Below are 57,305 nucleotides of genomic sequence, written 5' to 3'. Positions count from 1 at the left end.
ACGCGAACGCATGGCCTTCAAGGCCGCCTCCTACTGGGACCTCACGGGCCAGTTCGGTGCCGGTGCCGCTTCGTTCAAGGCGAAGCTCGCCTCCGTTGACGGCGCCAAGGTGGCTTCGGGCCGGGACTTTAACGACGACGGCGTCCTCACCTCGCGCAACGCGGCGCACCTGAACGAGGAACTCGCCACGTCGCTGGCAGCAGGTCTCCAGGATGCGGACTTCCGTGTCCGGTCCGTGGACACCAAGCCGTACACCCGCCGTCCGGCCGCGCCGTTCACCACGTCCACGCTGCAGCAGGAGGCCGGCCGCAAGCTGCGCTTCACCTCCAAGAGCACCATGCAGGTGGCCCAGCGGTTGTACGAAAATGGCTACATCACCTATATGCGAACCGACTCCTCGGCGCTGAGCGACGAAGCGGTCACTGCCGCCCGCCGCCAGGCCTCGGAGCTGTACGGCCCGGAGTACATCCCGGCGTCGCCCCGCGTCTACACCAGCAAGGCCGCGAACGCGCAGGAAGCCCACGAGGCCATCCGCCCCGCCGGTGACTCCTTCCGCACGCCGGCGCAGGTTGCCAAGCAGCTTTCCGGCGACGAGTTCCGCCTGTACGAGCTGATCTGGAAGCGCACCGTCGCCTCCCAGATGGGTGACGCCAAGGGCTCGACGGCGACCATCCGCCTGGGTGCCGTTGCTGTAAGTGGCGCGGCCGAAGGCCGGGACGCCGAGTTCTCCGCCTCCGGCACCGTCATCACCTTCCCCGGCTTCCTGGCCGCCTACGAGGAAGGCAAGGACGAAAGCCGCGGGGACGACGACTCCGACGAAGCCCGACGGTTGCCGAACGTGGCCAAGGACGATGCCCTCACGGCGTCGGACATTCTGGCAGTGGGCCACGAGACATCGCCGCCGCCGCGCTTCACCGAAGCATCCCTGACCGCCGAGTTGGAAAAGAAGGGCATCGGCCGCCCGTCCACCTACGCCTCCACCATCTCTACCATCCAGGACCGCGGCTACGTCCGGAAGCAGGGATCTGCCCTGGTGCCCAGCTGGATCGCGTTCTCGGTGATCCGCCTGCTGGAGCAGCACTTCACCGACTACGTGGACTACGAGTTCACGGCGGACATGGAAGGCGACCTGGACAAGATCGCCAACGGCCAGGCTGTGGGGTCCGCGTGGCTTAAGCACTTCTACTTCGGTGAAGACACCGATCCGGGCCTGCTGAGCATCGTGAACAACCTGGGCGACATTGACGCCCGGGAAATCAACTCCATTCCCATCACGGACGAGATCACGCTGCGGGTGGGCAAGTTCGGTCCGTACCTGGAAAGCTCCGCCGCCACGGTTGATCCGAAGACCGGCGAAATCGTGGAAAACTCCCGAGCCAACGTCCCGGAGGACCTGGCACCGGACGAGCTCACCGCAGCCAAGGCCATCGAACTGATGGAGACGGCTGCGCCGGAAGAACGCGTCCTCGGCGCCGACCCGCACACCGGGCACACCGTGGTGGCGAAGAACGGCCGCTACGGCGCCTACGTCACCGAAGTCATCCCCGAGATGACCGAGGAACAGTTGGCCAACCAGCCCGTGGAGTACTACAAAAACGGCAAGCCGAAGCCGCCGAAGAAGCCTGTCAAGGCTAAGCCGCGCACCGGTTCGCTGTTTGCGTCCATGACCGTGGACTCCGTCACCCTGGATGAAGCGATGCAGCTGATGAGCCTTCCCCGGGCCCTGGGGGAGGACGCCGAAGGCAACCTCATCACGGTGCAGAACGGCCGCTTCGGCCCTTACCTGAAGAAGGGCACGGACTCCCGCTCCATCGGCACTGAAGAGGAAATCTTCACCATCACGCTGGAGCAGGCCCTGGAGATCTACTCCCAGCCCAAGCAGCGCGGCGCCCGTGCGGCGGTGGCCCCGCTGGCCGAGTTCGGACCGGACCCCGTCTCCGAGAAGAACATCGTGGTGAAGGAAGGCCGCTTCGGCCCGTACATCACCGACGGCATCACCAACATCACCGTCCCGCGGTCCACCTCCCTGGAGGAACTGACCCGGGAACAGGCCGTTGAACTCCTCGCCGAAAAGCGGGCCAAGGGTCCGGTCAAACGCACCACCACAGCCCGCAAGGCCCCGGCCAAGAAAAAGGCCCCGGCAAAAAAATAGCGACTGGGGGTTCGGTCGGCTCAACTCTGCCCAGTGGTTGAGCCGGTCGAACCTAGCGGAAACGGGAGGGGAGGAATCCGGCAGCGTGCGTCTAAGGTGGGCCACTGCGACAGGGTTCCCTGGCCGAGCTTGCGAGGTTAGGGACTCGCTGGGGAGGCACGAGCGAGCACGCCGAGGATTTCGCCCCTCCCGTTTGCACACGAGCGGGTTTGCGCCGTCGTTCGCAACGTGGTCGAGTAGATACATGACTGAACAGCCCGCGCACGCCGATCTCACGCCGCTCAACGAACTCGAAGAGAAGCTCGCCCTGGGCGGCCAGCCCGAGGGCAGCCCGGTGGATGTCATCCTGTCCTTCCTCAACAGCGAGGTCTACGTCATCAGCACCGACGGGATCGAGGGGGAGGATTCCCAGGTGGAGCCGCTGGTACTGGCGAACGCCGACGGCGAGCCCGTCCTTGCGGTGTTTTCGCACCCCAGCAGGGTTGACGAGCAGTACCTTGAGGCGGCCCCGAACGTCCTGGGGACACAGGGTGCAGCCATCATCGCCAACATCGGCGAAGAGTTGGGCATGGTGATCAACCCCGGCGCCGCCTACGGTTTCGAGATCAACCCGGAGGGCGTCGCCAACATCAAGCGTGACTTCAAACGCGCCGATGAACTTCCGGACGGCGCCCCCGAGGACGCCTCCGCAAACTGACATCTTCCGCGCAGGTTGTGAGTGAGGGCCCGGCCAGGGGAATAATGGCAGGATGCGGCTAGGCGTCCTCGATATCGGGTCCAACACTGTCCACCTACTCCTGGTGGATGCCCACCCTGGCGCGCGTCCGGTGCCTTTCGCATCGCATAAACGGCCCTTGTCCCTGGTCCAGTACCTGGATGCCGACGGCAACATCACGGACGCCGGCCAGCACGAGCTGACCGAATTTGTCCTTGAAGCCTGGGAGTTTGCGGCCAGGCACAAGGCGGACGACCTTCTGGCGTTCTGTACGTCCGCCATCCGCGAAGCCACCAACGGCGCTGCTGTGCTGGCCCGGGTCAAGCACGAAACCACTGTCACCCTGCAGGAACTGACGGGAAGCGAAGAAGCCTCCATGACGTTCTTCGCCGTCCGCCGCTGGTACGGCTGGGGTGCGGGCCCGATCCTGAACCTGGACATCGGCGGCGGCTCCTTCGAAATGGCCTTCGGCCAGGACGAACTGCCCGAAGTGGCCACATCTGTCCCGCTGGGCGCCAGCCGCCTCACCCGCGACTGGCTGGCTGAGGACCCGCCTTCGGCCAAGAGCGTCAAGGATCTGCGCCGCTACATCCGGGCCACGCTGGCCCCCGCGGTGAAGCAGTTCGACGGCCTGGGCCGCGCCAACGTTGTGGCCGGCACCTCCAAGACCTTCAGGTCGCTCGCCAGGGTCGCAGGGGCCGCCCCCAGCGCCGCAGGCCCCTACGTAAAGCGAACACTCAACGCCACGGATCTGGGCGTCTGGGCGCAGCGCATTTCAGCCATGAAGTCCGAAGACCGGCTCTTCTTGCCCGGAGTGTCAGAGGCGCGCGCGCACCAGCTCCTGGCCGGGGCCTTGGTGGCAGAGGCGGCCTTGGAAATGTTCAAGTTCAAAAAGGTCAGAATCTGCCCCTGGGCGCTGCGTGAAGGGCTGATCCTGCGCCGGCTCGACCAGCTGGTCTTCGCCGGTCCGCTGGATCCGGCCCCGCATATCTTGGAGCCCGCCCCGGCACGCCACGCGATCGAGGCCACCCCGGCCTGAGGCCCGCGGCTTGCTTCGCCTGCGGCGTGGCCGAAAAGACCGTTAACGCGAAAGCGCCGGCGGCCGCAACAGGAAAATGGGGGAAACCTGTTGCAAACCACCGGCGCCTCGGGCAAACATCCCCATGCTTGCCGCATCACTCGCACCCTCAATGAGGTAATAACTACGTTAGGCGGCGAAGTTGTGTGCAAGCTGCAGCGAACATGGGAGTCCGCTGTGAATCGCTTTCGGCGGGTTCCCGTTCTTTCCGAATCGTCCCGTTTCTGCAGCCGCGCACCCGAACTGCCATGATGGAACCATGAGTAACCGAATCGCCTTTCTGGGCTGTGGATCCATGAACGAAGCCATCCTCTCGGGCCTTCTGGCCGCTGGGACCAACCCCGCCGACGTCATCGCTACAGTCCGCCGTGCAGAACGCGCCGAGGAGCTGGCGTTGCGCCACCACGGCATTACGGCCGTCGCCGGCGAAGAGGAACCTAACAACAATAAGGACGCGGCCAAGGGATCCGCCGTCGTAATCCTTGGCGTCAAGCCCGTGGGCATCGTCGACCTGGCCCGCGAAATCGGTGGCTCCCTGTCCCCGGACGCCATCGTAGTCAGCGTCGCCGCAGCCGTATCGTTGGCGCAACTTGAAGCTGCCCTGCCTCCCGGACAGCCGGTGATCCGCACCATGCCGAACACCCCTTCCAAACTGGGCCGCGGCGTCGTCTCCGTTTCACCAGGTACCAACTGCACGCCGGAACAGCTCCAGACTGTCAAGGACATCCTGCGGGCCGCGGGCACCGTGGTGGAGGTGCCCGAGGAGCAGGTGGATGCGTTGTCGGCCATCAGCGGCTCGGGTCCCGCCTACGCGTTCTACCTGGCCGAGGCCATGGCAGCTGCCGGCGTCGAACTGGGACTGGATCCCGAGCTGTCGCTGCTCCTGGCCCGCGAGACAGTCGCCGGCGCGGGCTTTATGCTGGCCGAGCCGGGTGCCGACCCCTCAGCCCTGCGTAAGGGAGTGACCAGCCCCAACGGCACCACCGAACGGGCCATCGCTACCTTCGACGACCGCGGCATTCCGGCCATCATTGCCGCCGGCGCCCGCGCCGCAGCGGACCGCTCCGCAGAGATCACCAGACAGCTCGGCTAGTCCCCACCCACCCGCAACTACGGCCGCGCGGCGAACCGTTCCAGCAGGTCCACGTGCCCGGACACGATCAGCATGTCGCGGGCGGACACCTTGGTTTCAGGGCGGGCGTAGGTGAAGTCCTCGCCGGGCGACTTCACGCCCACGATGGTCACACCGTACTTGGAGCGCACCTTGGACTCGTCCAGCGTGAAACCGACTGTTTCACGGGGCGGGTACATTTTCACGATGGCGAAGTCGTCGTCGAATTCGATGAAGTCCAGCATGCGGCCGGAGACCAGGTGCGCGGCGCGGACGCCGGCGTCGGCCTCGGGGTAGATCACGTGGTTCGCGCCGATCCTGGTGAGGATCTTGCCGTGCGAGGGTGTGATGGCCTTGACCCAGAGGTGCTCGATGCCCAAATCCACGAGGTTCACGGTGATCAGCACGGAGGACTCGATGGACGTTCCCACGCCACAAACGGCGGAGCTGAACTCCTGTGCACCGAGCTGGCGCAGCGCATCGATGTTGGTCGCGTCGGCCTCCACCACGTGAGTGAGGAGCGGTGCCCATTTCTGGACCAGGCTCCGGTCGCGTTCGATCGCCAGCACCTCGCGGCCCTGTTTCACCAGCTGCTCGGCGGTAGATGAACCGAAGCGGCCCAGCCCGATCACCAGTACCGGCGCGTTGTGGGCGGGGCGGTTGGGGGCGCCTGAGGAATTAGCCAATGATGGGCCTCTCTTCCGGGTAGTGGTACAGCTGGCTGCGCTGACGCAGGGCCAGCCCAGCTGCAAGGGTAACGGTGCCCACGCGGCCCGCGAACATCAGGGCGGTGAGGACATAAACGCCCGACGGCGGCAGCTCGGCGCTGAGGTTGGTGCTGAGCCCCACGGTGGCGAAGGCCGAGATGGTTTCGAACAGCACCCGGTCCAGGGATGCGCCGCTGATCTGCAGCAGCAGGAACGCTGAGACGGAGACCAGCGTGGCGCCGGCCACGATGACGGAGATAGCCACCCGCATGGTCCCCTGGGGGATGGTCCTGCCGTACACCTTGACGTCGGAGTCGCCGCGGGCCTCCGCGACGATGGCGAGGAACATCACGGCGATGGTGGTCACCTTGATGCCGCCCGCCGTCGACGCCGAACCGCCGCCGGCGAACATCAGGGCGTCGGTGAGCAGCATGGTGGTGGATTCCATGTGGTTCTGGTCCACCAGGTTAAAACCGCCGGAGCGGGTCACAACGGACGCGAACAACGAATGGGTGATCTTGTCGCCGAGGTCCATGTGGGCGATGGTCCGAACGTTGTCCCACTCCATCAGCGCCCACAGCACGGCGCCGGCGGCCAGCAGGATGAAGGACACCTGGATGGTGAGCTTGGTGTGGAGATTCCACTTTTTCCAGTTGAGCCCGTTCTGCTGCAGGACCATCACCACAGGGAAGCCCAGGCTGCCCAGGAACACGCCAAGCATCAGCGGGATGAGGATCCAGAGGTCGGTCTCGTAGGGCACAATGCCGTCCGAATGCGGGGTAAAACCGGCGTTGTTGAACGAGGAGATGGAGTAAAAGACGCCATGCCACACCGATTGCCAGAAAGGCTCGCCCAGCGTCATAAACCGGGGGATCAGCGCCAGTGCCAGGATGCCCTCAATTACCACGGAGGTCACGATGACGATCCGCAGCAGCGTACCCACTTCACCGAGCCGGCCGGCATTGTTCATGGCCTCCTGCGCGATGAGCTTGCCGCGGACGCCAAGCTTCTTGCTCACCATCAGGGCCAGCAGCGAGGCGAGGGTCAGGGTTCCTAAGCCGCCCACGAAGATGCCAATCAGGATGACCAGTTGGCCGAAGAAGGACCAGTGCACCGCCGTCGAAACAACCGTCAGTCCCGTCACGCAGACGGCGGACACCGCCGTGAACAGGGCCTGGTGTATCGGAGTGGCCGTACCGGTGGCGGAGGAGACGGGCAGCGAGAGGAGGAAGGTGAAGACCAGGCAGACCGCCCCGAAAGCGCTCAGGGCAAGCCGGGCAGGCGACGTATTGGCGATATCGTCAACGACGTCGCGTACGCGGGTGAAGATCCAGAGGCCTTCGCGCTCCGGTGCCGCGGGGTGCCAGCTGGCCGGGTTCCGGGGCCTCGACTGGCGTTGCGTCATGGGGGCGGCTTTTCCTCGGTTGAAACTGTTTCCTCCAGTAGTAAACCACTAATGCCCGCGTAATGGCCGGGCCGGGGCAGCGGTGTCCTCCGGTAGCCTGTTCATTGATGACATTCCTGCCCGGTCTCAGCCAGCCCGCGCCACCAACGATGGTGGTGTGGAATTCCGCCATGACGGCCTACAATTTTGGCCCGGGCCACCCGATGGCTCCCGCGCGGCTGGACCTGACGGCCCGCCTTTCCCGCAGCCTGGGCCTGCTGGACCTTGCGCATGTGTCCGTGGAGGCTCCGGAGATCGCCTCCGATGCCGAACTGGAAACCGTGCACTCGCCTGAGTTTGTGGCTGCGGTCCGTCGGGTCAGCGACGACCCGACCTCGCCCGATGTTGCCCGCGGTCTGGGCACCGACGACGATCCTGCTTTCGCCGGTATGCACGACGCCGCCGCGAGGCTGGCAGGTGGATCGCTGGCCGCCGCGTCCGCCATCCTGGACGGGTCCGCGCTCCACGCCGTGAACTTCGGCGGGGGCATGCACCACGCCGCCCGTGACCGCGCCAGCGGCTTCTGCATCTACAACGACTCCGCCGTGGCCCTCCAGAGACTGCTCGACGGCGGCATGCGGCGTGTGGTGTACATCGACGTCGATGCGCACCACGGCGACGGGACGGAAAGCATCTTCTGGGACGACCCCCGGGTCCTAACCATTTCCCTGCATGAAAGCGGTCTCACCCTTTTCCCCGGGACAGGCTACGCGAACGAGATCGGCGGTCCCCGGGCTGAGGGCAGCGCCGTGAACGTCGCCCTGCCGTCCGGCACCGGCGATGCCGGCTGGCTGCGGGCCTTCCACGCCGTGGTGCCGCAGCTCGTGGGCGCGTTCCAGCCGGAAGTCATCGTCAGCCAGCATGGCTGCGACTCGCACCGCCTTGACCCGCTGGCACACCTGAACATCAGTGTGGACGGCCAGCGCGAGGCGGCCACCGCCGTCGGGAATCTCGCTGCCCGGCACTGCGAGGGCCGCTGGATCGCCACGGGCGGCGGCGGGTACAGCGTCACCGACGTTGTGCCGCGCTCGTGGAGCCACCTGATCGCCATCGCCGCCGGACGGCCCGTTCCGCTCCGGACCCAGGTGCCGGAGGATTGGCGCAAATATGTTTCGGACAAATTCGGGATGGACACCCCAGGCCTGATGGGCGACGACGTGGAGCTTTGGTGGCGGTCCTGGGAAGTAGGTTTTGACCCCAACGACGCCGTGGACCGCACCGTCATGGCCACCCGCAAAGCCGTTTTCCCGCTGCACGGCCTTGATCCCTGGTTCGACTGATCCTTCTTGACTCCGCCTTCACCCCGCGCGGGGCCGGTCACGGGCGAAATAGTTGATGCCCGGCCGCGTATATGTCGCTAGGGTGGGAGTCATGGTGACAGACGACGTATTTGCCGTCATTGCGGAAGCAACCCGGCGCGACATTTTGGTATCCCTGCGCGCCGGGGACAAAGCAGTGGGCGAGCTGGTGGAAGAACTTTCCGCGAGCCAGCCCACCATTTCCAAGCACCTGAAAGTCCTCCGCGAGGCCCAACTGGTCAGCATGCGGGCGCAGGGCCAGAAGCGCTATTACGCGCTGAACCCCAAACCGCTTGAGGGGATCGTCAGCTGGCTGGAGACGTTCGACGTCGGCCCGGCAGCCGCCGTCGCCAAGTCACCCCGCGCTGGCGCGGAAGCCGGCACCGAGCAAGCCGTGGCTACCGCGTTGCCGGACAACGCAGCCATCGCCGCCGTCCTGGAGCGTCCGGGCGCCGAGCTGAGTCCCGCCGTCGTGATTCCGGGCGGCACGGTGGCCCCGCTCAGCGACGACACCGTGCCGCAGCAGATCGGCCGCACTGTGGGCCGCGCCGCCACGAAGGCTGCGGACCTGCTGGCGAACCTCCCGAACCTCCCCAAGTTCGGCCGCAAAAAGTAGCCCTTAACCCCAACTAGGTAGCAGTAAGTGTCGTTTTGGGGGCTCAAAACGACACGTACTGCTACCTAGTTAGGCGGGCGGGACGCCTTACTTGTTGAGCAGGCGCACGTGGTCCGGGGTCAGCTCGGAGAGCTTGCTGACGCCGAGCAGTGCCATGGTCCGGGCCATGTCCTTCTCGAGGATCTGCAGGGTGCGGTCCACTCCCGCCCGTCCGCCGGCCATCAGGCCGTACAGGTACGCGCGGCCGATCAGCGTGAAGTCGGCGCCCAGGGCCAGGGCCGCGATGATGTCCGCGCCGCTCATGATGCCGGTGTCCAGGATGATGGCAGCGTCCGAGTTGTCCTTGGTGAAGGCTTCCTTGACTTCCGGCAGCAGGTGGAACGGGATGGGAGCGCGGTCCAGTTGGCGGCCACCGTGGTTGGAGAGCACCACGCCGTCGGCGCCATGGTCCACCACTTTGCGGGCGTCCTCAACGGTCTGGATGCCCTTGACCACGAGCTTGCCCTTCCAGGTTTCACGCAGCCAGTCCAGGTCATCGAACGTGAGGGTGGGGTCGAACATCGAGTTGATGAGGTCGGCCACCGTCCCGGTGTAGCGGGAGAGTGAGGCGAACGTGAGCGGCTCGTGCGTGAGGAAGTTGAACCACCAGGCGGGGCGGTACGACGCGTCAAGCACAGTCTTGACGGTCAGTGCCGGCGGGATGGTCATGCCGTTGCGGACGTCACGGAGGCGGGCGCCCGCGACGGCGGTGTCCACGGTGACCATCAGGGTGTCGTTGCCGGCCTTGGCGGCGCGCTCGATCAGTTCCAGCGACCGGTCGCGGTCCGTCCACAGGTACAGCTGGAACCAGTTGCGGCCGTTCGGGGCGGCGGCGGCCACATCCTCGATGGAGGCGGTGCCCATGGTGGAAAGGGTGTACGGAATGCCGGCGGCTTCAGCTGCCTGCGAGCCGGCGTATTCGCCCTCGGACTGCATCATGCGGGTGAAGCCGGTGGGGGCGATGCCCACGGGCAGCCGCGATGGCTTGCCCAGGATGTCCGTGCTGAGGTCGATGCTGGAGACGTTGCGCAGGATGCCCGGCCGGAACTCGATGTCCAGGAAGGCTTCGCGGGCGCGGCGCAGGGTGATCTCGCCCTCGGCGGCGCCGTCGGTGTAGTCGAACGGGGCCTGCGGCGTGCGGCGCTTGGCCATGTCGCGCAGGTCCCAGATGGTGCTGGCGCGCTTCAGCCGCGCTTCCTTGCTGAACTCGGGCTTCTTGAACTGCATCAGCGGGGCCAGGTCCGAGTACTTGGGGATGCGGCGCTTCAGAGCAGCGGGGACCGATGACGCGCCGGCGGCCGGCTTCGGCGCTGTGGCGGCGGATGCCGGTACGTCCGTGGCATCCGGGGCCGGCGTGACCTCGGGATTGTTCGGCTGGATGGTGTGGGTCATGGCTGCCTCCGTTGGTGGGCCTGGCGCGGGGGATCGGGCTGTGGTCTAACCACACTCTAGGCCATGTGGTCCAACCACATCAAGTACCATTGCGATATGCGCACGCACCAACTCGTACTGACGTGGATCGAACAACAGCTTTCCGACGGTCTGCTGAGCGTGGGCGGACGCCTGCCAGCGGAGCGGGCACTTGCCGAGCAGCTGGCCGTGTCAAGAACGTCGGTGCGGGAGGCCATCCGGATCCTGGAGGCCATGGGGGTGGTCCGTGCAGGGGTCGGCTCCGGCCCGGACGCAGGGACGGTGGTGATTTCGGATCCGACGGCGGCGCTCGGCTCGGCGCTTCGGCTCCACGTCGCCACGCAGCATCTGCCCGTGTCCGACATCGTGGAAACGCGCATCCTGCTGGAGACCTGGGCGGCTGCCCGGGCCAAGCCCGACGCTCCGCATCTGGAACAGGCCGCCATGCTCCTGGGCGAGATGGACGCCGTCGAACGCGTGGCCCGGACGGCTGATGACTTCCTGGCGCTGGATATCCGGTTCCATTTGGCCCTCGCGGACGCCGCCGGCAATGCCGTGGTCAGCGCCATGATGGGCTCTCTGCGCGAATCAATCCAGGGGTACACCGCCCGGTTTACGGCCAATCTCCCGGACTGGGATGCCACGGCGTCGCGCCTGCAGGCGGAGCACCGCGACATTCTGGCCGCCATCAGGAACGACGACGGCGAGCGTGCGGCCAGGCTGGTGGCTGCCCACATCGAGGGGTACTACCGCGAGGGCGGGGTTGGGCGCCCGGCCGCGGAATAGTGCGCGTCAGCCGTGCGCGGCCGTACGCGGTGCCTTGGCGGGGCCGCTGCTGGCCCGGATTTCCAGGCGCGGCTGGTACCGGCTGCCCGGGGCGTCGTGGTCTTCCTTGCGGATGAGTGCCCGCAGTTCGCGCCAGGCCTGGCCGCCAAGTTCGGTGATGGGGACCGCCGCGGTGGTCAGGGTGGGCGTGGTGTAGCGGGCGAAGGGGATGTCGTCGAAGCCGGTGACGGAAATGTCGCCGGGAACGTCCACGCCGCGTTCGTGCAGGCCGCTCATCAGGCCCATGGCCACGAGGTCGTTGAAGGCCAGGATGCCCGTGGCGCCGCTGGCCAGGACCGAGTCCACGGCCCCATGGCCGGTATCGAAGTCCGAGCCGCCGTCGAGCATGGTGACATCCACCTGGGGGTGCCTGGCCTTGAACGCCTCCAGGCCCTCGAGCCGGAGGCCATTTGAGGCACTGCCTGCCGGGCCGGCCAGGAAGGCCAGGCGCGTATGGCCGAGACCCACCAGGTATTCGGCCAGGTCCTGGACGCCCTGCCCGTAGTCCACCACGAGGCTCGGAATCCCGGCAGCCGCCGTCGTCCGGTTGATCAGGACCAGCGGGTGCAGCGACGGCGCGATCTCCTCGAGCTCGGCATCGCTCATGCGCGGGGCGCAGAGCACCAGCCCGTCGCAGCGCCGGCGGGCCTCGCCGGCCAGGATGGCTTCCTCGCTGGAGACCTCGAAGGAGTCCGCAATCAGGACGCGGTAGCCATCTTCCGCCGCAGCCCGGCTCAATCCGCGCAGGATCGCCTGGAAGGTGGGGTTGGCAAGGTCCGGCACCACAATGCCGATGGTGTCCGTCTTTCCCAGCGCCAGGCTGCGCCCCACGGGATTGGGCTGGTATTTGAGCTCGACGGCGGCCGCCCGCACTCGTGCCGCGATGTCCGGGTCCACGGTGAAGTTGCCGTTCATTACGCGCGAAACAGTGGCGTGCGATACCCCTGCCTTCACGGCAACGTCCGCAATGCCGATCCTGCCGGTTGCCGATTTCCTGGCCATGGCCCTGCCTTTCGTAAGTCCCGGTCCCCGTGAGTACCGGCGCCCGAGGGACAGCATACAACGCGCTTGGAAACCGGTTTCTATTCGGTCGGTGCGCCGGATGATCCCTGCCTCATCGCAAAAATGGGCCCCTGATCCAGAAAGCGCTTTCTCTTAGAGAGGATAAGGGTTGACGGGACCGCGCGTCTATTGATAGAAATCATGTAGCGGTACTGAGAAAACGCTTTCTCGCATGCCGCAGCGACTTCCGAATCACGGTCCATAGCAGCACACGTTCCAAGCACCACAATCCAGCGCACCACCAGCGGCCGCAGCACGGCCGAGTATTGAAGCCTTCGAAAGGGACCCTCATGGTCAACACAGCCGAATCGAGTTCTGCTACCGCTGCCTTAACTTCAGCACCGGAGTCCGGTACGCGTACCAAAGCCCGCATCGCCCTGATCGGCACCGGTGGGCGCTCCGAGATGTACATCCGCGCCATCTTCGGCAAGCACGCGGACACCGCGGAGCTGGTGGCGTTCTCCGACGTCAACCCCGGCCGCGTCGAGTTCTACCAGAAGCTCATCCAGGAACTCGGTGCTCCGGGCCCGGTCGCTTCCTTCGACCCCGCAGACCTCACCGCCTTCATCCAGGCCAACAATATCGACCGCGTTGTGGTGACCACGCCGGACTACACCCACGCGGACTACATCGTGGAGGCACTTGAGGCGGGCGCGGACGTCGTCGTCGAAAAACCCCTCACCATCGACGCCGAAGGCTGCCGCGGCATCACCAAGGCTGTGGCGGAAACCGGCCGCAACGTGGTAGTCACCTTCAACTACCGCTATTCACCGCGCAACAGTGCCCTGAAGGAAATCATCCAGAGCGGCGTGATCGGCAAGGTCACCTCCATCGACTTCAGCTGGGTCCTGGACACCGTGCACGGCGCCGACTACTTCCGCCGCTGGCACCGCGAAAAGAAGAACTCCGGCGGCCTGCTGATCCACAAGGCATCCCACCACTTTGACCTCGTCAACTGGTGGATCAACGACGTCCCGGAGCGCGTGTTCGCCTCCGGCGGCCTCAAGTTCTATGGCGACAAGAACGCCGCCGAGCGCGGGCTGGGTCCCCGCCCGGAGCGCGGAACGCCCGACGCCGAAACCCCCGTCATCGGGGACAAAACAGCTGAAAAGGATCCGTTCGCGCTGGACCTGCGGGAGGATGAGCGCCTGAAGGCCCTTTTCCTGGACAACGAGCACTACGACGGCTACCGCCGCGATCAGGACGTTTTCACCGGCGGCATCACCATTGAGGACAACCTGGCACTCGTGGTGGAGTACCAGGGCGGGCCCCGGCTGAGCTACTCCCTGAACGCCCACAGCCCGTGGGAAGGCTACCGCGTGGCCGTCAACGGCACCGAAGGCCGGGCCGAACTCGAAGTGGTGGAACGCGCCGCCGTCCTCAACAGCACGGACAAAAAGACCGTGGTTGATCCGAGCGCCACCCCCATTGAGGAGGAAGACGCCGTCCGCCGCAACGGCGAACGCCTGGTAGTCCAGCGCCACTGGGAGCCCGCCTACGAAGTACCCATCGTCAACGGCGAAGGCGGCCACGGCGGCGGCGACGACCTACTCCTCTCCGACCTCTTCAACGGTCCCGGCGAGGACCCGCTGGGCCGCCCGTCCGGCTACCTCGACGGCCTCCGCTCCGTGTCCGTGGGCATTGCCGGCAACCTTTCGCTGGAATCATCCCTTCCCGTCCGCATCGAGGATCTCCATCTCGGCGCAGACCTTCGCCGCGACGCCTAGCCCGCCCGAAATCCCAAAGGAAACAACATGAGCAGGATCTTTGTCACCGGTGGCTCCGGCCGGCTGGGGCGCAGCGTTGTAGCGGGGCTCGCCGAAGCGGGCCACGAGGTCATCTCGGTGGACCGCGACGCCATCCCGTCGGACCAGCTGCCGGCCGGCGTTGTGCAGGAAACCGGCGATCTGCTGGCCCCGGGAGAGGCGCTGCGCCTGCTCCGGGAGGCCAGGCCCGACGCCGTCATCCACCTCGCCGCGATCGCTGTTCCGTTCAGCGCGCCGGAGGACGTCATCTTCGCCACCAACACCCGCATGGCCTTCGCCGTCATCAGCGCGGCCACGGAACTGGGGATCGGAAGGATCGTCACGGCCAGCAGCCCCACGGTGCTGGGTTACGGGTCGCCGGCCAGCTGGCTGCCGGACAGCTTCCCGCTGGATGAGCGCAGCACGCCGAAGCCCTGGAACGCCTATGCGCTGTCCAAGCTGATCGCCGAGCAGACCGTTCAGATGTTTGCCGCGGCGCAGGGTTCCAAGATCCGGTACGCCGCCTTCCGCCCGTGCTACGTCATTTCGCCGGAGGAATGGGAAGGCGCGCCCACACAGCAGGGCCACACCCTGGCCGAACGGCTGGCCGACCCCGCCCTGTCAGCGCCCGCGCTGTTCAACTACGTGGACGCCCGCGATGTAGCCGATTTCCTGGACGTGCTCCTGCAGAAGATGGACACCATCCCGAACGGGGAAACCTTCTTTGTCGGGGCGGCTGATGCCCTGGCCACGGCACCGCTGGCCGAACTGATGCCCCGCTTCCTGCCGGGAAGCGAAGCCCTCGCCGCCGGGTTGACGGGCACCAGCCCCGCCTTTTCCATTGCCAAGGCCCGCGACCTGCTGGGTTGGGAACCCAAGCGCAGCTGGCGGACCGAACTCAAGACAGCAACCACCCTCAACGACGAGACATCCGCCTCGCTGGTCACAGCCGGAGCCGGCTCCAAGGAGACATCATGAAATTCGACGGCGTTTTGTTCTTTCCCGTCACCCCGTTCACGCCGGAAGGCACCGTTGACGTGGAGCTTCTCAAGGAGCACATCGGCTCGCGGCTGCCGTTCGGACCCGGCGGGGTGTTTCCTGCCTGCGGCACCGGCGAGTTCCACGCCCTGAGCATCGACGAGGTGCGTACCGTGGTGACCGCCGCCGTCGAGGTTGTGGCTGGCAAGGTGCCGGTGGTGGCCGGCGCCGGCGGTCCGCTGGGGCATGCCCTTGCCGCCGCCTGTGTTGCCGAGGAAGCCGGCGCCGACGCACTCCTGGTCCTGCCGCCGTACCTGGTCACCGGACCCACCGACGGCCTGGTGGCGTACATCGAAGCAGTGGCGGACGCCAGTAGCCTCCCGGTGATCGTGTATCACCGCGGCAACGCCAAGTTCACCGCCGCGTCCATGGTCCGGCTCGCCGCAAATCCCAAGGTGATCGGCTTCAAGGACGGGCTGGGCGATGTTGGCCTGGCCCAGGAGATTGTCTCCGCGGTCCGCGCTACTGGACGCGAGGACTTTGCCTTCTTCAACGGGCTCCTGACCGCCGAACTGACCCAGGGCGCGTACCGGGGCCTGGGCATCCCGCTCTACTCCTCGGCCGCGTTCGCCATGGCACCGGAGATCGCCAAGGCCTATTACGACGCCTATATGTCCGGTGATGAGGACCGCCGCAACGCCCTGCTGGAGGGTTTCTACGCCCCGCTGGTGCGGCTCCGGGACCAGACCCCCGGCTTCGGCGTGTCGCTGGTCAAGGCCGGCCTGCGGCTGGGCGGACTTCCCGTTGGCCCGGTCCGGCCGCCGCTGATGGACCCCACCGAGGACCAGCTGCTCCAGCTGAAGTCCATCCTTGCCAAGGGCTACGAGCTGGCTGGCCGCTGATGAGTGCGCCCGCCGTCGAAGCCGTCCGGACCGCGCCGCGCATTACCGGACTCACCACCCGCCTCCTGACTGTGCCGCTGCGGCGCAGCTGGGGAGCGGACGCGCCGGAAAACCATGTGATCGTCACGCAAATCCAGACGGACGACGGCGGCGCGGGGCACGGTTTTTCCTGGACGCCCACCATCGGCCCGCAGGCCGTCAAGGCCCTCCTCGACTACGACATCGCACCGTTCGTCTCGGGCCTGCCCGCCAACCCAGAGACGGTGTGGGACGCGTTGTGGAAGCGGCTGCATGAGGCCGGCGGCGGGGGACTGACCACCATCGCCATGGCCGGAGTCGACCTTGCCCTCTGGGACCTGCAGGCCCGCCGCGCGCAGACCTCCGTGACCAGCCTGATCGGCCAGCGGCAGGAGTCCGCGGAGGTGTACGGGTCCGGCGTGAACCTGCACTACACGCTGGAGGAGCTGGTGGCCCAGACCGAACGCTGGGTCGCCGCCGGGCACCAGGCAGTCAAGATCAAGGTGGGCAAGCCCGATATCCGCGAGGACGCCGAGCGTGTGGCGGCCGTCCGGTCCGTCCTTGGCCCGGACCGCAAGCTGATGATCGACGCCAACCAGCGCTGGGACCTGCCCACCACTTTCAAGGCCCTGGACGTTCTGGCCGAGTACGGGCTGGAGTGGCTCGAAGAGCCCATCCGCGCGGACGATCTCTGGGCTTACCGCAGGCTGCGGAAGCAGTCACCCGTGCCCATCGCCCTCGGCGAAAACCTGCACACGATCTACCGGTTCCGCGATTTCATTGAGGCGGAGGCGGTGGACATCATCCAGCCCAACATCATTCGGGTAGGCGGCATCACGCCGTTCCGGCGGATCGTGGAGCTGGCGCGGACCAACAGCATCCGCGTGATGCCGCACCTTCTGCCGGAGCTGTCCGGGCAGCTGGCGCTTACGCTGGCGGAGCCTACGCTGGTGGAGGACGTGGAGGACGCGTCCTTCGAGCAGCTGGGCATCCTGGCCGGGCCGTCGCCTGTCCGTTTCAGCAACAGCCGACTGACCCTCACGGGCCAGCCCGGACTGGGCTTCCGCTTTACGGACAACCCGCAGGCCTGATGCACGCCCTATGACCGCAGATCTACTAGACGCAGACACGACACCTCCCGACGAAATACAGGTACCCCAGTGACAACTGCAACCCTTTCCCTTTCCGAGCTCACGGCTGCCGCTACCCGGGCCGCCTCCATCGCGGCCGCCGCGTCCGATGCCGAGCGCGCAGGCTGGCTCAACGCCGTCGCCGACGCCCTGGACGCCAATGTGGCCGAACTGGTGGAGATCGCCGATTCGGAGACCAGCCTCGGCACCGTCCGATTGACCGGCGAGGTGGCCCGCACGTCCGGGCAGCTGCGGCTGTTCGCGCGCGTGATCATCGAAGGCTCCTACCTTGAAGCCGTGATCGACCACGCGGACCCGTCCGCCACGCCGCCGAAGCCGGACCTGCGCCGCATTCTTCGCCCGATCGGTCCTGTAGCCGTTTTCTCGGCCTCCAACTTCCCGTTCGCGTTCTCGGTTGCCGGCGGCGACACCGCGTCCGCCCTGGCCGTGGGCTCATCCGTGATCGTCAAGGCCCACTCGGGCCACCTGAAATTGTCTGAACGGACGGCCGAGGTGGTCACCGAAGCCCTGCGTGCCGTCGGAGCCCCGGAAGGCCTGTTCGCACTCGTGGCAGGCCGCGAGGTGGGCACGGCGCTGGTGCAGGATCCCGCCATCAAGGCCGTAGGCTTCACCGGGTCCATCCCGGGCGGCCGGGCGCTGTTTGACCTCGCGGCCTCCCGTCCCGACCCCATCCCTTTCTACGGCGAGCTTGGCAGCCTGAACCCGGTGGTCATCACCGCGGCCGCATTGGCCGAGCGTTCCGGCCAGCTCGCGTCGGGACTTGCCGCCTCGTTCACCATGGGCGCCGGCCAGTTCTGCACCAAACCCGGCCTGGTGTTTATCCCGGCGGGCACAGGATTCGCCGCGGAACTGGCTGAGGCCAGCAAGGACAAGCCGACGGCGGCCATGCTCACCAGCCGGATCTCGGATGCCTACCCGGAAGGCCTGCGGAGCGTGGCTTCGCTGCCCGACGTGACCATCGTCAGCGGCACCGCAGACCAGGATGCCACCCGCGACGGCGCCGCACCCGTGGTGTTCTCCACCTCCGCCGCGAACGCCCTGCAGCGCCCGGACGAGCTCCTGGAGGAGTGCTTCGGGCCCACTACGATGTTGATTGAATACGCTGACCAGGACGAGCTCTCCGCGGTCCTGGCCAAGGTTCCCGGCAGCCTGACCGCCACGGTCCACGCCCAGCCGGGCGAGGACGTCACGGACCTCGTGGAGCAGCTGTCCGGCCTTGCCGGCCGGGTCCTCTTCGATGGCTGGCCCACCGGTGTTGCAGTGAACTGGGCACAGCAGCACGGCGGCCCGTACCCGGCCACCACGTCCCTGTTCACGTCAGTGGGCGCGACGGCGGTCCGCCGCTTCCAGCGCCCGGTGGCCTACCAGGATGCTCCGGAAACGGTCCTGCATCCGGCACTGCGCGAAAGCAACCCGTTGGGCATCCCGCGCCGCGTGGACGGTGAGCTGGTTCTTCCCTAACTGTTCGAACTTCACGCTTGGGGTGCCGTCACAACAGGCACCGGATACCCAGTGTTCGGGGCGTGCGCGCATTGGGGAACCGCTGGGGTCCGCCGGGAAGGGCTGTTGTCGATGGCGGGACCGTATTGTCCTGCAGAACCCTGAACCGGGAGTCACCCTGTTCCGCACTCCGTTCGGCGCCGACGAGGAAAATAGCCCACTGGTCCTCCACCCGAGTTCCCGGGATGTGCCAAGCATTGTCGGCGGGAGCGGAGGCCGCAGCCTCCAGTTCCGCCCGCGCAGGTATGACACTGGCGAAATTTAGAGTACTTCCTACGCATGCAGGTCCTGGATGGTGCGCCTAAGGTCGTTGAACAAGGTGACACTCTGGGGATCGGTTGGGCCCTGGGGCACAAGGTGGGAGCAGATCAGACCCGATCTGACCCTTCGAGCGGCTGTCACCTTCCTTGCCCTGTAATGACACCTGCAGGCGCGGTTCCCTCGCGAGGAAATAATGACGAACCTAGCCCCTCCTCAGACACTCGGCCAAGCACCGGTGTTCTTTGACGCCACCGGAAAGCGCTGGCGGAGAATCCTGACCCTCCTGCATGCCGCGGTGCTGATGATATCCCTTGGAGGCAGCTATGCCGCGTAGTACTGCCCGCGCTGCCACGGCGCCGGAAATCAAGGCGGACGCATTCCGCGTCGGGATCCGCAGCGGTATGAAGCCCTTGTCCGAAAAGAGCTTCTTTAATTACGCTACCGTCGCGCCCATGAGCCGGACCGCTTATGAAGCCGCCCGCACCTTCATGGATGATTTTTATCAGTATGGGCCGCCGGAAGTGCTTCATCGTTACGACTTGTTGGCAGATGACATGGCCGCCGAAGCTGCCCGGCTAATCAATTGCGCGTCCGAGGAAATCACTTATCTGAAAAATACGACCGAGGGCATCATCATAGCGAGCGAGGCGCTGCCGCTGCGGTGCGGCGACGAGGTGCTGGTACTCGGAAATGAATATCCGGCCAACCTGCTGCCCTGGTTGCGTAAGCGCCATGATGGCGTGACGGTCAAGGTAATAACGGGCCGCGACAGTGAAGCCGCGTTCCGGCGTTTGCTCGAGAGCATCGGCCCCCAGACCAAAGCCATAAGTATGTCCTCAGCCCAACGCTACGACGGATTTATGCCGAACCTAGCCTTACTCTCGGGACGGTGCCGTGACCTGGGCATCTTCCTGGTGATCGATGCTGTCCAGCACATCGGGGCACGTACGATCGATGTGGCCAAGACGCCGGTAGACATACTCGTGTGCGGTGGCCAGAAGTATCTACGTGCCGGCATGGGCATCGGCTTCATGTACGTCAGCCGGAGCGTCATGCCCGCCCTGCGTGACAGCAGGGTTGGCATCCGCAGCATGGAGCATTTCGACGAGGATTCCTACGTCCTTAAAAATACGGCAGCCCGCTTCCAAGATGGTACCCAGAACATTACGGGACTGGCGGCGCTGCACGCGGCGCTCCGGGAAATCAATACCATTGGCATGGACGCTATCGAACAGAAAAACCTTGCGATCCTGGCGGGGACAAAGGCTATCCTGCGAGAACACAAGATTGATTTTATCGATTACGGTGCACGCCAGAGCAACATCGTCTCCATGCGCACCGCTGATCCGTCCGCACTAGTCAACTTTTTGATGGAACGGGGCGTCTATATCAAGGCTGTTCAGGACGTGACCCGGGTTTCATTCATTCATGAATCCAAACTGGAGGATATCGAAGTCCTGGCCCGGCATATGCGAGAATTCCTAAACGGTGGCAGAAACTGCGTTCGCGGAGCCGCTCGGGGAAAGCCAGAGCCGGCAGAGGGCCGGGTTGGGGCGAACGGGCTTAGGCTTTCTTATCCCCTACCGACCATTTGACCTCGGGCAAGATGATGGAAGGATCAATGTCGTCCCTGTAGCGGCTAGCAAACTCCAGCATGTTGGCCATTTCTGCCTGAAGCCGGGCTTCCTTGTCGGTGTTGGTGGCCTTGATGGCCTCATGTATTTCCATCTGAGGCTCCAGCTTGCCGGTCGGCTCCTGGCGGGGGTTCTTGAGGTAATTGATCTTGGTCGAGGGATTGATATCTGCGAGCCTTTGGGCGATTTCGCTGATGCTCAAGCGATGGGTGTAATTATGCACAATCATATGCTCACCGGGCTTGACGTCGAGGTCTGCTAACTTGAGGAAGTTTTCGGCCGTATCAGTCAGGCTGATCAGGCCGGTCTTCTGGGTGCCGTCACCATAGACTGTGAGAGGGTGGCCGATGACCATCTGGCAGATGAAGCGGTTGAAGACCGTGCCGAAGACAGCGTCGTAATTAAACCGGGCCGCAAGACCGCCGCACTCCTTCGAATGGTTTTCCGGAATAGTCGCGCCAAAGATGGTGGCCTGCTGGACGGTAATGACCTTTAGTCCCCACATTTTGGAGCAGAGGTCATCGATCAGGAAGTCGGTAATCTTTGACTGATGGTAGAAGTCGGTGGCCTGCATGGGAATGAAGCTCTGCAGGACCTTGTGCTGCTTGCCGCGATGCTCAAACGTAAAGTCGTTCTTACCAAGCGGGACATAGTCGGTGTCGGTAGCCATGTAGCAGCCGCCGGAGCCAACCTTGATGTATCTCGTAGCTTTACTCAGGGTGGCGATGGCCCACAGCACGTTGAGGTGGCCGGCAATATTATTTGAGAACGTAGCGGCGGCGTTCTTGGCGCTGCTCATGGAAAACGGCGCGGAGGGCTGCTGGGCCGCGTTAATTACGACGGTCGGCCGATACTTGGCAATGACCTTCTCAACAGCCTTTGAGTCCAGGAGTTCGACCTTCTCAAACGACAGGTTCTGTTTACCGAAGATCCGCTCGTATTCGGCGACGCGGCGCTTGGGGCTCTGTAGAGGCACCAGGACCTTGGCCCCTGCCTCTTTTTCCCAACGGCGCTTGACGAGGTTATCAACCAAGACGACCTGCCGGCTGGTCCGGTTGGCCATAGCCAGTCCCAGCGTCCAGCCCAGGTATCCGTCGCCGCCGAGAATCATGACGGTATTGCCGTTCAACTCATTCATAGTTCCAGCCCATGTAAGAATTTTTAAATGCACGAAATGCCTGGCATGTTTTGTGAATCTAGAACAAGCACTGGTAAAAGTCAATGCGGCGACGAGACTCACGAATAGTGCACATTCACTGTGACGTCCAAGGCATCCTTGGCGTTGATTAGCAGAGCAGCTTCGATTCCATTGAAATCAGGAGACGCGATCGAGGTACCGCCTCACGATGTGCTCATGCAATTGCTCCTTCGCGCCATCATGCATTGTCATCTCAGGTTCGCCTTCAGCCTGTGAATCGCAGCGATAAGTGGCGGTATTTTCGCAGCGCTAAATGTCGCCCCTGGTGTCCGTAAGCCGAATCGGTTTTGCGGGACACTTTTCAGCCAGACACACATTCCGGTTGGTTTTCAGCCGATAAGAGGCCGCTGGCGACGGATCTCTAAGGCGCCGGTCGGCACCATCAAGACGGCAATGAGTGCGCTGATAGTCAGGTCCCACCCCGGTAGGCGCTCGATCCATCTGCCCCCAACAATTTGCGGATACGCGCAGGCAACCCCCAAACGAGCCGAAGTCGGTAGTCGGCGAACGAATGAATCCGGTCTTCGCGTATGGCCTGGGCCGGGTTGTCGGAGTCGAGACCGTTAAACTGCGCCGGCCCATCGACGTTCGCTGGTGACCCGGTGGATTTCCCTGGAACGTCCGTGAAGATCGGCCGTCGGAATGCGCCGGACTTCACGAACCTGAACAGTGGTATCACGTGCCTCCGGCGGCGTGGCACGCCTCTCCGTCGGGGAAACATCGGCAATCAGTCCCATGCCGGCGTACTCACGAACGGCGGCGATACCGGCAACAGCTGCGGTCTTGTTGTCAAAAGCCTTGGAGACTGCCATCACGGTGCCATCCGGTGCAGTCAGACGGAACCTGAAATACGACTCCGCGTCAACGAACAGTTCGAACATTCCGGCCATAGCAAATCCTCCCGGTCTGCGGGATCTGGCCCCGCGGCGTCGTTGCCACGGAGCAGAAACGGACGCGCCCTTGCGTCCCCTTCCCGCTGGTTTTGTCCTGCAATCCAAATGATGAGTTCATTGCGTGCTCAATGAGTCTCGCTCAAGACAGCCTGTGCCCACAAGACCCAACAGGCAACTCCTTCACCACTAGACTCCTTGCGCGGGCCCCGGCCGGGCCTACAGCTGCAGCGTGACCGGCCGTTTGAGGCCGTTCACCGTAGTAGCGGGCCAGCGGTCATCCACGGTCAGGACCTTTATGCCGGACTCGGTGAGCTGGACCGTATCCTCGATCTTCACTCCCGGTCCCGACGGGTTCCAGGTGAACGGCTGGTTGAGCACCACGGCGTCGGTGGCTGTGGCGGTAACGCGCGGATCCCGTCCCGCATAGCCCGCCGGTCCGCCCTGATGGTGCTGCTCCCACTGCTCCGCGCCGAAACGGTGGCGGACGTAAGCCGCTTTGATCTCGCCGAAAACGCGGTCCAGCCGGGCGCCGGGGACCGTTGCGTCGAAGATGTCCGCCTCAACGGCCGCAATCCGGGCCTCGGCGTCGAGCTCCTCGGGGGTACCGGCGTCGAACCTTATCCAGCGGGTGATGTTGGCAACCAATCCATCCCGGCGGGCGCAGACTACGGTCATCGCGCGGCGGCCCAGGGGCGCATGCGTGGCCAGTGGGTGGCGGAAGTCGCTGCGGGAGCTGCCGTTGCACAGGAGTACCAGCGGCTCCGCGCCCGCTCCAACCACGCGGGCGGCCAGGGCGGACACCAGTTCGAACTCGGTGGTTTCCGGCCGGGCGGTGGACAGCACGTCGGTCATGATACCGGCCAGCTCCGCGCTGAGGTGGGCGTAGCGGGTGCTCTCACCGGGCAGCAGCTGCTGCCGCGCAGCCCTCAACTCGGTGGCCACAGAGGCCTCGGCCAGCGGGGTGCCGGCGTCCCCTCCGGATGAATGTCCGACGGCGGCGGCTGCCTCGTGCAGGTTCCCGTACCAGGGCACGGTGTGGAGGACGACCCCGGCGGGGAGCTCTTCGGCCGCAATCCGGCCGGCTTCGTTGTTGAACGCCACCAGGTGGTCGCCGTCACGGTCCACCAGCAGCGCCGCTATGGGGTCGCCGGCCAGGCTGATGTGGATGCGGCTGCCGTCCAGGTACCAGGCCAGCGCCGTGTGGCTGGTCAGCAGCAACGAGTCCTGCCCCTTGGCATCGAGAATGTCCAGGACGCGGCGCCGCTTGATGGCACGGTCCGCGGTCGAGGCGGGCGGCATACGCTGGCCCCGGTCCGCGGAAGTCGCGGCTTCAGTCAGCTGCGACGGCGGTGCAGCGGCCGTGGTTGCCGGGCTCATGAGTTGTCCCCCTGTGTACTGATCAATGTCTCGATGTCTTCCGTGCCCAAAATCCCGTCAGCGATAAACACGGTCACGCTGCGGCGCACCGGAATGCCGGGTTCGGCGATGACCGGCGCATCCCAAGCCAGCGACTGGCCAACTCCCGGATATCCGTCTGCCCGGACGAACCACGGGTCCATTGACTCCGCCGCGGCCATGAACACCAGCGTGGCGGCGCCGCCGTCTGGTCGGGCCCCGCTTTGGTGGGTGCCGCCGTCGAACATTCCCGCCGTGAACCCGCCCGACCAGGCGAGCCACGGCGTGACGCTCCCGTGCACGGCGGACTCACCTGCCCCCGAAGGCGTCCACACGCTCGCCTCCGAGCATTCGGGAAGGCGCCAGAAGAACCCGCCGTAGCCGCCGCCAATGCGGCCGTTGGAACCCGGGCTGCCCAGGCTCACGGGCTGGTTGCCGGCGGGGGAGAGCGCAAAGTCGAGCGTGAGGCGCCAGGCGGAAGGTCCGACGGCGGCCCACGTCCAGGTGCGCTGCTCGGTCAGGATGGGAGCGCCGTCGGGCCCGTTCCAGGACAGGTGCTCGGTCAGCCCGCCCCCCTGTTCCGACGCTTCGCCGAAAGTCGGTTCGCCGGTCCGGACGATGCTGCCGTGGTCCGGGCGCCAGACATACGCGCCAGCGGCCCTGGTGTAGGTGCGCCCGCCCCAGAAGTTGACACCGTCCACATCCTGGAGCGCCACCCCCACTCCCAGGTGCCACACGTGGTCCAGCGGCTGGTGGTCCGTCACAACGGTCCCGGCCAGGGTGCGGACGGGGTGCAGGTACGGGCGGGGAGAAGACGCGGCGCGGATGCGGCTGCCGTCCTGGTAGCCCGCCACGGGATGTCCGGCAAGGTCGAAGGTCCGGACGGGCGGCAGGTCGCGGGCCCAGGGGACACCGAGCTCGGCAAAGGTGGCCTGCGCCTTGGTGGCGCGTTCGATCAGCGCGGCGATGCCGTGCACCACCGGGTGCGCATCATCGCCGTCGCCCTCCCAGCTGACATGGCCGGCGTCGATTTCGCGGGGCGAGGGGGCGGTGCGGATCGCTTCCAGCACACACATAAAAGCGCCGGCATCCGCCAATGAACTGAGCAAGGGAGTGCCGGGCAGTTGAGTGCCGGCTGCCCGGCAAGCGAGCAGGTTCTCCAGCAGGTCGGTCCGGCCGAACGTCTCCCGGCGCTCGCCGTCCGCCGTGGTGGTGACGAGTTCGTCCTCGGTGTAGAAGAACGTGATGTCCCCTTTCGTCCCGTGGACCGTGACGGAGGGCCGCTGCTGTTCGGGGGCGCACAGTGTGAGCGCGCACAACAGGGTGGTCCCGGCAGCGGTGCGAACCCGGATCACCGACGTGTCATCGCTCTGGGTGCCGTGGGCGCGGTAAAGATCCGTCTCCACGGAGGCGACGTCGGCCACCGTGTGGGCGCCGGCCATGTTCAGGGCGGTGGCCACGGCGTGCGCCAAGGCATTGGTGGCCACGCCGTCCACAACGTCGATGCCGTCCAGGCTGCGTTTGCCGGCCCACCGGGAGCGCTTGAAGTAGCCCCTGGTCCGGAGCCACATGCCGGTGGCGCTGAGTCCCAGCACGTCTCCAATGCCACCGGCCGCTACGGTGTTCCGGATTTCCGGCAGGGCCAGCGAGCCCAGGCTCTGGAAGCCCACCTGGACAAGCCGGCCGGCGGATTCGGCAGTGGCCAGCACGTCCTGGAACTGGGCCATGGAGGCCACAGGAGGCTTCTCTGTGTACACGTCGGCACCGGCCGCCAGCGCCGCAAGGGCCAGCGGCGCGTGCGTCTGGATGGGCGTGGCCAGGATGACCACGTCCGGGGCCGGCCCGGCTGCCAGCAGCTGGTCCAGGGTGTTGAAGACCGCCACGGACTCGCCGAGCGCGCCCGTTTCCGGCGGGTTGGGGTCGGCCACCGCCACGAGGTGCAGGGCCCCGGCCTCCTCGAGCCTGGCGAGGTTGGCCAGGTGCCGTTCGCCAAAGCCGTGCACACCCACCAGGGCTACGCGCGGGAGGACTGCCGGGGCGGGAACGTCACCCGCCGTTGCAGAGCTGGCGGGTGCGGATTGCTGAATCATCTGGGGTCCTCGGTGGCTAAGGGGTTGGCAGGGGCAAAAGGTTGTGGGGAGCGGGTCCCGCTGTGCCCAGGGTCCTGGACAGGTAGCTGATGGCTTCATTCTGCATCTCGGCGGTGAAGACGTGCCCGCCGGGCCAGAAACTCCCGGTGTAGGAAGTGGCCGGGTGCAGGGACTCCAGGATCCCGTGGGCCTCGCGCATCCCTTCTTCCGGGAACAGTTCATCGGCCAGCGCGTACTGCACCAGGAATCCTTTGGCGCCGGATCGGCCGGTCAGTTCCGGCCAGTCGCCCAGCTTCCAGAGGCCTGGGGTCTGGAGCAGCCAGGAATGGGCATCCAGGTAGGCGGGCAGCAGTGACTGGAACGTGGTCATCATGCAGGTGACCACGTAGTTCCGGATCTGCGGGCTAACGACTGACAGTGCCAGCGCCCGCCCGCCGCCACCGGAGAACCCGATGCAACCCAACCGCTCCGCATCCACCCCGGGCAGACCGGCAAGGATCTCAAGTGCGGCCACGTCATCATGGGCCACCATCCCCGCCAGGCTGGTGCCCAGCAGGCCCGCGGCCTTGGCCACGGTGTCCTCATGGATTCCCGCGGCGGCGTTGTACAGTTCGGCGTCGGAAGGCACGATGCCGGCCTCCCGCCATTGCGACTTCCTCGCCTCCAGTGCGGATTCCGTCCGCCACGGCGGGGTGGAGAGATCGAAGCGCCGGCTGCCCCACGCAAAGGAGTCGTGGGCCAGGACGGCGAAGCCCTGGCGGGCGACCTCCGTTGCCAGGGCGCGCCCTCCGTAGTGCCCGGCACGGGCTTGCGCCGCGGAAGGATGGGGCTCAGGAAGCGTGACCAGCCGGTCCGCTCCGCCGAACTTGTTTCCCCCGTGGCAGTGCAGGGCGAGCACGCCGGGCAGCTGCCCGGAACTGCCGGCCGGCCGCAGCAGCCAGCCGGTGGTGCGGGGGCCGAAGCCCAACTGCCAGCTGAGCTGGGAGGTGGTGACGCCGTCGTGCGTTTCTTCCCAATGGACGGTGACGTCCGCCGGGGGAACAACTGCCGGAACGCCCAGGGCGTCCGAGAGTTCCTGCGCTGCCGGGGTGGTTGCCTGGTACCGCGGCCGGTCTCGAACGTAGGCAGGCCAGTCTTCATACCCGGCGATGGCGCTGGGCCGCGTGGGCTGCTTTGCTGTACTCACTGGCCTGCCTGTTGTTTGGAGGGATGGTCTGGAGGTCCGGGATGGCTGCGGGTCAGCCCAGGTTCTGGTTGACCTCGGAAGTCATACCCTTGGCAGCGTCCCGCGGCGAGATCTTCCCGAAGAGGACATCCGTGTTGTATCGGTTCAAGACCTCCAGCGTGGCGGATGATCCGGCGGGGAAAGGCTTGGGCGCTTCGATCTTGAGCTCGGCGATCCTGTCCAGGTAGGCGGCTTCCTTCTGCTGTGTGTCCTTCAGGAGAGGGGTGATCCCCGCCTTCAGTTCCGTGTTGGCAGGCATGCCGCGGTCACTCTTGATTTTCTTGGCCGCGTCCATGTTGTTCACCAAGTAGTTGATGAAGAGGGCGGCTTCCTTGGGGTTGGCCGACTTGGCTGAGATGGCGTACTCCATGGAGGAGCGCAGCCAGGCGCCCGGCTCCTTGCTCTCGCCCGGCAGTTTCATCATGACCAGCGGGGAGCCGGAGTAGGACGTCATCTGGTTGCTCCAGGAAATCTTCATTGCCTGCTTGCCTTGGCCCATCAGGGTCAGTTCCGGCTGGGCGGAACCGTCCTCAACGGTCTGCGACGCCGAGGGCGCTCCGCCGGATTCCATCAGCTTTTTGTTCAGCTCGAACCAGCGGGCCAGGGTGTCCTCGCTGATGCCCAACTTCTTGCCGTCGTCGGTGTACAGGTCCTCGCCGTTCTGGCGGGCCCAGACAGCCAGGAAAGAGTCATTGGCCATGGGGGTGGTGCCGAAAGTTCCCTGCGGGGACTTCTTCGAGATTTCCGCGGCGATGTCCGCAAAGTCGTCCCAGGTCCAGGTTTCATCGTCAGGGAGTTTCACGCCGGCTTTTTCGAAGACCACGGGATCAATGACCATGGACATGGAGTTCACTCCGGCGGTGATGGTGTACTGCGTGCCGTCGATCTTGCCTAGATCCACGGTTCCGTCGGCGAACTTGGACGTGTCCAGCTGGTCCTTGACCTTGTCCAGGTCCATCAGGACGCCGCGGCTGGAGTATTCGCTGGGGTAGGAACCGCTCATGGCGATAACATCCGGAGTAGTGCCGCCTGCGATCTGGGTGGCCATCTTGTCCCAGTATGAGCTGAACTCGGTGTTCTCGCCCTGGACCTTGATGGTGGGATTGGCGGCTTCAAAATCCTTGATGACTTCCAGCGTTGTCTTGGCGCGTGAGTCATTTCCCCACCAGGCGAATCTGAGGGTGACCGGATCCTCTACCGTCCCCACTTTGGCTGTTTGCTGGCCTGCGCCGCAGCCCGTGAGAACCAAGGCCAGTGCCGCCGATGCGCCGGCGATGCGCAGTGAAGACTTGTTGAGACCGAACTTCATTGTTGTGCCCCTCAGGTGTTGAAGTACCGATAGTGTTATCCGAGGACAGAAAACGCTTTCTCAAAAACTAACAAAGGGCTATACAGGAGTCAAGAAACCGTTTACTTTGGTACGGAGCCGCTTTCAACGTCCCGCGTGACGGAGGCCGGATCCGGACAGCTGCACACGAAGTGAGTCCGCCGCCGGAGACGGTGCAGATATGGATCGCCCAGTGCGATCAACCCAGACGTGGAGGGCCACGATGACCAAAGGAGGCCACATGGCCGCTAGACATATACCCAGGACGCCGTGCCCGGCAGGAATGCCGGCTGCAGCGGGTCTGCTGCGTGAAACGGAGTTGCCGCAATGAGTGCCATCAGCGAACTGAGCACCCTCAAGCGCCGCAAGGGCCCCATGACGGCAGCAGAGAAAAAAGCCAACGGCCGGGACAACAAGGCAGCCTACATCTTCTTGCTGCCGTGGCTGGTGGGCCTTGTTGCCATCACCGTCGGTCCGATGCTGATGTCCCTGTACCTGTCCTTCACCGACTACAACCTGCTCCAGCCGCCGGAATGGGTGGGGCTGGACAACTTCATCCGGATGTTCGGCGACGCCCGCCTGCACAACTCGCTGGGCGTAACGTTCACCTACGTCTTTGTAGGCGTCCCGCTGCAGCTCGGTGTTGCGCTGCTGATCGCACTGGTGCTGGACAAGGGCCTGCGCGGACTGCCGTTCTACCGCTCCGTCTTCTACCTACCGTCCCTGCTGGGCGGCTCCGTGGCTGTTGCCATCCTGTGGAAGCAGATCTTCGGCACCACCGGCCTGGTCAACCAGGCCCTGGCCATGTTTGGCATCCAGGGTCCGGGCTGGATTTCCGATCCGAGCACCGCGCTGGGCTCCATCGTCCTGCTGCACGTCTGGACGTTCGGCGCCCCCATGATCATCTTCCTGGCCGGCCTCCGCCAGATTCCGGTGATGTACTACGAGGCGGCGAGGGTGGACGGCGCCAGCACGCTCCAGCAGTTCTGGCGGATCACGCTTCCCATGCTCAGCCCCATCATCTTCTTCAACCTGGTGCTCCAGATCATTGGATCCTTCCAGTCCTTCACGCAGGCGTTCATCGTTTCCGGCGGCAATGGCGGCCCTTCGGACTCCACGATGTTCTTCACGCTGTACCTGTACCAGAAGGGCTTTGGCCAGTTCGACATGGGCTACGCCTCCGCAATGGCGTGGTTCCTGCTGGTCATCATCGGTGTGTTCACCGCCATCAACTTCATCGCTGCAAAGTATTGGGTTTTCTATGACGACTAAGCTTGAGACGCTGCCCGCCCCGGACAAAAACACCGCCGGCGCCGGTAAGCCAACGAACCACCGCAAGGCCGCGAAGCGCCGCGAGTCCCGCGGTACCCTCGCTTTCAGCAGGGCTGCCCGCACCAGGGCACTGGTCAAACACGCCATCCTGATCCTCGCCGGCGGCCTCATGATCTACCCGCTGCTGTGGATGGTGGTCTCTTCACTCCGGGCCAATGAGCTGATCTTCCGCGAGCCGGGCCTGTGGCTCAACAGCCTGGAGATGAGCAACTACACGGACGGCTGGTCTGCGCTGACGCACCCGTTCGGGCACTACATGCTCAACTCGGCCATCGTGGTGATCGGCTCCATCCTGGGAAACCTGGTCTCCTGCTCCATGGCCGCCTACGCCTTCGCGCGGCTCCAGTTCACGGGCAAGAAGCTGTTCTTCGGCATCATGCTGCTGACCATCATGCTCCCGTTCCACGTGGTGATCGTGCCGCAGTACATCCTGTTCTCGCAGATTGGCTGGGTAAACACCTTCTGGCCGCTCATTGTGCCCAAGCTGCTGGCCACCGATGCGTTCTTCGTGTTCCTGATGGTCCAGTTCATCCGCGGCATCCCGAAAGACCTGGATGAAGCGGCCAGGATCGACGGCGCCGGCCACCCGCGCATTTTCCTGCGGGTCATCCTGCCCCTGATGGTGCCGGCCCTGGCCACCACCACCATCTTCACCTTCATCTGGACGTGGAACGACTTCTTCGGGGCCCTCATCTACCTGACGGATCCGGACATGTTCACCGTTCCCGTTGCGCTGCGCGCCTTCGTGGATTCGCAGTCAGCCACCAGTTGGGGATCGCTCTTCGCGATGTCCATCGTGTCCCTCCTGCCGGTGTTCCTGGTGTTCCTCTTCGGCCAGCGGTTCCTCATCAAGGGCATCGCCACCACAGGCATCAAGTAGATCCAGCGAAACACCTTGCTCCAGCCAGTGGCCCGTCCCGCAGGGGCGGGCCATTTGGCGTATCCCACCATGCCGGGTCGCATCGAACGTCCGCCGTGGGCCGGGCCCGTTGGCTCCTGGCGCAACACCTGGGAACCGGCCAAAAAGACATCTTGTAATACAAGTCATCTACTTGTAGTATGAGGCTTAAGAAAACGCTTTCTCGTTTACTTTCCCCAATAGCCAGATCAATGAAGATCGGAGTACCCAGTGGCGCTTTTTCACCGCACTGAGTCAGATGCCAAGATCCGCAAGGCAGAGACGCCATCCGCCGGCACATCGCGCCGTTTCCGCAAGACGGGCGTGGTTGCCGCGGCAGCCGCCGTCGTGCTTGCCCTCAGTGCCTGCGGCGGAGGCGCCTCCCCGCAAAGCGATGGCGGACCCGTAGAGCTGCGCTTCTCCTGGTGGGGCAGCGACAAACGCGCCCAGCTGACGCAGTCCGCGATCGCCGCCTTCGAGGCCGAGAATCCCAACATCAAAATCAAGCCGGAGTATGGCGACTGGAGCGGATACTGGGACAAGCTGGCCACCCAGGTCGCCGCCAACGACGCCCCGGACATCATCCAGATGGACGAAAAATACATCACCGAGTACTCAACCCGCGGTGCATTGCTGGACCTCTCCAAGTACGAGATCGACACGTCAAAGCTGGACGAAGCAGCCCTCAACGCCGGCAAGAGCGAAGACGGACTGACCGGCATCGCCGCCGGCATCAACGCGGCCACCATCCTGGCCAACCCGGCGGTCTTCAAGGCTGCAGGCGTTGAACTTCCCGACGACAAGACCTGGACCTGGGAAGACTTCGGGCGCATCTCCGCCGAACTCACCGAGAAGTCCCCGAAGGGTACGTACGGCTCTGCTGCCTACGGCACGGACGAGGCCTCGCTGGGAGTCTGGCTCCGGCAGAACGGCAAGTCCCTGTACACCTCTGACGGCAAGCTGGGCTTCGAGCCCTCCGACATCGCCGACTGGTGGGCTTTCCTGAAGCAGCTCAGCGAGAAGAAGGCTGTGCCGTCTGCATCGGAAGTTGTGGAAGCTGAGGCCGCACCGCTTGACCAGAGTGGCCTGGCCACGGGCAAGAACGGGCTCGCCTTCTGGTGGTCCAACCAGTTGCCGGCGCTGGAGAAGGCTTCCGGAAGCGACCTGCAGATCCTGCGCTTCCCGTCCACCACAGGCAAGGCTGCCGACGCCAAGCTCTGGTACAAGGCATCCCAGTTCTGGTCGGCCTCCTCACGCACCAAGCACCCTGTGGAAACGGCCAAGTTCATCAACTTCCTGGCCAACAACACCAAGGCGGGAGAGGCCTTGCTTGCAGACCGCGGCGTCTACCCCAACTCCGAAGTCCGCGCAGCCATTGCGCCAAAGCTGACGCCCGCTGATATCAAGGTGGTCACGTTCATCGACCAGATCAAGGATGAGCTAGGCGACGCTCCGGCCCCGCCGCCGAAGGGCGCTGGCGCCATCCAGGAAATCGTCAAGCGCTACACCTCCGAGGTCCTCTTCAACCGCCTGTCCACTGACGAGGCCGGCAAGAAGGCTCACGACGAAATGAAGTCCGCGATCAGCTAAGTCCCGCTCTCGCAGGCAGCGTACGACGGCGAGTGGTAACCACAGTCCCGGCTGGAACCTTTGGTTCCGGCCGGGACTGTGGTGTTTTAGGCCCGTGTCCTGGGTCCGGGCTTACCGGCAGCCATGAGTCCTGGGCGGGTTCGGGTCCTCGTGGTCCACTAGGAGCACTTCAATTCATAGGGCAGAACATGAAGGGAGTCCTTGGGCGTTGTTGTGAAGTACGAATGGGACTTGGACGGTGACGGAAGCTACGACCGGACCACTACCGATCCTGTCCTCAAGCACACGTACCGGGCCGAGTTTGAGGGGTGATGATTCTGCGGGTGACCGGGATGGCTGGAGGCCCCGATACGTTGGAGACACCAGTTCGCATCAGCACAGCGCCCCTGCATCAGCGCCTGGCCGCGCCCTTGAACATACAGGTAGAGGTTCTCTCCACGGTAGGCGGGATCAGCGAAGTCAAAGTTAGTTGGGAATCTAATGACCCCACGGTCTGCAGATGGAGAGTGACCCTCGATGGCTTCCCGGCAGGCGTCGTTGACGGATCGGCACGCTCCGTCAATGTCACAGAGGTGCACCGCGAAGAAGATGTCCTGATCGAGGTGCTGGGCCTTACAGCCGACGGTGCCCTGGGAGAACGGGCGGGCACCACGTTGCCGGCGGGCGGCTGGAGGTCCTGCGTCATCCGAAATTCTGAGGTTCTCGCGGCCGTGGCTGCCGTATCTGCCGTTTCGCGCTGGGGTGTCGTCTATTCGCGTTGGGGTGGTGGGGGTGGTGGTTTGAAGTAGTGGTTTTGTTGGGGTTTTTGGGTGGGGTCGATGTGGCGTGGGGGTGTGAACCAGGGGGTGCCGTGGCGGGTTTGGATGGTCCATTGTTCTTTGTGGATGAGGTGGTGGTGATGGGAGCAGAGCAGGGCTCCGTTGTTGACGTTGGTAGGGCCGTGGTGTGACCAGTAGGTGATGTGGTGGGCTTCGCACCAGGGGGCTGGGATGGTGCAGTTGGGGAAGGTGCAGCCTTGGTCTCGGGCGGTGAGGGCGAGGCGTTGGGCGGGGGTGAAGAGCCGGGTTTTGCGGCCTTGGTCCAGGATTTCGCCGTGGGTGCCTAGAAGGACGGGGATGATGTCGGCGTCGCAGGGCGAGTTTACGGAGGGTGGTGGCTGCGACGGGTCCGGTTAAGATGTAGTTGCCCGAACCTGCACTGGTTTCCGAAGCGGTACTGCTGGGGGGGCGTCCCAAGCAGATTCCCGCTCTCGGTGCCAGATCCATTCCCGGGTTCAGTCCCAGGTAGATGCCCAGCCCCACTACCCGCCTTGGTGGCTGTGGCTGTGGCTGCGCCTGCCCCGTGGCCCGGTGCGGGAAAATGGCGGAGAAGGTCTTGGTAGTTGATAGTGGCGATGATTTGGGGGCGGTTTCCGCCGGCGGTGGGCAGTTTGTTCGTGGTGAGGGCCGCTTTGAAAGCGCTGATAATACCGTCGAGTTGTTTCTGGTTGCGGGTGCGTCGGTCCAGGTCAACGTCGTTCTCCTGCCACACGCCGGTACCTTGGTCCGAGTCCCGGCCGGTGTTGGCGGCTGGGGTGTCGCCAGGGTGGTGGGTACGGGGGTTGGTGGCGGCGTTCATGACGGTGGCGAAGTGTTCGTATTGGTCCGTGGTGGCGAAGATTTCCAGATGGTGCAGGCCATGGCGGGGTTTACGGATGAACGCGCCTTGGGTGTGGCGGAGGGCTTCTTCGGTGGGCTCGGTGCCGTCGGCGTCGATGGTCTCGGCCCAGCGGCGGGCGACGCGGGTGAGGAAGTCAGGATCCGCGGTGGCGGCGGTGAGGGCGAGGTCGTGTTCGATCCGGTCCAGGTTCTCTGGGGTGGTGTGGTGCTTGAGGCGGTCCAAGGTGGCGCTGATGATGGTCCCGGTCCGGGACGAGACCACGGGCCCGGAACCTGCCGGGAACTCGGCTGGGTTGCCGGCGTCGGTACCGGGTTCTGTCGTGGTTTTGGGGGAGAAGGCCGCGGCGAGGTGTTCCAGTGCCGGACGTATGGAGTCACCAGTGAGGGTGGTTTCGGGCAGGATGGCGTGAGCCAGGTGGAGACGGCGTCTGGCTTCGCCGAGCCCGATCCTGAGCCGCAGGCGCAGGAACTCGGCGGTGTTCTTGCAGCCGTCGTCCGCGGGGGATCGTGGAACAGAACTGGCGGTGGAGCACGCTGGCCAGGCCATGTCGGTTTCGTTCACGGTTTCGATGCCATTGTCCCAGCCGGTGGTCCATGACGTGGTGGCCCGTGTGGTCGCGGTGTTAATGATGGCTTGGGTTCGGGTGCGATCCACGGCCCCGGCGGAGAGGATCTGGAGGTACTCCACGGAGCGGGAGAGCTCTTCGGCATGGGCGGCGAAGTCTGCTGCGTCCACGTAGTCAGCCATGGCCAGTTGGTCCGGAGCGGCAGCAACTGCGGTGCGGACCATCGCGATCGCCGCCGCCAGGCTCACCGGCCCAGGCGCGGCGGAATCGAAGCCGTTCCCCGTAAGCCGCTCCGTCAAAGCCTCCATAGGAATACTCTGCCGTGGGGGTACGACATTCAGCGAAAAGGTGGTCCAGGCGCGGGAAAACCGGGATCCGGGACCACCAAAACAGCGTCAGTCCTCCGCGATCACTGCAACCCCGCCGGCCTCAACCGTCCCGGTGAACGGCGCGCCGGTCAGCAGGTCAACGCCGGCAGCTGTCACTTCGGCGGCCGAGCGTGAGTGGTTGATCGCGAACAGGAAGCGGCCGCCGTCGTCAGATCGTCGACGCACGAGTTCCACGCCGCGATCGGCTGCGGCAACGGGAGCGACGCCGGATTCGGCCAGCAGCCGGTCCACGACCGCTTCAATGCCGTCGCGGTCCGGGAACGTGGCGAGGTACCAGGCGGCACCGGCGCCGGCACCGGCACTAGCGCCCACATCGGCACTAACCGCATGCCGTGTCAGGGACGGCACGCCCTCCAGGGGATACTCGGTGAACGTCTGCACCGCTTCGGCCCCGTCGAGGTGGACGTGCTCGCTCCACACGGACGACACCCCGCCGTCGCTCAACTTCACCTGCCCGCCGGCAAGCACCGGATGGAATTCCTCCACCCGGATCCCCAACAACTCCCGGAAAGCGCCGGGGTAGCCGCCCAGCCGGACGTGGTCCTGCTCGTCCACAATTCCGCTGAAATACGTCACCAGCACGGTGGCTCCGGCCCGCGCGGCAGCGGCGACGTTGGCAGCGGCCGCGTCCGTCACCGAATAGAGTGTGCACACCAGGACCAGGTCGTAGCCCTCCAGCGAAGCGGAAGGATGGACCACATCCACTGCGATCCCGCGCAGGAACAGCGACCGGTGGAATGCCCGAAGCACGTCCAGATACTTCACGTCCTGGCTCGGCTTGGAGTCGATTTCGCTGGCCCACCAGGCCTCATAGTCGAACACGATCGCCACGCGGGATTCCACCCGCGAACCGCGCACCGGCTCGAGCCGCTTCAGGGCGGCCCCGAGCTCCACCACCTCGCGCCACACGCGCGTATCACGCCCGCCGTGCGGGACCATGGCCGAGTGGAATTTCTCGGACCCGGCAAAGCTCTGCCGCCACTGGAAAAACATCACGGCGTCCGCGCCACGGGCCACGTGAGCCAGCGAGTTGCGCAGCATCTCGCCGGGCATCTTGGGCTGGTTGCGCGGCTGCCAGTTAACGGCCGACGTCGAATGTTCCATCAGGATCCACGGGTCGCCGCCCGCAATTCCCCGGGTCAGATCGGCACTGAACGCGAGTTCGATCTGACGCTCGGGATCGGCAGCCACGAGGTAGTGGTCGTTGGCGATGACATCCAGGTCCTTGGCCCACTCGAAGTAGTCCATCGACTTGGTGGCGCTGGAGGCCATCAGGTTGGTGGTGCAGGGGACCCCCGGGGTGACCTCGCGCAGGACGGCCACCAGATCGCGGTAGTAGTCCATCAGCACCCACGAATTGAACCGCTGGAAGTCCAGCTGCTGGCCGGGATTCAGTGTTGAAGGCGCGATGCCGGGCGGCAGAATTTCCTCGAAGGAACCGTAGCTTTGGGACCAGAAAGCCGTGCCCCAGGCCGCGTTCAGCGCCTCAATGCTGCCGTACCGGCGTTCCAGCCAGGTGCGGAAGGCCGCGGCGTCCTCCGCGCCGTAGAACTCGGAGACGTGGCAGCCGAGCTCGTTGTCCACATGCCACAACGCCAGCGCAGGGTGGTCCTTGTACCGCTCAGCGATGACGCGGGTGATGCCGGGGGCATACCGGCGGTAAACGGCCGACGACGGTGTGTAGTGCCGCCGGGAGCCCGGTCCCAGCACGGTTCCGTCAGCCGTGACCGGCAGGATTTCCGGGTACCTGCGCACCAGCCAGGCCGGGGGAGCAGCGGTTGCCGTGGCCAGGGCCACCTTGATTCCGTTGGCGGCGAGGTTGTCCAGCACCTCATCCAGCCAGCCGAAGTCGTATTGGCCCTCCGCCGGTTCCAGCAGAGCCCAGGAAAAAATCCCCACGCTCAAGAAGCTGACGCCGGCTTCCTTCATGAGTTCCAGGTCTTGCAGCCGGACGTCGGCCGGCCACTGCTCGGGGTTGTAATCGCCGCCATACGCGATCCCTTCCACGTTGCTCCAGACGTTAGCCGGGCCGGAATTATGCTGCACGCTCATGGGACTCCTTCGTCTACGGGATGGACTAAACGTACCTGAAACCTGATGTTTGGGAAAACGCTTGCCCAAACCGGGAAATACCGATATTGTATCGTTTCAGAAAGTGTGTAAGCCAGCTCACAACTCACGTTGTAAACAAAAAAGCCGTGGGCCTGCACAAATCGAGCAAGGAGGCTCTCATGATCAACCGAAGGAATTTCCTCACCACCGTAGCCATCGGCACCGCATCCGCGGCTGCACTGGCGGCCTGCGGCTCGCCAGCCCCCAGCCAGACGGGCTCGGCGGAAAACCCGGTCACCATCAACTACACCTGGTGGGGCAACGACGACCGCGCCGAGCGTACCCGTAAGGCGATTGCCCTGTTCGAGGGCAAGAACAAGGACATCAAGGTCAACGGCAACTTCACCGACTTCGCCGGCTACTGGCAGAAGCGAGCCACGGAAGCTGCCGGCGGCGGCCTTCCGGACGTTATGCAGTGGGACCTGTCCTACATGCGGGATTACGGCCAGCGCAACCAGCTTCTGGACCTGGGCACCGTGAAGATCAACACGGACGCCTTCGACAAGTCGCTGCTGCCCTCCGGACAGATCAAGGGCAAGACCTACGGCATCCCCACCAGCACAAACGCGTTCGCCGTCTATTACGATCCCGCCAAGCTCGCTTCGCTGGGCATCGCCGAGCCGGACGGCACGTGGAACTACAAGGAGTTCAATGCCTTCCTGATTGAAGTGGGATCCAAGGGCAACGGCGCACTCTTTGGGTCCACGGACTACACCGGGGTGTGGTGGATGTTCAACATCTGGCTCCGGCAGAACAACATTGAAGCCTTCACCGCGGACGGCAAGCTCGGCTTCACCAAGGATGACCTCAAGAAGTGGTGGGACCTCACCGGTGACCTGCGCGGCACCCCCGCCATCGTGTCGGAAGAGCGTGTCACCCAGCTCGCACCCAAGTCGCCGTTCGGCTCAAACGTGACCGCCACTGAGGTTACCTGGGACAACTTCATGGCCGGCTACCTCGGGGACAGCGGCGCCAAGGAGCTCAAGCTTGTTCCGGTTCCGTCGGACGACAAGGACAACCTGGGCCTCTTCCTCAAGCCGTCCATGCTGATGGTGGCCAGCGCCAAGACCAAGAACAAGGATGCTGCTGCCCGTTTCATCGACTTCATGGTCAACGACCCCGAGGTGGGCCAGATCTTCAAGACCTCCCGCGGCGTTCCCGCTTCCAAGACCCAGCGTGATGGCACCACGTTCGAGGGGACCGACAAGCTGGTTGTTGACTACGAGAAGTCCATCGAGCAGTACCTCAAGGATGCTCCGGAGCCGCCCATTGTTGGTTTCGGCACGCTGGAAGCCTCGTTCAAGCGCGTAGCCTCGGACCTGAACTACAAAAAGCTGACCATTGACGGTGCCGCGGACGCATGGTTCAAAGAAGCCGAAGACCTCATCAAGCAGAACGCCTGAGCAGTTTATTGTCTGCCCGACGTTCCCAACTGACGGATTGAACTCGTGACTCAAAGCCCAACCCTGAGCAGGCGTTCGACGCAGTCCGCTCCCGCTCCGCGCAAGTCAAAGCGGAGCGGGGCGGATGCCCGCGCCGGCTACACCTTCCTGCTGCCCTGGTTGCTTGGATTCGTCGCCCTGACCGTGGGCCCGATGATCTCCTCGCTGTACCTGTCCTTCACCAACTACAACCTCTTCGAACCGCCCAAGTGGATCGGGCTGGACAACTACACCACCCTCTTCCAGGACGAGCGGTTCCTGCAGTCGGTGGGTGTGACCCTCAGCTACGTGGTCTTCGGCACCCCGCTTAAGCTGGCGGCGGCACTGGCGGTGGCCATGCTCCTGAACAGCAAGCGCCGCGGGCAGGGCTTCTACCGTTCAGCCTTCTACGCTCCCTCCCTGATCGGTGCCAGCGTCTCAGTCGCTATCGTCTGGAAGGCCATGTTCGGCGACGCCGGCCCGGTGGACCAGGGCCTTTCCTTCTTCGGCATCAACCTGGGCGGCTGGGTAGGCAACCCCTCCATGACCATGCCCATGATGATCCTGCTGACCGTCTGGCAGTTCGGCGCCCCCATGGTCATCTTCCTGGCCGGCCTCAAACAGGTCCCGGCCGATCTCTACGAAGCGGCGTCAATGGACGGCGCCGGTCCGGTTCGGAAGTTCTTGAACATCACCTGGCCCATGCTCTCCCCGGTGATCTTCTTCAACCTGCTGATGGAAACCATCCACGCGTTCCAGATCTTCGCGTCCGCCTATATCATCTCCAACGGCGAAGGCGGCCCGGCCGGCTCCACCCTCTTCTACACCCTCTACTTGTACCTGCGCGGCTTCAGCGACTTCCGCATGGGCTACGCCTCGGCAATGGCCTGGCTCCTGCTGATCGTCGTGGGCATCATCACCCTCATCTTCTTCAAAACCTCCAAGTCCTGGGTCCACTACAGCGGTGATTCGAAATGACAACCATGGCAACTCCCAAGCAGCAGGCACCGGTCCTAGAGGTGCCGGACTACAACCCGAAATCCGAGTCCGTTGTGGCAAAACGGGTCAAGAGCGGCATCTTCCACCTCGTCGCCCTCGCGCTGACCGCCGTGGTTCTCTACCCGGCTCTGTGGATGGTGGCCTCGGCCTTCAAGCCCAATGCCGAAATCGGCGGTGCCAACACGTCGCTCTGGTCGAACAACTTCAGCATCGACAACTTCGTCACGGCCATGGACGGAATCGGTGGGGTGTCCACCCTGCAGTTCTTCACCAACTCCCTGGTGCTGGCCATCGGCGCGGTGGTGGGCACCATCCTGTCCGCCAGCGTCTCGGCCTACGCCTTCGCCCGGATCAAGTTCCCGGGCCGGAGCGTGCTCTTCGGCATGATGATCGCCACCCTGCTGCTGCCTTTCCACGTGGTGATCATCCCGCAGTACATCATCTTCCAGCAGCTCGGTCTGGTGGACACCTACATTCCGCTGCTGATCGGCAAGTTCCTCGCCGCTGACGCGTTCTTCGTGTTCCTGATGGTCCAGTTCATGCGCAACCTTCCGGCCGAACTGGACGAGGCGGCGCGCATCGACGGCGCAGGCCACGTGCGGATCTTCTGCTCCATCATGCTGCCGCTGATGAAACCGGCCCTGATCTCCACCTCGATCTTCTCCTTCATCTGGAGCTGGAACGACTTCCTGGGCCCGCTGCTGTACCTGAACACCCCCGAAAAGTACCCGCTGCCGCTGGCCCTGCGCCTCTTTGTGGACCAGACCCAGAGCTCGGACTACGGAGCAATGATCGCCATGTCCGTCCTGGCCCTGCTGCCGGTGCTGATCTTCTTCCTGGTATTCCAGCGCTACATTGTTGAAGGCGTCTCCACCCAGGGCCTGAAGGGCTAACGGAAAATGAGCATCATGGACAGCACCACACCCGCATCTGGCCGCGAAGAACCCATCCCGGTAAACCGCTTCGCCCTGTTTTCCGAGACCCTCCTGGCCGGGCTGCTGGTGCTGGTGCTGTCCATTCCGCTGGTCACCATCCCCGCCGCGTACGCGGCCGGGATCGCCCACCTGGAGCGGCACCTCGCCGGCCGCGACGATTCCCTGCGCGGCCTCTGGGGCACGTTCCGGTCCGCCCTGCCGGGCAGTTGGAAGCTGGGAATCACGACGGCGGCAGCCGCCGTCGTGATTGTCCTTAACCTGCTGCTCGCAACAGTGGGTCAGCTGCCGGGCAGTGCCGTGGTCCTTCCGGCCACGCTGATCCTGGCCGCGGCCGGAGCGGTCCTGCTGCTGCGCACAGCTGCTGCCTGGTCCAACGTTGACTGGACCTACGTTGACTGGACCAACGTTGCCGGCGAACAACCCTCCACGCCGGCGACCTGGTCCGCGGCCCTTGGCACTGCCAAAGCCCTCTCGCTGCGCGACTGGACAGGCTCGGTGCTCCTGGCCGCGGCTCTGTTCGCGTCCGTGGTGTTTGTCTGGATGCTCGTGGCCCTGTTTGTGGTGGTGCCCGGCATGCTGATCCTGGCCTCCGCCGCCGTCAAGATACGGTCCAACCGCGCCTAGCAAGTTTTTGCATTTGACCTTTACTATCGAGCTGAGCCAGACGTGTCTTCCGACAGCCCAAAGTCCGCAGAATCCCTTCACACCTCCCAAAGTCGGGTCCGCTGGTACCAGCCGCTGACGCAGCACAACTATCGCCTGTACATGGGCATGACCTTCGCCGGAAGCATGGGCGTGTGGATGCAGAGGCTCGCGCAGGACTGGCTTGTGCTCCAGCTGACCGGAAGTCCTGCCGCCGTCGGCGTTGCCGTGGCACTGCAGTTCCTGCCGATGCTGGTCATCGGTCCGCTCAGCGGCCTGCTGGTGGACATGTTTCCCAAGCGCAGCGTCATGATGGTGTGCCAATCCGTGATCGCGCTGCTGGCACTGGGATTGGCGGCGTGGGACGCCAGCGGAAACATCACCGTGTGGGCCGTGTACGGAAGTTGCATTGCGTTGGGAGTGACGTCCGCCGTCGACGGTCCGGCGCGCCAGGTATTCATCAACGAAGTGGTGGGCGACGCCGGGCTGAGGCCAGCGATCGGTGTTAACAACGCGATCGGCCAGTTCGGCGCCATGGTGGGACCAGCCCTCGGCGGAGTGGTAATCGCCCATGCCGGCTCCGCCGCCGCCTTCGCTGCGAACGCCTTGCTTTCCGTGCTGGTGCTGGTCATGATCGCCGCCGTCCGGCCGGCGCACCTGCACCTGACAGCCCCTGCATCCCGGGGACGCGGCGAGCTCCTCGCCGGATTCGGATTCGTCCGTGAACGGCCATCGCTGCTCCTGATCATTGTCCTTGCCGGCCTGCTGGGGGCCTTTGGCATGAACGGTCCAGTGGTGCTGACTGCCTTCGCCGAGCGGGTGTGGCACAACGGTGCGGCGGGGTTCGGCCTGTTCAACACCGTGGGTGCCGTCGGCGCCTTGGCAGGTGCGCTGCTCGCCGCGCGGCTGAGGACCATGGGCCGCAAGGGAATCGTGGCCGCAGCCGGACTCTTTGGGCTTTCGCAGCTGGTTGCCGCCCTGATGCCAAACCTGGTGGCTTTCACCGTGATGCTTGCCGTGGTGGGCCTGATGACTTTGGTGTTCCTGACGAGCGCCGCCACGGCCGTGCAGGTGGAGGCGGGTCCCGAAGTGCGGGGGAGGGTGATGGCGCTTTACCTGCCACTGCTGCTGGGCGGGCACGCTTTGGGAGGCCTGCTGGCGGGCTGGCTGACCGAGGAGTTTGGCGTGCGGACAGGCCTCGTTGTCACCGGTGCGCTAGCCATGCTGTCCGCGGCTGTCGTCGGATTGTTGTTGTGGTTGAATTCGCGGAGGGTGCGGTCCTAACCACCCCTGTGAGGAAAAGTAAGTTTGTGTGAGTTCTTGACGCGTGGTGCGGCGCACATCAGGGCAAGCGCTGAAGATCCACCGTCCGCCGAGCGTCGAGGGCTGCGCCATGAACGCCCAGCAGTTCTACAAGGCATCCAGCTCTGGTCCGACAGTTCGCGGTCCAAGCATCCGGCCGACCCAGAAGTTCATCGACTTCCTGGCGAACAGTGTCGAAGCCGGCGAAATTGGGCTGGCAGACCGCCGCATCCCTGGCAATGCACTTTAACAGAATCTCCCCGCAGGAAGCGGCGAAGAAATCGATCGAGGAAAATCAAGGGCTCCCTCAGCTAAGCGGGGCCGGCAGTGCTGAAACGGCCCAGGGCACTCCGAGTTCGCTGAAGGTGGCGTGCTCCCGGGCAGCACGCTCCAAGGCCTCTTCGATCCCCACCACCACGGCGTGTGCCGCGTCGCCATCGCCTTCCCAGCGCAGGTACTGCGGGTCAATCGGCTTGGGTGCAGGTGCCGTCCGGATTGCTTCGAGGACCAGCATAAAGGCGCCGCTGTCCGTGATGGAGCTGATCAGCGGGGCATCTTCGTTGCGGTGTGCAATCAGGTTCGCGGTGAGATCGTCCCGGCCGTACATCTTCTCCGTCTGGCCTGTTGGAGTGCTCACCACCAGGCGGTCCTCGGTGTAGTGGAACACTGCTGTGCCAGTCGAGCCTTGCAGGGTGACATACGGTTCCACGGATTCGCTGGCGCAGATGGTCAGGGCGCATGTGATGGGCAGTCCCGCCGCGGTCCGGATGCGGATTACGGACGTGTCGTCGGATTCGATGTCGTTGGCGCGGTACAGGTCGGTTTCCACGGACGCAACATCCGCGGTGGTCCGGGCGCCGGCCATCCGAAGGGCGGTTGCCACGGCGTGGGCCAGCGGGTTGGTGGCCACTCCATCAACAACATCGATGCCGTCAATGCTTCGCTTTCCGGCCCAGCGGGAGCGCTTGAAATACGCCCGGTTGCGCACCCAGCGGCCGGTTGAAGAGATGCCCTCGAGGGTACCGATGGTGCCGTCGGCCAGGAGTTCCCCGATGGCCGCAAGGGCGTGCGAGCCCAGGCTCTGAAAGCCGATCTGCACGCTGTGCCCGGACGCCTGCGCAGCCTCGCGCAGCATGTTGAAATCCGCCAGCGACGCGACCGGGGGCTTCTCCAGATAGAGGTCGGCGCTGGTGGCCAGAGCGGCGAGTCCCAGCGGGGCGTGGGTCTGGATGGGAGTGGCCACGATGATCACGTCCAGGTCCTGCGTGCCCGCCAGGAGTTCCGTGAGCCCAGGGAACACGGCGGCTGTTACCGGCACAGACCCCGGTTCCGGCGGCTGCGGATCGGCTACCGCTACAAGCTCGACGACGCCGGTCGCCTGCAGCCTTTCGAGGTTGCCGAGGTGGTGGGCGCCGAAGCCGTGGACGCCTACCAACGCCACCCTCGCCGCTGGAGCGGACTGGCCAGACTGTGAAGCGGCTGAAGGTGGTTTTGCCATGTGGCTCCGTTCCGGCCCTAAGGGGCATTAAGGTTGGGCAAGCGCTTTCCCGGTTCCAGTGTGCGGCATGGCCAGGGTGATAGTCCAGTCCGTCTTGCGGCGCAGGGGCCTCTTCAGCAAGCCGGTTGGCGCAGGCGACTTATCCCATGCCCAGCGGCGCTGCCCAGTTGCCGTTCCTGCCGCCGGAGCCACCCTCCTGGTATTTGCCGCAGTTTTGGCAGCGCCGGTAGCGGCCGCCGTCGTCCGTGGTTTCGATGTGCCAATCGTGGCGCAGGTTCATCTTGCAGAGCAGGTTTTTGAGCATGACGTTCTCCGATCCAATAGCAAGGTCATCAGTCAGGCCTGATGTTCTGGTTGAGCCTGAAGAAGTTCGTTGGGTCGTATTTCTGCTTGAGTGCCTTGAGTCGGTCGTACTTGGCGGCGCCGTATGCATGCCTGACGCGTTCCTCGCCCTCTTCCATGAGGAAGTTCACGTAGACGCTGGTGTGGTGGGGCGCCAGGGCTGACCAATAGTCCCGGGCCCACTGGCGCTCGGCATCGAAGCCGTCGGCGGTCTTGCTGTTGCCGTTGATGTTGAACGTGAACCCGGCCTGGCGGCCGTTGAAGGCGGTAGCGCCGTCGTCGATCCTTCCAACCGCACCGCCCATCTGCCACAGGGCGACGCTGGTGACTGGCGAGGTAATGTTGGCGCCGTAATCTGCCATGATGTCGATGACGTCGTCGCTGAGGGCCGCGACGTCGCAAGACCTGACGTAGTAGTGCCAGCCGTGCGGGAACGACGGATCAAACGTCCTTTGATGCTCCAGGAATGGCTTGGGCCGGCAAAAGTCGAGCACGGGCGAACCGAATTCCTTGAGCGGCCGCAGGACCCGTTCGCCCTCCTCGACCGGACCTGCGAAGCAGGCCGTGACCGCAAGGACGCGCTTGCCCACTAGATCGGGCGGGACGATCGGCAGTGCTGGGGCCCTCCGCTGCACGGCGATGGTCATGAGCTCGTCGGGGCAGTCTGCGATCCAGTCCCGGTAAAAGCGGAGCACTTCGGGGGCATCTTCCATCGGCCAGAAGACCGGACCGGCCATAACGTATGGACCCACGGAGTTCAGCCGGAACTCGAAGTCGGTGACGATGCCGAAGTTGCCGCCTCCGCCCCGCACGCCCCAGAAGAGATCGGCGTTCTGATCCTCGCTGGCCCTGACCAGTTCGCCGTCTGCGGTGACCACGTCCACGGACAGCAGCTGGTCAATGGTGAGTCCGTGCTTGCGCATGACCCAGCCGATGCCGCCGCCCAGCGTGAGGCCCGCAACCCCGGTATGCGTGACGATTCCCGACGGGACGGCGAGCCCGAACTCCTGCGTCTCGCGATCGAGTTCACCCAGCAGCACGCCGGCCTGGACGCGGACCGTCCGAGCCTCGGGGTCCACCCGGATGCCCTTCATGGGCCCGAGATCGATGAGCATACCGTCGTCGCACACTGACAGCCCGGGGAAGCTGTGACCGCCTCCGCGCACGGCGGCCAATAGGTCGCGCGAACGGGCGAACCGGATGGCAGCCCGCACGTCTGCGACGCCGGTGCAGCGGGCTATGAGTGCCGGATGGCGATCAATCGATCCGTTCCACACCTTGCGGCGCTCATCATAACCAGCGTCAGCCGGCCGGACGAGGTCGCCCCGAAAGGATGTCTGTAATTCATCGACTGCAACGCCGTCGATCTCCGTGCTTTGTGCCATGGGACTCACGGACCTCTCGCTCTTCCAGCAGAGTCCCACCGTTGGCACTAACTGGCAAGAGCAAATTGCGGGAGCAGGGGTGCTCTGGCCCACCGGCAGGCTGAACCGCTCGCTGACCGCCTTCGTCACCAGCTCGCTGATCCTTGTCTCGTCCTCGGCGGTGAGCTCGGTGAGGGCGAAGGCGGTTGGCCACATGGTGCCGTCGTCCAGGCCGGCCACGTCGTTAAAAGCCGAGGGTTGCTCCGGGACTGCTCGAATCCGGGACTGCTCGGAGCCGAGATCCCTAGCCGGCGGAGGATCCCTTCGCCGGGGCGGTGCTCTGCCGGACCACCAGTTCGGGGGTGAAGATGACGGCCCGGTGCTTTGGAGTGTTGGACTCAAGTTCCTCGGCCAATAGTTCGATGGCCGTGCGCCCCAATGCTTCGGTGGGCTGCCGGATGGAGGAGAGCGGGACCACGGCCGAGACAGAGAAGTCGATGTCGTCGTAGCCGATCAGTGCGATGTCCTCGGGAATCCTCACAGTGTGGGTCATGGTCAGGGACTGCATCACGCCCAGTGCCAGCAGATCGTTGGCACAGAAGATGCCGTCCGGCAGGTCCCCACGCTCCACGAGCATGTTGCCCACGCTCCGGCCGGCCAGCACAGTCTGGCCGTCTGAATCCAAGACCTCCAGCGTTGCGTCCGGTTCCTCCTTCACGGCGCGCTGCGCGCCCTGCAGGCGGTCCGCCACCTGGCGGATCGAGGTGGGGCCACCCACAAAGGCGAGCCGACGGCGGCCGGTGTCCAGCAGGTGCCGGGCAGCGAGGTAACCGCCGGCGTCGTCGTCCACTGAGACGGAGCTGTACTTACTCTCATCGGCGAGCCGGTCCACCAGGACGGTGGGCACGCCGCGCTCACGTAGTTGGTCGAGGCGGTCGGTGACGTCGCCGACGGGGGAGATGAGCAGCCCCTGGACGCGCTGTTCCTGGAACAGATCTATGTAATTGGATTCCCGGCTGGCGTTGTGGCCGCTGTCGCCGAGGAGCACGGCGCTGCCCTGGAGTGCCGCGGCGTCTTCGGCGGCCCGCACCACTGACGTGAAGAACGGGTTGCCTACATCGAGGACAATCAGCCCGATGGTGCGGCTGTGGCCGGCGCGCAGCTGGCGGGCGGCATCGTTCCGGACGAAGCCCAGCTCGTCGATGGCCCGCAGGACCCGCTCCTTGGTCCGTTGGGAAACCCGGTCCGGGTAGTTCAGGACATTGGAGACCGTGCCCACTGCAACGCTGGCGTGGTTTGCGACGTCCTTGATGCTGGCTGAGCGATTCATGATTCTCCGTGCTGATATGCCGCGTGCAGCACTTTTCCCGTAGTCCCCGGATTGTGGTCTGGAAATTGCTTGACACCTACTTGACTTCAAGAGTACTTTGAATCGTAACAATGAAACGATTCAAAGCATGGAAAATTCAGGAGAGTTGCAGATGAGGGTGTGTTTCCGCTCCTCGGTCCAGCCAGGGCTGATCGACGAATACCGGCGCCGGCATGCTGCCGTGTGGCCGGAGATGCTCCGTGCGCTGGAAGACGCGGGCTGGAACAACTACTCGCTCTTCCTGGGCGAGGACGGGCTCCTGGTGGGCTACCTCGAATGCGACGATTTCGACGCCGTCCGGGCGCGGATGGCGCTGACCGAGGTCAACACCCGCTGGCAGGCGGAGATGGCCTCCCTTTTTGACAACCCGGACAACCCGGACCAGGCGCCCGACGAAGGGTTCCAGGTCCTTGAGGAAGTCTTCAACCTTGACCACCAGCTGGCGGCGGCGGAGTCCACCAGCAGCTGACGCGCTGGCCCCTTGGCCAGGCCGTAAAACCACATCACCAAAGACCACACCACTAAAGACCGGGAAGAACCAACATGAATGACGTAGCAACGGCGCTGGGCAGGCTCGGGGAGCTTGCCATCGAGGTCCCTTCGTGGGCTTATGGCAATTCAGGCACGCGCTTTAAGGTGTTCGGCACGCCGGGTACCCCGCGGACCGTGCAGGAGAAGATCGCGGATGCGGCCAAGGTGCACGAGCTGACCGGTCTTGCCCCCACGGTGGCCCTGCACATTCCCTGGGACAAGGTGGACGACTACGCCGCGCTCAAGGAGTACGCGGCTGGTCTCGGCGTGGGCCTGGGCACCATCAACTCCAACACGTTCCAGGATGACGAGTACAAGTTCGGTTCCCTGACGTCCTCGAACGAGTCAGTGCGGCGCCGGGCCATCGCCCATCACCTGGAGTGCATCGAGATCATGCACGCCACGGGCTCGCAGGACCTGAAGATCTGGCTCGCGGACGGCACCAACTACCCGGGCCAGGACGATCTTCGCGGCCGCCAGGACCGTCTGGCCGAATCGCTGCAGGAGATCTATGCGGGCCTGGGCGAGAACCAGCGCCTGGTCCTGGAGTACAAGTTCTTCGAGCCGGCTTTTTACCACACCGATGTTCCGGACTGGGGTACCTCCTACGCGCAGACCTTGGCTTTGGGGGAGAAGGCGTTGGTCTGCCTGGACACCGGCCACCACGCCCCGGGCACCAACATCGAGTTCATCGTGATGCAGCTGCTGCGCCTGGGCAAACTGGGGTCCTTCGACTTCAACTCCCGCTTCTACGCCGACGATGACCTGATCGTGGGGGCAGCGGATCCGTTCCAGCTGTTCCGGATCATGTACGAGGTGATCCGCGGCGGCGGCTTCGGCACGTCCGCAGGAGAGAATTCACACGTGGCCTTGATGTTGGACCAGTGCCACAACCTGGAGGAGAAGATCCCCGGCCAGATCCGCTCGGTCCTGAACGTGCAGGAAATGACGGCCCGCGCCCTGCTCGTGGACACCGCTGCCCTGGGTGAGGCCCAGCGCACCGGCGACGTCCTGGCCGCCAACGGCGTCTTCAACGATGCCTTCTACACCGATGTCCGGCCCGTCCTGGCCGACTGGCGCGAAGCCCGCGGCCTGCCCGCGGACCCGATGGCCGCGTTCAAGGCCAGCGGCTACCAGAAACAGATCAACGAGGACCGCGTCGGCGGCCAGCAAGCCGGATGGGGCGCATAAGAGCATGACTAACACCAATATGACTGTTGAAGACCTGATTAACCGCTCCAACCGCCTCGGTGCGGACAAACGGAACACCAACTTCGCCGGCGGCAACACCTCGGCCAAGGGCAGCGAAAAGGACCCGGTCACCGGTGAGGACGTCCAGCTGCTCTGGGTCAAGGGCTCCGGCGGGGATCTTGGCACGCTGACGGCCGGGAACCTCGCGGTGCTGCGCCTCGACCGGCTGAACGCCCTGAAGAACGTGTACCCGGGTGTTGAGCGTGAAGACGAAATGGTGGCTGCTTTTGATTACTGCCTGCACGGCAAGGGCGGCGCGGCGCCGTCCATCGATACCGCCATGCACGGCCTCGTGGACGCGGCTCACGTGGATCACCTGCACCCGGATTCCGGGATCGCGATTGCCACGGCCGTGGACGGGGAGGCCCTGACCTCCAAGATCTTCGGCCACAAGGTCCTCTGGGTTCCTTGGCGCCGGCCTGGTTTCCAGCTTGGGCTGGACATCGCCGCGATCAAGGATGCCAACCCGCAGGCCATCGGCACCATCCTGGGCGGCCACGGCATCACTGCCTGGGGCGCCACGTCCGAAGAAGCAGAACAGAACTCGCTCTGGATCATCGAACAGGCCGAGAAGTACATCGAGGACAACGGCACGGCCGAACCGTTCGGGCCCATGCTGGCCGGCTACGGTGCGCTGCCGGAGGCAGAAAGGCGCGCGAAAGCCGCCGCACTCGCCCCGGTGATCCGCGGCCTGGCCTCCACGGACAAACCGCAGCTGGGGCACTTCAGTGATGACGCCGTCGTGCTTGATTTCCTGGCAGCTGCCGAGCACCCACGTCTGGGCGCGCTGGGCACGTCCTGCCCGGATCATTTCCTGCGGACCAAGGTCAAGCCGCTGATCCTGGACCTGCCCGCCGATGCCTCTATCGAGGACTCGGTGGCCCGGTTGAAGGAACTCCACACCGCCTACCGCGAGGACTACCAGGCGTACTATGACCGCCACGCGACTCCGGAGTCACCGGCGCTGCGCGGCGCGGACCCGGCCATCGTGCTGGTCCCGGGCGTGGGCATGTTCTCGTACGGCGCGAACAAGCAGACCGCCCGCGTTGCCGGCGAGTTCTACCTCAACGCGATCAACGTGATGCGGGGCGCGGAGGCGGTCTCCACCTACGCCCCGATCGAGGAGTCCGAGAAGTTCCGGATCGAATACTGGTCACTCGAGGAAGCCAAGCTCGCCCGGCTGCCCAAGCCCAAGTCGCACGCTTCCCGCATCGCGCTGGTCACCGGTGCGGCGTCGGGCATCGGCAAGGCGATTGCCACCCGGTTGGCGTCCGACGGCGCGTGCGTCGTCATTGCCGACCTGAACCTTGAGAGCGCCCAGGCCGTCGCCGCGGAACTCGGCGGCGCGGACGTCGCCATCGGCGTCCAGGCGGACGTCACCGACGAAGCCCAGATCGCGGCCGCGATCCAGGAAGCCGTGCTCGCGTTCGGCGGGCTGGACCTGGTGGTCAACAACGCGGGCCTGTCCATCTCCAAGCCGCTGTTGGAAACCACCGAAAAGGACTGGGACATCCAGCACAACGTCATGGCCAAGGGCTCCTTCCTGGTGTCCAAGGCCGCGGCGAAGGTCATGATTGACCAGGACATGGGCGGGGACATCATCTACATCTCCTCGAAGAACTCCGTGTTCGCGGGCCCGAACAACATCGCCTACTCCGCCACGAAGGCCGACCAAGCCCACCAGGTCCGGCTCCTCGCGGCCGAGCTGGGCGAATATGGTATCCGGGTCAACGGCATCAACCCCGACGGCGTGGTCCGCGGCTCCGGTATCTTCGCCGGCGGCTGGGGTGCCAAGCGCGCCGCCGTCTATGGTGTGGACGAGCAGGAACTGGGCAAGTACTACGCCCAGCGGACCTTGCTCAAACGCGAAGTCCTGCCCGAGCACGTGGCCAACGCCGCCGCCGTCCTCACAAGCAACGAACTGTCCCACACCACCGGACTCCACATCCCCGTGGACGCCGGGGTGGCAGCAGCCTTCCTCCGATGAGCACAACCGCCTCAGCCGCGGACACCCGCCCGGCCACGGCCGGGGTGGTGTCCGCCGCTGATCCCCGCGGCGTTTTCGCCGCCGTCGACATCGGCGCCTCTTCCGGCCGGGTCATCCTCGGCCGGATCAAGGACGGTGAGAGCGTGGAGCTGGAAACGGTGCACCGGTTCCCCAACGGTGTGGTGGAGCTCGACGGCGGCCTCCGCTGGGATTTCGATGCCCTGTTCGCCGAGGTCCTCGCGGGCCTGAGCGCCGCCGCCACTGTGGCGGCGCTGCAGGACGAAACCATCACCAGCATCGGGATCGACACCTGGGCGGTGGACTACGGCCTGGTCAACGCCGCGGGCGAACTCGTCGCGCAGCCGTACAGTTACCGCGACGACCGCAGCCGTGCCGCCGTCGCGCCTGTTCACCGGAAATTGGACCCTGCCCGGCTCTACGCCACCACCGGGCTGCAGTTCCTGCAATTCAACACCCTCTACCAGCTCGCCACCGAGCCGGACTTGAAGGGGCTGCAGGCGCTGCTCATCCCGGACCTCATCGCGTTCCTGCTCACCGGGGTCCGCCGCACGGAATCCACCAACGCCTCCACCACGGGTCTCTTTGACGCCGTCGCGGGGGAGTGGGCCACCGGGTTCCTCACCGCCCTGGGCCTGCCCAAAAAGCTGTTCCCGGCGCTGATCGAACCCGGCGAAACCGTGGGCGCCCTGCTGCCGAAGATCGCAGCCCGGGTGGGACTGCCGGCCGGCACCAAGGTGGTGGCCGTCGGCTCGCACGACACCGCCTCCGCCGTCGCGGCCGTCCCCGCCCAGGAGGACAACTTCGCCTACATCTCCTCCGGAACGTGGTCGCTGGTGGGGCTGGAACTGAACCACCCGGTCCTGACCGAAGCCAGCCAGGAAGCGAACTTCACCAACGAGCGCGGCGTGGACGGCACCATCCGCTACCTGCGCAACATGGGCGGGCTCTGGCTCCTGAGCGAATGCCAGCGGACCTGGGCCGCCGAAGGCTACAGCCCGGAACTCACTAATCTGCTCGACGCCGCCGCGGCACTGCCCCCGGGCGGCCCGCAGATCAATCCGGACGATTCCGCCTTCATCGCCCCGGACAACATGCCCCACCGCATCCGCGCCACGCTCCGCCACACCGGGGACCTCCTGCCGGATGACCCCGCGGCGATCACACGTTGCATCATGGACAGCCTCGCCTCAGGCTACGCTCGGGCCATCGCGGACGCCGAACGCCTGGCAGACCGCACCGTGGACGTGGTGCACGTGGTGGGCGGCGGCTCCCAGAACAGGCTCCTCTGCCAGCTCACGGCAGACACCACCGGCAAAAAAGTGGTGGCCGGGCCAGTGGAAGCGACCGCCGTCGGGAATGTCCTGGTCCAGGCCAGGGCAGCCGGGCGCGTCAGCGGAGGGCTCAGGGAACTGCGCCGGCTGGTGGTGTCATCGCAGGAGCTGCAGACCTTTACTCCGCAGCTCTCGCGGCTGTAACCACCGCGACCCCAGCGCGAACGGACAGTTGAGGCCCCAGCCGCAGGGGCCCGAGTGTCCTTTCGTGTCAAGAGGGGTCCCGCGATTGGATGGTGTGACGTAGGATCTCCGATAGCAACCCGACGAGACAGGACCGGACAGCAGCATGCCCCTCTTCGACCTTCCCCTTGAACAGCTCCGCGGCTACACCTCGAGGATCACACCACCCGCCGATTTGCAGGAGTTCTGGGACGCCACCCTCGACGAGGCCCGGACGTTCCCGCTCAACGCAACGTTCGAGCCGGTGGAGAACCACTTGTCAGTCATCGACACCTTCGACGTCACGTTCGCAGGCTACGGCGGCTCACCGATCAAGGGCTGGCTGCACGTCCCGGCGAACCGGCGTGCAGGGACCCCGCTGCCCGTCGTTGTGCAGTACATCGGTTACTCGGGCGGCCGCGGACTGGTGAACCAGGACACCAAATGGGCCCAGGCAGGCTATGCGCACTTCATCATGGACACCCGCGGGCAGGGCTACGGCGGGATCCTCGGCGAGACAGCCGATCCCCACCCGTCGGCGGGCGAGGTGGCCTACGCGGGGCTCATGACCAGGGGAGCAGGCAGCCGCGAGGACTACTACTACCGCCGGGTGTACGTGGACGCGTTCCGTGCGGTGGAAGCGGCGCAGTCCCACCCCGAGGTGGACGCGTCGCGCGTGGTCCTGGCCGGAGTCAGCCAGGGCGGCGGCATTGTGGTGGCGGTTGCCGGGCTGGTGGCGGGAAGGCTCGACGGCGTCATCGCCGCGCTGCCCGACGTCCCCTTCCTGCAGGACTTCCCCAGGTCCATCGACATCGCGGCCCGCGGCCCGTACCCGGAAATCGCGGCTTTCCTGGGCAGGCACCGGGACAGGTATGAGCCCATGCTCGCGGTCCTGAACTATTTCGACGGCGTCAACCTGGCCCGGGCAGCCAGCGTGCCTGCCCTGTACTCGGTGGCGCAGATGGACGATGTCTGCCCGCCATCCACGGTGTTCGCCAGCTTCAATGCGTACGGCGTTGACGCCGCGGCACAATCCGCGGCACAAAAGGACATCGAGGTCTACCGGTTCAACAACCACGAGGGCGGCCAGGAGCACCACTGGATCAGGCAGCTGCAGTACCTCCGCAAGCTCCTGGGCTGACGCCGCGCGAACTGGCAGATAGTGACGCTTCCAGCGGGATTTGGGGGTGTTATCTGCCGGTCCGCGCAACGTTACGGCCACGATTTTGCGGCCGTAGCAGCGCCCGGCTATGGTTTGCCTATGACAAACCGTTGGTATGCGTATTTTTCGTTGGCTCTGGAGGAGCCCGCGTCTAACTGACACGCATCCATCTTCCTTCAGAGCCAACAGGGCAGAGATCATTCTCTGCCCTTCGCCATTTCTCCGGCGGGTTCTGACCTGGGCCCGCTTTCCTATCTGGAACAGGACCCGAACATGAGCACCGCGACAGCCACTCCCTCAAAATCCACGTCCAATCTGCGCGTCAGCGAATTCACGTCGCTGCCCACGCCCCAGGAGCTCATCGCCGAGCTGCCCATGGACGCCCGGGTGACGGACGTCGTCGAGCGTGGCCGCGACGAAGTCCGGGCCATCATGGACGGCGTGGACGACAGGCTGCTGGTCATCGTGGGCCCCTGCTCCATCCACGATCCCAAGGCAGGGCTCGAATACGCCCGCCGGCTGGTCAGCCAAGCAGAAAAGCACCGTAACGACCTCCTGATCGTGATGCGCACGTACTTCGAAAAGCCCCGCACAACGGTGGGCTGGAAGGGCCTGATCAACGATCCGCGCCTGGACGGCAGCCACGACATGGTCACGGGGCTCCGGACTGCCAGGGAGTTCCTGCAGCAGGTCACCGCGCTGGGGCTGCCCACCGCCACCGAATTCCTGGAACCCATCAGCCCCCAGTACATGGCGGACCTGATCTCCTGGGGAGCCATCGGTGCCCGCACCACCGAAAGCCAGATCCACCGCCAACTTGCCTCCGGGCTCTCCATGCCCATCGGATTCAAGAACGGGACCGACGGCGACCTCCAGGTCGCGCTCGACGCATGCGGCGCCGCCGCTGCCGCCCAGGCATTTCTGGGGATCGACGGCGACGGCCGGGCCGCGTTGGTGGCCACCGCCGGAAACCCGGACACCCACGTCATCCTCCGCGGTGGACGTAAAGGGCCCAACTACTCAGTGGCCGACGTCGAAAGCGCCTCTGCCAAGCTCGCCGGCAAGGGGCTCAACCCCCGGCTGATCGTGGACGCCAGCCATGCCAACAGCGGCAAGAGCCACCACCGGCAGGCGGAGGTGGCACTGGAAATCGGCGCGCAGCTGGAAGACGGCGGTGAGGCGGCACAGGCCATCGCAGGCGTCATGCTGGAAAGCTTCCTGGTGGGCGGTGCCCAGAACCTGGATGTCTCCGAGCACGCGGCGGGCCGGGCGGAACTGGTCTACGGCCAGAGCGTCACGGACGCGTGCATGGATTGGGACGTATCTGTTTCGGTCCTCGATCAGCTCGCGGCGTCCGCCCGGAAGCGCCGGTCCGCTTAATGATTGCCCGGATGACTTTCACTACAGCCCCATGAACCTCTAGAGTATCTAACACATGGTTGGTGGATGGCTCAGCATCGGCACACCGAAAATGAAACACAGCTGGGGTTACTGTCGTCATCCATCAGCAAAGGAATAGGGAAATGTCCGCAGCTCAGAACTTCTCGAACGCGAAGTTCCTGACCGTCGCCGAAGTGGCCGAGGTCATGCGCGTCTCCAAGATGACCGTCTATCGGTTGGTCCACTCAGGCGAAATGCCGGCGGTGCGGTTCGGCCGGTCGTACCGGGTGCCAGAGAACGCCGTCGAGCAGTACCTCAAGGGTGCTGTGGTGGACGGGCACACCGAAACCGCCTGAGCATTACCTGCGGTCAGTGGGCATCGCCAAGAAGCGGTACCCTGTTAAGGAACGTTTTACGTCATTGTAAGAATCTGTCAGTTGTTTCAGTTCTGTAGCTCTGTCCACGGACCTTTTCATCAGACAGGTACTGCATCTAGTTTGTGAGGAACTTTCGTGGGTTCAGTTATTAAGAAGCGTCGCAAGCGTATGGCCAAGAAGAAGCACCGCAAGTTGCTTCGTAAGACCCGTCACCAGCGCCGCAATAAGAAGTAGAGATACTTCGCCAAGCGTGAAAATGCCCGTTGCCTTCCAGGCAGCGGGCATTTTTTTGTGCGCCCCCGCAACTGAGTAGCAGTAGATGTCGCAATGAACTCTCATAAGGACATGTACTGCTACCTAGTTGGGTGCCTAAGCTCGGGGGCCGCGCATCCGGGAGTATCCGCGCCAGAGACCGTACACGGCGCCGCCGGCCGTTGCTGCCTTCAGCCCAAGGGTGGCGGCGCGGCGGCCGGAACGGAAATCGTAGACCGGCCAGTTGTTGTCCCGTGCGTGGCGGCGGAGCCTGGCATCGGGGTTGATGGCTACCGGGTGCCCTACCAGGGTCAGCAGCGGGATGTCGTTGTATGAGTCGCTGTAGGCCCAGCAGCGCTTGAGGTCCAGGCCTTCAGTGTCGGCCAGTTCCCGGACAGCCACAGCCTTGGCCGCGCCGTGCAGGATGTCACCCACCAGACGGCCGGTGTACATGCCGTCGGCAACCTCGCCAACCGTGCCCAAGGCTCCGGTCAGGCCCAGCCTCGTGGAAATGACCGCGGCGACCTCAATGGGGGTTCCGGTGACCAGCCATACCCGCCGGCCCACTCGGAGGTGCTGCTGCGCCAGTGCCTTGGCCCCGGGCCAGATCCTGGACGCGATCATTTCGTCGTAGACCTCTTCGCCCAAGGCCTTGACGTCTTCCACGGTGATGCCGGCTGCGAGCGTGAGGGCGGAATCTCGGACGGCGTGGACGTCGTCCATGTTCTCGCCGCGGGCCACAAACTTAAACTGCTTCCACGCGAACCCCGCAGCCTGCGTCAGGGTAAAGGCGCCGCGCTGGTGCATCTTGCGGGCAACATGGAAAAGGCTGGCGCCCTTCATGAGGGTGTTATCGACGTCGAAAAAGGCGGCTTCGCCGGTCTGCATCAACGCATCCGGCTGGGTCACCACAGCGACGTACTTCTCCTCGGGCATGTCCACGAGTCTAGTCAATAGTCGGTGACCGGGAATTCAGTGCCCGTGCCCGCCGCCCGCGCCGCCGCGGGCCCCGCCCACGGCTCCTGCCCTCTGCCCCGTTCTCTGCCCTTAAGGGCGTTACGGTTAATACATGGCAAAACCCGAGGTAGTGCTCATCACCAAAGCAGACTGTCACCTGTGCGCAGACGCGCGCGACGCCGTCGGGCGCGTTACTGCCTTGCTGGGACTTGGGTGGACGGAACAGTTGGTGGATGAGCTGCCGGAACTGCGTGAGCGCTATGCGGAGGAAATCCCCGTGGTCCTGGTGGATGGAATCCAACGCGATTTCTGGAAGATCGACGAAGCCCGGCTGGAGCGCGTCCTTCAACGCGCCATGGCCCAATAGGACAGCGGCCTCGCAGAATGACACAGGCTTTGTTGGCACCGGCGGCGGGGCTCTAGAGTGGACTCACGACGCGATGGGATGGAGGGGATAGTGACATCACTGGATTCATCTTCCCAGGCTGTCCAAGGTGCAGAGGATGTCCAGGGAACACCGCCTGGCCATGGTACCCGGCCTCTGCACGGCGCAGAGGCCGCCAAGCAGATACCGCCCGCGGCAGTGGCGCGGCTGACCATCTACCTGCGCGCCCTTAACTCGCTGCTGTCAGACGGCGTCGAACGCGTGTCATCCGAATCCCTGGCAGAAGCGTCGGGTGTGAGCTCGTCAACCCTGCGCAAG

General features: G+C 64.9%; 49 protein-coding genes and 1 pseudogene (2 of these 50 cut by a window edge). 33 read left to right on the top strand and 17 right to left on the bottom strand.

Annotated elements, in window-relative coordinates; genetic code table 11:
* The 4 genes from topA to proC all read left to right on the top strand — a co-directional run.
* On the top strand, positions 1–2,152 hold the 3' portion of the coding sequence (gene topA, locus ACZY1F_RS01595; RefSeq protein ID WP_463939914.1) for a type I DNA topoisomerase. 590 nt of this gene lie to the left of the window's left edge; the window shows 2,152 of its 2,742 coding nt (coding positions 591–2,742); its start codon lies beyond the left edge, outside the window; it ends in the stop codon at positions 2,150–2,152.
* A 244-nt stretch (positions 2,153–2,396) separates the two neighbouring features.
* Entirely contained in the window at positions 2,397–2,849 is a 453-nt protein-coding gene (locus tag ACZY1F_RS01590; RefSeq protein WP_463939913.1) for an SseB family protein, read from the top strand.
* Between the two features lie 52 nt (positions 2,850–2,901).
* Complete coding sequence (locus ACZY1F_RS01585; RefSeq protein WP_463939912.1) at positions 2,902–3,906, top strand: Ppx/GppA phosphatase family protein; 1,005 nt, start codon at positions 2,902–2,904, stop codon at positions 3,904–3,906.
* Positions 3,907–4,204: 298 nt separating this feature from the next.
* Positions 4,205–5,038, top strand: a complete 834-nt coding sequence (proC, locus tag ACZY1F_RS01580; RefSeq protein ID WP_463939911.1) for a pyrroline-5-carboxylate reductase — start codon at positions 4,205–4,207, stop codon at positions 5,036–5,038.
* Between the two features lie 17 nt (positions 5,039–5,055).
* Here the strand turns inward: proC and ACZY1F_RS01575 are convergent, their stop codons facing one another.
* Positions 5,056–5,742 carry a potassium channel family protein gene (locus ACZY1F_RS01575; protein ID WP_104060499.1) on the bottom strand — a complete coding sequence of 229 codons (687 nt, stop codon included), beginning with the start codon at positions 5,740–5,742 and terminating at the stop codon, positions 5,056–5,058.
* A complete protein-coding gene (locus ACZY1F_RS01570; RefSeq protein ID WP_463939910.1) occupies positions 5,735–7,168 on the bottom strand; it encodes a TrkH family potassium uptake protein in 1,434 nt (477 codons plus the stop codon). The genes ACZY1F_RS01575 and ACZY1F_RS01570 overlap by 8 nt, the downstream gene beginning before the upstream one ends.
* 107 nt (positions 7,169–7,275) lie before the next feature.
* Between ACZY1F_RS01570 and ACZY1F_RS01565 the strand changes: the two genes are divergently transcribed.
* Together ACZY1F_RS01565 and ACZY1F_RS01560 are read left to right on the top strand one after the other, a co-directional pair.
* Positions 7,276–8,487 (top strand): acetoin utilization protein AcuC, encoded by a 1,212-nt coding sequence (locus tag ACZY1F_RS01565; RefSeq protein ID WP_463939909.1) that lies wholly within the window; start codon positions 7,276–7,278, stop codon positions 8,485–8,487.
* Positions 8,488–8,578: 91 nt separating this feature from the next.
* Positions 8,579–9,121 carry an ArsR/SmtB family transcription factor gene (locus ACZY1F_RS01560; protein WP_463939908.1) on the top strand — a complete coding sequence of 181 codons (543 nt, stop codon included), beginning with the start codon at positions 8,579–8,581 and terminating at the stop codon, positions 9,119–9,121.
* 87 nt (positions 9,122–9,208) lie between these two features.
* On the opposite strand, the gene ACZY1F_RS01555 is transcribed toward ACZY1F_RS01560, so the two are convergent.
* The gene (locus ACZY1F_RS01555) at positions 9,209–10,552 is read right to left on the bottom strand and encodes an alpha-hydroxy acid oxidase (protein ID WP_463939907.1); all 1,344 of its coding nucleotides are present in this window, start codon (positions 10,550–10,552) and stop codon (positions 9,209–9,211) included.
* 96 nt (positions 10,553–10,648) lie between these two features.
* Between ACZY1F_RS01555 and ACZY1F_RS01550 the strand changes: the two genes are divergently transcribed.
* Positions 10,649–11,356, top strand: coding sequence for a FadR/GntR family transcriptional regulator (locus tag ACZY1F_RS01550; RefSeq protein ID WP_463939906.1), 708 nt, complete (start codon positions 10,649–10,651; stop codon positions 11,354–11,356).
* Positions 11,357–11,362: 6 nt separating this feature from the next.
* On the opposite strand, the gene ACZY1F_RS01545 is transcribed toward ACZY1F_RS01550, so the two are convergent.
* On the bottom strand, positions 11,363–12,397 hold the full coding sequence (locus ACZY1F_RS01545; protein WP_463939905.1) for a LacI family DNA-binding transcriptional regulator: 1,035 nt from the start codon (positions 12,395–12,397) through the stop codon (positions 11,363–11,365).
* Between the two features lie 350 nt (positions 12,398–12,747).
* On the opposite strand from ACZY1F_RS01545, the gene ACZY1F_RS01540 reads away from it, so the two are divergent.
* The 6 genes from ACZY1F_RS01540 to ACZY1F_RS01515 all read left to right on the top strand — a co-directional run bounded on the left by ACZY1F_RS01540 (position 12,748) and on the right by ACZY1F_RS01515 (position 20,607).
* Positions 12,748–14,184 (top strand): Gfo/Idh/MocA family oxidoreductase, encoded by a 1,437-nt coding sequence (locus ACZY1F_RS01540; protein WP_463939904.1) that lies wholly within the window; start codon positions 12,748–12,750, stop codon positions 14,182–14,184.
* 27 nt (positions 14,185–14,211) lie between these two features.
* A complete protein-coding gene (locus ACZY1F_RS01535; protein WP_463939903.1) occupies positions 14,212–15,180 on the top strand; it encodes an NAD-dependent epimerase/dehydratase family protein in 969 nt (322 codons plus the stop codon).
* Positions 15,177–16,082: a 5-dehydro-4-deoxyglucarate dehydratase gene (locus tag ACZY1F_RS01530; protein ID WP_463939902.1), complete on the top strand. Its 906-nt coding sequence runs from the start codon at positions 15,177–15,179 to the stop codon at positions 16,080–16,082. The genes ACZY1F_RS01535 and ACZY1F_RS01530 overlap by 4 nt, the downstream gene beginning before the upstream one ends.
* On the top strand, positions 16,082–17,191 hold the full coding sequence (locus ACZY1F_RS01525) for a mandelate racemase/muconate lactonizing enzyme family protein (RefSeq protein WP_463939901.1): 1,110 nt from the start codon (positions 16,082–16,084) through the stop codon (positions 17,189–17,191). Before ACZY1F_RS01530 ends, ACZY1F_RS01525 begins: the two co-directional genes overlap by 1 nt.
* A 69-nt stretch (positions 17,192–17,260) precedes the next feature.
* Positions 17,261–18,712, top strand: a complete 1,452-nt coding sequence (locus tag ACZY1F_RS01520) for an aldehyde dehydrogenase (NADP(+)) (RefSeq protein WP_463939900.1) — start codon at positions 17,261–17,263, stop codon at positions 18,710–18,712.
* Between the two features lie 623 nt (positions 18,713–19,335).
* Positions 19,336–20,607 (top strand): aminotransferase class V-fold PLP-dependent enzyme, encoded by a 1,272-nt coding sequence (locus ACZY1F_RS01515; RefSeq protein WP_463939899.1) that lies wholly within the window; start codon positions 19,336–19,338, stop codon positions 20,605–20,607.
* Here ACZY1F_RS01515 and ACZY1F_RS01510 read toward each other — a convergent pair.
* The 6 genes from ACZY1F_RS01510 to ACZY1F_RS01485 all read right to left on the bottom strand — a co-directional run bounded on the left by ACZY1F_RS01510 (position 20,576) and on the right by ACZY1F_RS01485 (position 28,756).
* On the bottom strand, positions 20,576–21,784 hold the full coding sequence (locus ACZY1F_RS01510; protein WP_463939898.1) for an NAD-dependent epimerase/dehydratase family protein: 1,209 nt from the start codon (positions 21,782–21,784) through the stop codon (positions 20,576–20,578). The two genes, ACZY1F_RS01515 and ACZY1F_RS01510, sit on opposite strands and share 32 nt — an antisense overlap.
* Before the next feature lie 623 nt (positions 21,785–22,407).
* Complete coding sequence (locus ACZY1F_RS01505; protein ID WP_463939897.1) at positions 22,408–22,734, bottom strand: YegP family protein; 327 nt, start codon at positions 22,732–22,734, stop codon at positions 22,408–22,410.
* A 219-nt stretch (positions 22,735–22,953) separates the two neighbouring features.
* Positions 22,954–24,036, bottom strand: a complete 1,083-nt coding sequence (locus ACZY1F_RS01500; protein WP_463940382.1) for a M24 family metallopeptidase — start codon at positions 24,034–24,036, stop codon at positions 22,954–22,956.
* A 74-nt stretch (positions 24,037–24,110) separates the two neighbouring features.
* The gene (locus tag ACZY1F_RS01495) at positions 24,111–26,222 is read right to left on the bottom strand and encodes a DUF6807 family protein (protein ID WP_463939896.1); all 2,112 of its coding nucleotides are present in this window, start codon (positions 26,220–26,222) and stop codon (positions 24,111–24,113) included.
* Between the two features lie 16 nt (positions 26,223–26,238).
* On the bottom strand, positions 26,239–27,408 hold the full coding sequence (locus ACZY1F_RS01490) for an acetylxylan esterase (RefSeq protein WP_463939895.1): 1,170 nt from the start codon (positions 27,406–27,408) through the stop codon (positions 26,239–26,241).
* A gap of 52 nt (positions 27,409–27,460) precedes the next feature.
* Positions 27,461–28,756 (bottom strand): ABC transporter substrate-binding protein, encoded by a 1,296-nt coding sequence (locus ACZY1F_RS01485; protein WP_463939894.1) that lies wholly within the window; start codon positions 28,754–28,756, stop codon positions 27,461–27,463.
* A 345-nt stretch (positions 28,757–29,101) separates the two neighbouring features.
* Here ACZY1F_RS01485 and ACZY1F_RS01480 point away from each other — a divergent pair, with 345 nt between their 5' ends.
* The 4 genes from ACZY1F_RS01480 (at position 29,102) to ACZY1F_RS01465 (ending at position 33,382) form a co-directional block, all read left to right on the top strand.
* Positions 29,102–30,046 carry a carbohydrate ABC transporter permease gene (locus ACZY1F_RS01480; protein ID WP_463939893.1) on the top strand — a complete coding sequence of 315 codons (945 nt, stop codon included), beginning with the start codon at positions 29,102–29,104 and terminating at the stop codon, positions 30,044–30,046.
* Positions 30,036–30,986 (top strand): carbohydrate ABC transporter permease, encoded by a 951-nt coding sequence (locus ACZY1F_RS01475; protein WP_463939892.1) that lies wholly within the window; start codon positions 30,036–30,038, stop codon positions 30,984–30,986. Before ACZY1F_RS01480 ends, ACZY1F_RS01475 begins: the two co-directional genes overlap by 11 nt.
* 285 nt (positions 30,987–31,271) lie before the next feature.
* Positions 31,272–32,594 carry an ABC transporter substrate-binding protein gene (locus ACZY1F_RS01470; RefSeq protein WP_463940381.1) on the top strand — a complete coding sequence of 441 codons (1,323 nt, stop codon included), beginning with the start codon at positions 31,272–31,274 and terminating at the stop codon, positions 32,592–32,594.
* A 506-nt stretch (positions 32,595–33,100) separates the two neighbouring features.
* Positions 33,101–33,382, top strand: coding sequence for a hypothetical protein (locus tag ACZY1F_RS01465; protein ID WP_463939891.1), 282 nt, complete (start codon positions 33,101–33,103; stop codon positions 33,380–33,382).
* On the opposite strand, the pseudogene ACZY1F_RS01460 reads toward ACZY1F_RS01465, so the two are convergent.
* Both ACZY1F_RS01460 and ACZY1F_RS01455 read right to left on the bottom strand, forming a co-directional pair.
* A pseudogene (locus tag ACZY1F_RS01460) lies at positions 33,343–35,069 on the bottom strand (HNH endonuclease signature motif containing protein); the annotation flags it as partial. The gene ACZY1F_RS01465 and the pseudogene ACZY1F_RS01460 sit on opposite strands and share 40 nt — an antisense overlap.
* A gap of 144 nt (positions 35,070–35,213) precedes the next feature.
* The gene (locus tag ACZY1F_RS01455; RefSeq protein WP_463939890.1) at positions 35,214–37,259 is read right to left on the bottom strand and encodes a beta-galactosidase; all 2,046 of its coding nucleotides are present in this window, start codon (positions 37,257–37,259) and stop codon (positions 35,214–35,216) included.
* A 179-nt stretch (positions 37,260–37,438) separates the two neighbouring features.
* Here ACZY1F_RS01455 and ACZY1F_RS01450 point away from each other — a divergent pair, with 179 nt between their 5' ends.
* From ACZY1F_RS01450 to ACZY1F_RS01425, 6 genes are all read left to right on the top strand, one after another.
* Complete coding sequence (locus ACZY1F_RS01450; protein WP_463939889.1) at positions 37,439–38,722, top strand: ABC transporter substrate-binding protein; 1,284 nt, start codon at positions 37,439–37,441, stop codon at positions 38,720–38,722.
* Positions 38,723–38,767: 45 nt separating this feature from the next.
* Positions 38,768–39,718, top strand: a complete 951-nt coding sequence (locus ACZY1F_RS01445; RefSeq protein WP_463915988.1) for a carbohydrate ABC transporter permease — start codon at positions 38,768–38,770, stop codon at positions 39,716–39,718.
* A complete protein-coding gene (locus ACZY1F_RS01440) occupies positions 39,715–40,632 on the top strand; it encodes a carbohydrate ABC transporter permease (protein WP_463939888.1) in 918 nt (305 codons plus the stop codon). Before ACZY1F_RS01445 ends, ACZY1F_RS01440 begins: the two co-directional genes overlap by 4 nt.
* A gap of 6 nt (positions 40,633–40,638) precedes the next feature.
* Entirely contained in the window at positions 40,639–41,298 is a 660-nt protein-coding gene (locus ACZY1F_RS01435; protein WP_463939887.1) for a Poxvirus protein I5, read from the top strand.
* A gap of 42 nt (positions 41,299–41,340) precedes the next feature.
* On the top strand, positions 41,341–42,600 hold the full coding sequence (locus ACZY1F_RS01430; RefSeq protein WP_463939886.1) for an MFS transporter: 1,260 nt from the start codon (positions 41,341–41,343) through the stop codon (positions 42,598–42,600).
* Positions 42,601–42,709: 109 nt separating this feature from the next.
* Positions 42,710–42,868 carry a hypothetical protein gene (locus ACZY1F_RS01425; RefSeq protein WP_463939885.1) on the top strand — a complete coding sequence of 53 codons (159 nt, stop codon included), beginning with the start codon at positions 42,710–42,712 and terminating at the stop codon, positions 42,866–42,868.
* A gap of 57 nt (positions 42,869–42,925) precedes the next feature.
* Here ACZY1F_RS01425 and ACZY1F_RS01420 read toward each other — a convergent pair whose 3' ends face one another.
* The 4 genes from ACZY1F_RS01420 to ACZY1F_RS01405 form a co-directional block, all read right to left on the bottom strand.
* Positions 42,926–44,116 carry a Gfo/Idh/MocA family protein gene (locus tag ACZY1F_RS01420; RefSeq protein ID WP_463939884.1) on the bottom strand — a complete coding sequence of 397 codons (1,191 nt, stop codon included), beginning with the start codon at positions 44,114–44,116 and terminating at the stop codon, positions 42,926–42,928.
* Positions 44,117–44,255: 139 nt separating this feature from the next.
* Complete coding sequence (locus ACZY1F_RS01415) at positions 44,256–44,420, bottom strand: hypothetical protein (RefSeq protein WP_463939883.1); 165 nt, start codon at positions 44,418–44,420, stop codon at positions 44,256–44,258.
* Positions 44,421–44,448: 28 nt separating this feature from the next.
* Positions 44,449–46,062, bottom strand: coding sequence for an FAD-binding oxidoreductase (locus ACZY1F_RS01410; RefSeq protein ID WP_463939882.1), 1,614 nt, complete (start codon positions 46,060–46,062; stop codon positions 44,449–44,451).
* A gap of 64 nt (positions 46,063–46,126) precedes the next feature.
* Positions 46,127–47,152, bottom strand: coding sequence for a LacI family DNA-binding transcriptional regulator (locus ACZY1F_RS01405; RefSeq protein WP_463939881.1), 1,026 nt, complete (start codon positions 47,150–47,152; stop codon positions 46,127–46,129).
* A 151-nt stretch (positions 47,153–47,303) separates the two neighbouring features.
* Between ACZY1F_RS01405 and ACZY1F_RS01400 the strand changes: the two genes are divergently transcribed.
* The 8 genes from ACZY1F_RS01400 (at position 47,304) to ACZY1F_RS01365 (ending at position 55,627) form a co-directional block, all read left to right on the top strand.
* On the top strand, positions 47,304–47,660 hold the full coding sequence (locus ACZY1F_RS01400; RefSeq protein ID WP_463940380.1) for an L-rhamnose mutarotase: 357 nt from the start codon (positions 47,304–47,306) through the stop codon (positions 47,658–47,660).
* Positions 47,661–47,734: 74 nt separating this feature from the next.
* Entirely contained in the window at positions 47,735–48,913 is a 1,179-nt protein-coding gene (gene rhaI / locus ACZY1F_RS01395) for an L-rhamnose isomerase (protein WP_463939880.1), read from the top strand.
* 4 nt (positions 48,914–48,917) lie between these two features.
* A complete protein-coding gene (locus ACZY1F_RS01390; RefSeq protein WP_463939879.1) occupies positions 48,918–50,960 on the top strand; it encodes a bifunctional aldolase/short-chain dehydrogenase in 2,043 nt (680 codons plus the stop codon).
* Complete coding sequence (locus tag ACZY1F_RS01385) at positions 50,957–52,456, top strand: rhamnulokinase (protein WP_463939878.1); 1,500 nt, start codon at positions 50,957–50,959, stop codon at positions 52,454–52,456. Before ACZY1F_RS01390 ends, ACZY1F_RS01385 begins: the two co-directional genes overlap by 4 nt.
* A gap of 145 nt (positions 52,457–52,601) precedes the next feature.
* Positions 52,602–53,615, top strand: coding sequence for an acetylxylan esterase (locus ACZY1F_RS01380; RefSeq protein WP_463939877.1), 1,014 nt, complete (start codon positions 52,602–52,604; stop codon positions 53,613–53,615).
* A gap of 294 nt (positions 53,616–53,909) precedes the next feature.
* The gene (locus ACZY1F_RS01375; protein WP_463939876.1) at positions 53,910–55,016 is read left to right on the top strand and encodes a 3-deoxy-7-phosphoheptulonate synthase; all 1,107 of its coding nucleotides are present in this window, start codon (positions 53,910–53,912) and stop codon (positions 55,014–55,016) included.
* Between the two features lie 143 nt (positions 55,017–55,159).
* Complete coding sequence (locus ACZY1F_RS01370) at positions 55,160–55,372, top strand: helix-turn-helix domain-containing protein (RefSeq protein ID WP_463915955.1); 213 nt, start codon at positions 55,160–55,162, stop codon at positions 55,370–55,372.
* A gap of 156 nt (positions 55,373–55,528) precedes the next feature.
* Complete coding sequence (locus tag ACZY1F_RS01365; RefSeq protein ID WP_003792170.1) at positions 55,529–55,627, top strand: 30S ribosomal protein bS22; 99 nt, start codon at positions 55,529–55,531, stop codon at positions 55,625–55,627.
* 135 nt (positions 55,628–55,762) lie between these two features.
* Here ACZY1F_RS01365 and ACZY1F_RS01360 read toward each other — a convergent pair whose 3' ends face one another.
* Entirely contained in the window at positions 55,763–56,581 is an 819-nt protein-coding gene (locus ACZY1F_RS01360; RefSeq protein WP_463915953.1) for an HAD family hydrolase, read from the bottom strand.
* Between the two features lie 133 nt (positions 56,582–56,714).
* On the opposite strand from ACZY1F_RS01360, the gene ACZY1F_RS01355 reads away from it, so the two are divergent.
* The gene (locus ACZY1F_RS01355) at positions 56,715–56,969 is read left to right on the top strand and encodes a glutaredoxin family protein (RefSeq protein ID WP_463939875.1); all 255 of its coding nucleotides are present in this window, start codon (positions 56,715–56,717) and stop codon (positions 56,967–56,969) included.
* Positions 56,970–57,059: 90 nt separating this feature from the next.
* Positions 57,060–57,305, top strand: partial view of a redox-sensing transcriptional repressor Rex gene (locus tag ACZY1F_RS01350; protein ID WP_463939874.1) — the 5' end (the start) only. The gene runs 498 nt beyond the window's last position; 246 of the gene's 744 nt are visible here — the first part of the coding sequence; it begins with the start codon at positions 57,060–57,062; its stop codon lies off the right edge, out of view.

It is taken from the genome of Pseudarthrobacter xylosi, from assembly GCF_055412765.1.
This window is presented reverse-complemented; position numbering and strand designations above follow the sequence as displayed.

What these genes read in the sequence shown, in the direction of transcription:
- ACZY1F_RS01545 (WP_463939905.1), bottom strand. Translation starts at nt 12,397, where the DNA reads ATGGCCAGGAAATCGGCAACCGGCAGGATCGGCATTGCGGACGTTGCC.
- rhaI (WP_463939880.1), top strand. Translation starts at nt 47,735, where the DNA reads ATGAATGACGTAGCAACGGCGCTGGGCAGGCTCGGGGAGCTTGCCATC.
- ACZY1F_RS01515 (WP_463939899.1), top strand. Translation starts at nt 19,336, where the DNA reads ATGCCGCGTAGTACTGCCCGCGCTGCCACGGCGCCGGAAATCAAGGCG.
- ACZY1F_RS01425 (WP_463939885.1), top strand. Translation starts at nt 42,710, where the DNA reads ATGAACGCCCAGCAGTTCTACAAGGCATCCAGCTCTGGTCCGACAGTT.
- ACZY1F_RS01510 (WP_463939898.1), bottom strand. Translation starts at nt 21,784, where the DNA reads ATGAATGAGTTGAACGGCAATACCGTCATGATTCTCGGCGGCGACGGA.
- ACZY1F_RS01380 (WP_463939877.1), top strand. Translation starts at nt 52,602, where the DNA reads ATGCCCCTCTTCGACCTTCCCCTTGAACAGCTCCGCGGCTACACCTCG.
- ACZY1F_RS01555 (WP_463939907.1), bottom strand. Translation starts at nt 10,552, where the DNA reads ATGACCCACACCATCCAGCCGAACAATCCCGAGGTCACGCCGGCCCCG.
- ACZY1F_RS01485 (WP_463939894.1), bottom strand. Translation starts at nt 28,756, where the DNA reads ATGAAGTTCGGTCTCAACAAGTCTTCACTGCGCATCGCCGGCGCATCG.
- ACZY1F_RS01505 (WP_463939897.1), bottom strand. Translation starts at nt 22,734, where the DNA reads ATGGCCGGAATGTTCGAACTGTTCGTTGACGCGGAGTCGTATTTCAGG.
- ACZY1F_RS01385 (WP_463939878.1), top strand. Translation starts at nt 50,957, where the DNA reads ATGAGCACAACCGCCTCAGCCGCGGACACCCGCCCGGCCACGGCCGGG.
- ACZY1F_RS01500 (WP_463940382.1), bottom strand. Translation starts at nt 24,036, where the DNA reads ATGCCGCCCGCCTCGACCGCGGACCGTGCCATCAAGCGGCGCCGCGTC.
- ACZY1F_RS01585 (WP_463939912.1), top strand. Translation starts at nt 2,902, where the DNA reads ATGCGGCTAGGCGTCCTCGATATCGGGTCCAACACTGTCCACCTACTC.
- ACZY1F_RS01475 (WP_463939892.1), top strand. Translation starts at nt 30,036, where the DNA reads ATGACGACTAAGCTTGAGACGCTGCCCGCCCCGGACAAAAACACCGCC.
- ACZY1F_RS01415 (WP_463939883.1), bottom strand. Translation starts at nt 44,420, where the DNA reads ATGCTCAAAAACCTGCTCTGCAAGATGAACCTGCGCCACGATTGGCAC.
- ACZY1F_RS01435 (WP_463939887.1), top strand. Translation starts at nt 40,639, where the DNA reads ATGAGCATCATGGACAGCACCACACCCGCATCTGGCCGCGAAGAACCC.
- ACZY1F_RS01390 (WP_463939879.1), top strand. Translation starts at nt 48,918, where the DNA reads ATGACTAACACCAATATGACTGTTGAAGACCTGATTAACCGCTCCAAC.
- ACZY1F_RS01540 (WP_463939904.1), top strand. Translation starts at nt 12,748, where the DNA reads ATGGTCAACACAGCCGAATCGAGTTCTGCTACCGCTGCCTTAACTTCA.
- ACZY1F_RS01420 (WP_463939884.1), bottom strand. Translation starts at nt 44,116, where the DNA reads ATGGCAAAACCACCTTCAGCCGCTTCACAGTCTGGCCAGTCCGCTCCA.
- ACZY1F_RS01495 (WP_463939896.1), bottom strand. Translation starts at nt 26,222, where the DNA reads ATGATTCAGCAATCCGCACCCGCCAGCTCTGCAACGGCGGGTGACGTT.
- ACZY1F_RS01440 (WP_463939888.1), top strand. Translation starts at nt 39,715, where the DNA reads ATGACAACCATGGCAACTCCCAAGCAGCAGGCACCGGTCCTAGAGGTG.
- ACZY1F_RS01360 (WP_463915953.1), bottom strand. Translation starts at nt 56,581, where the DNA reads ATGCCCGAGGAGAAGTACGTCGCTGTGGTGACCCAGCCGGATGCGTTG.
- ACZY1F_RS01375 (WP_463939876.1), top strand. Translation starts at nt 53,910, where the DNA reads ATGAGCACCGCGACAGCCACTCCCTCAAAATCCACGTCCAATCTGCGC.
- ACZY1F_RS01565 (WP_463939909.1), top strand. Translation starts at nt 7,276, where the DNA reads ATGACATTCCTGCCCGGTCTCAGCCAGCCCGCGCCACCAACGATGGTG.
- ACZY1F_RS01550 (WP_463939906.1), top strand. Translation starts at nt 10,649, where the DNA reads ATGCGCACGCACCAACTCGTACTGACGTGGATCGAACAACAGCTTTCC.
- ACZY1F_RS01355 (WP_463939875.1), top strand. Translation starts at nt 56,715, where the DNA reads ATGGCAAAACCCGAGGTAGTGCTCATCACCAAAGCAGACTGTCACCTG.
- proC (WP_463939911.1), top strand. Translation starts at nt 4,205, where the DNA reads ATGAGTAACCGAATCGCCTTTCTGGGCTGTGGATCCATGAACGAAGCC.
- ACZY1F_RS01450 (WP_463939889.1), top strand. Translation starts at nt 37,439, where the DNA reads ATGATCAACCGAAGGAATTTCCTCACCACCGTAGCCATCGGCACCGCA.
- ACZY1F_RS01530 (WP_463939902.1), top strand. Translation starts at nt 15,177, where the DNA reads ATGAAATTCGACGGCGTTTTGTTCTTTCCCGTCACCCCGTTCACGCCG.
- ACZY1F_RS01405 (WP_463939881.1), bottom strand. Translation starts at nt 47,152, where the DNA reads ATGAATCGCTCAGCCAGCATCAAGGACGTCGCAAACCACGCCAGCGTT.
- ACZY1F_RS01570 (WP_463939910.1), bottom strand. Translation starts at nt 7,168, where the DNA reads ATGACGCAACGCCAGTCGAGGCCCCGGAACCCGGCCAGCTGGCACCCC.
- ACZY1F_RS01590 (WP_463939913.1), top strand. Translation starts at nt 2,397, where the DNA reads ATGACTGAACAGCCCGCGCACGCCGATCTCACGCCGCTCAACGAACTC.
- ACZY1F_RS01525 (WP_463939901.1), top strand. Translation starts at nt 16,082, where the DNA reads ATGAGTGCGCCCGCCGTCGAAGCCGTCCGGACCGCGCCGCGCATTACC.
- ACZY1F_RS01455 (WP_463939890.1), bottom strand. Translation starts at nt 37,259, where the DNA reads ATGAGCGTGCAGCATAATTCCGGCCCGGCTAACGTCTGGAGCAACGTG.
- ACZY1F_RS01560 (WP_463939908.1), top strand. Translation starts at nt 8,579, where the DNA reads ATGGTGACAGACGACGTATTTGCCGTCATTGCGGAAGCAACCCGGCGC.
- ACZY1F_RS01400 (WP_463940380.1), top strand. Translation starts at nt 47,304, where the DNA reads ATGAGGGTGTGTTTCCGCTCCTCGGTCCAGCCAGGGCTGATCGACGAA.
- ACZY1F_RS01370 (WP_463915955.1), top strand. Translation starts at nt 55,160, where the DNA reads ATGTCCGCAGCTCAGAACTTCTCGAACGCGAAGTTCCTGACCGTCGCC.
- ACZY1F_RS01480 (WP_463939893.1), top strand. Translation starts at nt 29,102, where the DNA reads ATGAGTGCCATCAGCGAACTGAGCACCCTCAAGCGCCGCAAGGGCCCC.
- ACZY1F_RS01535 (WP_463939903.1), top strand. Translation starts at nt 14,212, where the DNA reads ATGAGCAGGATCTTTGTCACCGGTGGCTCCGGCCGGCTGGGGCGCAGC.